Here is a 52,020-nt window from a genome sequence, read left to right as displayed (position 1 = left end):
GGTTCTACGTCAAATGTTGGGGTGGTGACATTAGTCGCCACCTCATCCTATATGCACACCAACATCTTTATACTGTCTTGCCAATAAGATTTTCGCTCTAAATCGCTTAAAACTTCTAAATCCATATGCATTTCTCTTTATCACTTTAGTAGTATTATTTATACCTTCCAAAAAACCGTTAGAATAGTCGTATGCAAAGCTATTCAGTATTTCTATCTGCCAGTTTTGAAAGGTTTTAATGGCACTTATCATTTCAGGTATCTCCGCGTCGATTACCTTTTTATAGAAAGACTGTAGGTTTTCTTTCACTAGGGAGATGTGTTCTTTCCCCATAAGCTTCGCTTCCTCAAACCATTCTCGATAAGCTTCCTTTAATTCATACGCTACTTTCAGTTCATCTGACATACTTAAGTATCTTTCTAAGTGCCACTGCTCATCATCTTTTAAACGGCCCTTTGCTTTATGAAATACATACTTCATTCGCTTACATTTCTTACGATCATAGTCATGAAAGTCTTTTTGAACTCGTCTTCTCACGCGGTCTAATCCCCAGTAGATATAGCGACAAAAGTGAAAACGGTCAGCTACAATAATAGGTTTACCTAATGCGTTCTGAACAGCTGCCTTGAAAGCTGGACTCATGTCCATAATGACAACTTCTACTTTTGCCCCATGTTTTTGGAGATACTGTTTAATGGTTTTTTTATAGCGATTTGGGAGAATATCTAATGGTTGTTTCGTGATACCATCCGCAATAATTAACTGATATTTACCCTCTTTTGTATCACCTTTATATTCGTCAATCGCTATGACGGAAGGAAGTGAGTTTACCTCTTTAATCTCCGTTTCCGCTAATTGGTCAAAACGTCTAACAATGGTTGTTGCCGAGGAGCCATATGTTTCTCCTACCTCTTTAAAAGTTTTTGCTTTGATGGATCGGATAGAGACCGCTTGATTCCATTCCACGGAAGTGCGTTGATATCGTTCTACGAAGCCGTTTTCTTCAGAAAATCGTTTTCCACAGGAAGGGCAACTATAACGTCTGCGCTTATACCATAGTTGAGTCATTCTTTCGAACCATTTCAGATGTTTTACTTTTTGGTATCGATAGTCATGTATGCGTTCGGTTTCCTCTCCACATCGCGGACAACTATGTGGCTTACGCTCCATTTCCACATAAACTTCTACCTTCCCATCTCGCTCTACTAAATTTGTTACGTTACAGTCTTTTAATCCTGGCATATTCATGATAAAATCCATTTACACGCATCCCCATTCTTTATCTTGTTTCTCGTCAATTCAAGTATAAAAGAATGTTTGGGGTGCGTGTACTTTTTTTCTGAATTTTATTGAAACCCCAACAAATATTATAGAGCCTAAAAAACAAAAAAATCCGGAATTCTCCTTAATCTATACAATACGCTAGGTATTATACATATAGATAAAAAGGCAGAATTCCAGATTTAGCTTAATCTAGATATTCCGCCTTCATAGTCAAGGTATTTACGGTACCTCGGTAGAAACTTTCGAACCATATTATCGAGGATATATGAAAGCGACAAGTATAAAAAGTTAAACCTATTTTACTACTTATTAGACGATAGTCAACCCAAAATACGTTTAATTAAATTTTTCCATAAGTTTGACAGTTCATCATCCACGATAGTTGATAAGTTATTTTGATAGATTAACCGTTCATAATCTGCTGTCAATCTACCCATTTCGTCAGAACCATACCAACTGTCAATTCGAGTTGCATATTCTCTTAACGTTTGATCCGGTTCTTTTTGGAAACCTTTATTTTTTAAGAGTTTTAGAACGTAGTGGTATGCATCCTGATAGGTTGCTGCGTCTTTTCGTTTTTGCATTTTTCTTTCTAGCAAGTAAATCCGTAACTGATGTCTTTTCCATATTAATAGTCCAACTAGAATTAGAAGCACTACTCCAAGTATGATTCCGTGAACTTTAGTAAACTCTAACTTAGTTTGACTTGAATCACTAGGGTTAAAAGCATCTGCTGCTTCTTGTTCTGGAATTTCTGGATGCTCTGGTGCAGGTGGAGTTACTTCCGGTGCATCCAATACATCATCCTCTTCAGACGTATCAACGGAATAGCTGTTTGGTACATTAAACCCTTGAGTAGGCTCAAATGGTACCCAACCAACACCTTCAAAATATACCTCTACCCATGAATGAGCATTAGCATTTGTCACTTGGTATAGATTGTCGCCTTCTTCATTGACATTATCTTGAACTTTTTCCCCACTCGTAAATCCTTTTACCCATCTAGCAGGTATATCTAATGTACGAAGCATTACAACCATAGAAGTGGAGAAATTATCACAATATCCAACCTTTGTGTCAAAAAGAAATTGATCGACATAGTCCTGATTCTCTGAAGGAACTGCGACATTACTAATTTGATAGACAAATCCATTGCCACTGAAATAACGTTCAATTGCTCGAACCTTATCGTACTGATTGTCGTAACCAGAAGTGATTTCCGCTGCTAGTTCTCCTACCCTATCAGGTAGGCTAGGTGGCACTCGTGTATATTGATTATCTAATTCAGTAGGCGTTTCGCTTTTTCGCATTAAATCAATTGGATAGGTTGGTTTATCAAACGAAATCTCATAATTGGCCAAGACAATTTCTCTATCGTCAACTTGTGTTTTTATCTCCCCTGATTGTTCATCTAGCATGAAGCTAGCATTCTCATTTGAGGGCACTACATGCTTGGTTCCATATGGATAAATCAATTTAGGAATAAATGCTCTTCCATCAAACTCTAATCTCACATGCTGCTCTTCAGTTTCAATATTCGGAGAAAAGGTTTCAAACGTAATATCTCCGTTTGCTTGTTCCACATAGTCCCCTCGATCCGAGTTAACCCAGCCTTTTCCGGTATAATAATCCTTTGATTCTACTCGGAAATAGCTATCCTCTTTCATATACGCTTGAAAAACAGGCGTATAATCCTGAACAAAGGATCCACCAAGTCTTGAATCGTTTTCGCCATAACCAACCTTTTGAACGGTCCCAACGCCATTGCCACCAATACCATTCCCGTTGAACACACCTTCCAAATATGGAACTGGGTCTGCCCACTGTGGTTCAAGCTTCGGTGCTGCATATCCAACCATAGAGGAAAATAATACAATCATTATCAATGGTAAAATCCAAAGTGGTTTTGCGCTTAAACGATAGGTTTGGAGATTTTCCTTTTGAATTTCCTTTAATACATTAGCAAGCCCTAATGCTAAGAAGGCAATAATAAAGGTACGGAGGATTGCCCAATCCGCATTATAAACGGTAAACGTATCAAGAAGTGTAATATAAACAAACGTTAATACACTGAATACCATCACACGCTTCACTTGAACAAACCAGTAGAAAATCAAATAACTCATTAACCAAATAATGAATAGGAATAGAAGTGATCGGAACATATTTGATAGATCAAACCACTGTCTTGCAAGTAAAGACTCTATGTTATAGATAATATCGGTATAAAATTCCTGAATCCATAGTTTACTCCAAAAGCTATTTGTTGAGTATAGTCCATTAAGGATAAAAAAGATCCCAAAGCCTTTTAGAATAAAGGATAGCCACCATTTCACTTGCAGTAAGCTAATAAAGAAACAGAAGAAAGCATAAATAATAAAGATACCAATGAAGGCTGTATCCGTTACTTCTTCCACAGGATAAAGCCACTCTAAAAACAGCAATAATCCAGCAAGATACAAAATTGAGGTATAGATAAACGGGATATTTGTTTTATTTAACTTGCTCATCATGCTTTCACCTCAAGTACATCCATTACTAGTTCTTTTTCTGTTAATAGACTAATGCCGATTCCTTCATTGCGAAGCTCATGGATAATTCGATATTCTAGCGTAGAGATTCGACTTTCTGCCTGAATAAAAACAATCAAAAGCTTTTTCTCGCGTAATCGAACATGCTGTAACGTTTCCTTTAGACTTTCATCCAGATGGGTAGTCACGATAATCACGTAAAAGCTGTTAGTGATTTTTTTCATCTCTTCTTTTAACTTCCTAGCAAATTGATAATTAGGACTAGGCTGTACATCTGTTAGATGCTTTCTAATCCACTCCGTCTTTGTAGGATCATGTTTGACTGGAATGGAAACTGTTTCTGATCCTATTGATAAAAAACCCACCTGTGATGCTTGTTTTCGAATGGTTTCCATTAAGGATATACTCATCTCGATAGTCGCTTCATAGGCTAATAAATTCATTCCATCAAAATAACAGTTATCAAGAACAATCAGCGTGTCCGTGCTTTTTTCTTGTTCGAATTCCTTAGTCATTACATCATTTTTCCTAGCGGTTTGCTTCCAGTCAATCCAAGAAAATTTATCCCCTGGCATATATTCCCGGACACCTGTAGCTACGTTCGTGTTCTTTAAATTCATCGCGAAAGAAGAAATAGAACCTTGTTCAAAACTATTCATCTTTTCAACCATATGAATATCCCTTTCCACTGGGTAAACAATGACTTCACTAGTTACAGCAAAAACATGTTCCTTCCTTATTAATCCAAAGATATCCGCTGTTTTCAGACGGATAGCTGGAAGAAGATGATTCCCCCGTGGGAGCTGATCTAAGTCATAAGTTATGGTGAAATTCCGCTTGAACCATGGGAAAATGATTTTCTTTACATGGCGCCCCTTGTACAACTTATTCGGTTGTTCAAGATACTGATATTTCGCTTGGCGTAAATCGACCCGATGTAAGGAATCAGGAAGAATCTCTTCAACAATCGCGTAATAAATCGGAAAAGGGACTCTTCGATTGACTTGTACAGATACGGATATTCGATCTCCTGTAGCCACAACATGCCTCGACAACTTCCTTTGCACTTTCCATCTTGATATCGGATAGAAGGATAATCCAATGAGGTAAAGGAAGATTGGTAGAAAGCTATAAAATAGAAACCAGCTCGTAAATCCCCCTTGAAACATGGCATAAGCAAATAGAACAACAAATATAATGAGAACGAAAACAACATTACGTACAAAACGAAACGTTCGCTTCATTACTTAAAAGTCCTTTCGAATTGGTACAAATGTTTGTTTGACAACCTGCTCCACTATTTGTCTTGCCGTTTTACCGTCATATTTCGCTTCAGAGGTTAAGATTATACGATGTGTTAATACAAACGGGGCCAAGTATTTCACATCATCAGGAAGAACGAAATCTCTTCCCTTAATATAAGCATAAGCTTTCGCTGCCTTCATTAAGGCAATCGATCCACGCGGACTAACTCCTAGAAAAATAGAGTCATGGTTTCGTGTTTCACGGACTAGATTTACTATATATTGTTGGACATTCTTCTCAATATACACATTACGGACTTCTTCTTGTATTAATACTAGTTCATTTTTAGTCATCACAGGTGAAATGGTTTCAATGGGGTGCTCTTTAGATGTTCTCTCTAATATTTCTAACTCGTCTTGTAAAGATGGATAACCCATCGTTAGCTTCAAGATAAAACGATCTAGTTGGGCTTCTGGTAGTGGATAAGTTCCTTCGTATTCAATCGGATTCTGTGTTGCCATGACGAAAAAAGGCTTCTCAAGTGGAATGGTTCTTCCATCGACAGTTACACTTTTTTCTTCCATTCCTTCTAATAAAGCAGATTGTGTTTTTGGTGAGGTACGGTTAATTTCATCGGCTAACACAATATTTCCTAGTATCGGACCACCACGAAACTCAAATTCCATCTCTTTTGGATTGTAGATGGAAACACCCGTTACATCAGAAGGTAATAAGTCTGGGGTAAATTGTATTCTCTTAAAATCACAATCTAGTGATTTTGCTAGTGTACGAACTAGCATAGTTTTTCCAACACCAGGCACATCTTCTAGCAGAACATGCCCTTCTGCAAGTAAAGCAACTAAACTCAATGTAGCTACATCTTCTTTACCTATCATTACTTTATTGATGTTCTCAATGACTTTCCCTATTTTTTCGTTATATACCATTGTCTCCTGCATCTATTAACGCCCCTCTGCATAAATTACTTTACCCTTTAACTATACTAAATATCTGTTATTTAGTAAAAGGTTACTTAATATACATTATTTTCAAAAAACAAATCATATAAACGTATTAAATATATGACCTTCACTTGTAGCACTAATAATATACACCGTACCAAACTTGTTCTAAACCGGAATCTCAGAAAGTAATACGAATGAAATATTCTGCTATCCATAAAGAGGGACAGACGCCTCTTTATATACGAGGAGTCTGTCCTGTTACAAATACTTCTTTTAACATAGGGTTTTGCATCACATCAACCCAAAGTGATGTTTGCTCAAGTTGATAAGCTAGCTGTAATAGACGGTTCTCTTCCCCTTTGGTTGCCATTACCTGTACACCTAAAGGTAACCCTTGTTCTGATAGGTGAACTGGTAGAGAAATCGCTGGCTGTCCGGTTAGGTTTGCAAGCTGTGTAAATGGTGTATACGTTAGACTTGGTAAAAACATGTCATAAATGAGTTCTTGTTGACCGTTTTTATCTAGTTTCTGCACTTGCTCACGTAGTTCTTCCTGCTTCGCTTCCGTATGCGTTAATTCCCCTACTTTTGGTGCAGTGTAAGCAGTAGCTGGTGTTATATAGAGGTCATAGTCACGATGCAACTCCGCCATTTGCGCTGCGGCAATATCCCATGAAGCTAGACTAGCGGAGAATTCCGCAGCAGAGACAGACTTTCCAGCTACACTTAATAGCCATGATTCAATCTCCATATCGTCCGCAGTTAGCTCTCTTCCGAATGCTGCCTCTAAATCATTTACTAACGAGGCCATCTCACCACTGTTCATCAGGTAGTAATTTCGCATTAATTGGATGCCATCTACTCCATTTTCTTTTTCTTCTACAGAGTGTCCTTCACTCTCAAGCCACGCAACTACCTGCCTCACCGCTTCCTTAGCATCTTCTGAAACAGGAGTGCCAACAGGTGATTGGGTAGTAAAAGCAATTCGAAGGGGTTTAGCAAAAGGCTCTTTCATAGCTTCCACATAACTTCCAGGGAATAGTGGTGTTTGAAATGCTGCTTCTGGTTGGATAATCTGTAACCTATCTAATAAAGCAGCACTATCTCGAACGCTCCTTGATAGGGCAAAGTCTATGGATGCACCTTGCCATTGACGACCAGCACCTGGACCAACAGGTGTACGCCCCCTTGTTGGTTTTAGTCCGAATAACCCTGAGAAAGACGCAGGAATTCGAATGGAACCTCCACCATCACTCGCCCCAGCCATCGGCACAACACCAGCTGCAATAGCTGCAGCAGCCCCTCCACTAGACCCGCCTGGAGAGTGGTCCAAATTCCAAGGATTTCTAGATGGTCCGTATAGTACAGGTTCAGAAATGTTTTTTAGTCCAAATTCTGGGGTATTAGTATGTCCAAGGAATAAAAATCCTGACTGCTGTAACTTGTCCACTAAGTAGGAGTTTTCCTTCGCAAAATTAGAACGTAATAGTCTAGAACCTGATGTTATTGGTTCTCCCTTTAATCGTTGTGATATGTTTTTTAATAAAAATGGAACACCTGAAAAGGTCGCATCTCCCGCTTCAAGTTGTTCTGCTTCCTGTAAAACCTTTTCTTTTCGATCATGGATCACTGCATTGAGCTTTGGGTTTACTTTTTCTAATTGCTCAAAGCTTAATGAGACGAGCTCTTTTGGTGTAATTTCTTTTCTAAGAAGTAAGTTCGCCATGTCTGTAGCATCTAATGTTACATATTTACGCAAATCCATTTTTTACACCCCATATTCTAGTTCTTTATTCTCTAAGTTTATCACCAATAATGAAAATATTAAACGGAAGCAGACCGATTCTCTATTAAATCTAAATTACGTTTCTTACAAAAAGTAATATTAGAAAACTTGCCAACATAATATGTTACGAATAATAGGGTACAAGAAATCGTTTGTTATTTTGAGTATCAGGTGGCTTTCCACTTATCAAAGGATATACCCCAACCACATCTGGAGGTGTTGGATTATTGAATAAGCTTATATGTACCAGCCATCAGCACTTGTAAAAGGGGGAATTATATTGTTCGAACTACGATTTGGAAGAATAGCACTTCTTATAATGATCATGCTCAGTATCCTTCTAGTTAGATGTGAAGATGAGAAAGCAGCCGACCAAACGGAAAAGGTTGAAGAAGAAATGGTCGAAAAAGAGGAAGAAAATGCAGTTCAAGAACCAACCGCTGGAGGAACAATAACCGGTGCCATGTTTTCTGCACCGGCAGGAATGTTCAATCCTATATTTTACGATGATGCCTATGAAGGAAATATCCTCTCGTTTACCCATGAGAGTCTAGTCAGTCAAAATGAAAAACTAGAATACATACCAAAATTAGCCGAAGACTGGGAAACTAGCGAAGATCAAACGGAATTAACACTATATCTGGAAAAGGGTATCAAATGGCATGATGGAGAAGAATTTACAGCTGATGATGTCGTGTTTACCTATCAATCCATTGCCCATCCGGATTATATAGAAGCAGGTGGAATACGCACGGCTTATGTTAAAGCATTACTTGGATATAAGGACTATGCAAATGGTGAATCAGATGAATTCCAAGGTGTAACCGCTGTAGATGATTACACGGTAACCTTTACATTCTCTGAACCTACTATTAATCCACTATATTTCGCAAGCCTTTCCATTATTCCGGAGCATATTTTTAAAGAAATTCCAGTTGCTGAAATGCCTAAAGCAGCCGAATCTCGTGAACCAGGCAAAGTGATAGGAACAGGACCTTTTAAATTCACCGAAATGATTGAAGGTGAGACATATACGTTAGAGCGCTACGATAATTATTGGCAAGGTAAACCGTATCTTGATAAAGTCATTTGGCAAGTTACAGCAAAACCTGTCATCACTGGGCTTCTTGAATCAGGTGAAATAGATTTTATCGCAGACCCTGACGGCGTTTCTCCAGTAAATTACGATTTATTGAATGAATTAGAACAGATAAATATTATCGAACAAGCCGATTTTGGCTACCAAATTCTTGGATTTATCCATCACCACGTAACAGAGGAAGACATTGAAAATGGAGTCATCAATCCCGACAATTGGGTAGTGAATGAAAAAATCGCCACTCCGGAGGTGCGCCAAGCAATTGCTTACGCAGTTGATCGTGAGAAACTTATTCAAGAACTATTAGATGGCCATGGTGAGATACTGAACTCGCCAATCGCTAAGCAGTTCTGGGCATATGATGAAAGCGAATCGACAACATATAGTTATAATCAAGAAAAATCAATGACAATACTAGATGAATTAGGGTATGTAGATACTAATGATGATGGATTTCGAGAGAATCCAGATGGTAATGAGTGGACCTTAAATTTGAATTACCCTTCTGGTAATGAGATACGTGAACAAACTGCACCATTAATTAAGCAAATGCTTGAAGATGTTGGGATTCAAGTTAATCTACGCGAGCCAAAAGAACTCTATCCATTTATACAAGAGTTAACCAATGAAACGAATGATTGGGATTTATTTTTATTAGGGTGGAATTTACCTAGTTCTGATCCAGATCCATCCAGTCTATGGTCCACTAATGCCGCTTATAATTTTTCCCGTTGGAATAATGCTGAGTCCGAAGAATTATTAATGAAAGCACTTCAAGCCCCCGAAGCAATTGAACAAGATTATCGTAAAGAGATTTATCGAGATTGGCAAAAGCTATATTCAGAGGACCTTCCAGCATTCATGCTATACGCTCAAAATAGTTTATGGGCATACAATACTCGTTTGCAAGGCGTAGAGCCACTTCCATTTACGATGTATAATAACGTTCATCAATGGTGGGTTACTGACACAGAATAATGATTTTCAAGATGATGCATACTGCATCATCTTTTTTCATTCGAATAAACAAGCAATCCAGGGTCACAATACTATCAGGAGGTGCTAACATGAGTGAAAACAAGGATAAAACACCAGATAAACTAAAGGTTGAATTAGGTGGAATGGGATTATATGGTACAACCTCAAATACGGAGATAGCTGGTTACATGGCTACTGGCGACATAGAAAATGCGGGCCAAATTGATAAAGGCTTTAAAAAGCTGAATGAAGAATCCGGTGCATCAGCATCATTAGACGATACAAACCCAGGTGATGAGTAAACAGCATAAGAAAAGCCTTTCAAATAGTAACGAAAGGCTTTATTTTTATTGTTTATTTTTAATGAACTTTGGTGACAAACATTTCAAGGCAGAAAAACAACTTAAATCCACTAATACACATTCATTTGTTTTTGTAACAAAATCTACATTACATATTAAAGCAGGTTCGACCGAATCTGTATCCGGATCGATTAACGAAGCATTAGGCTTTAATAATCTTAATACAGCACAATTTTCTTCGCAATCTACTTTCACTACTGAGAAAAACACCGTAACAAAGCAGTGCTCTGTTCCAACTTTCCCCCAGGTAAAGTACGGATGACCGTATGGTGTCTGTAATAGGAAAGGAATAGTATCATGAATAGGACGTTGTTCCATATCATTCAGTGAACAACATTTATCCTCGGTACGATTTCTTACTTCTTCTTGTGCCTCCCTTATATCTTCAAGCATCTCACATATACAATTTCGACATTTTTTATCCTTGTCATGATGATGTGACTCGTCATCATGCTCTAAAAAATCCTTCATTTTAGCCAAGTGTTTTCACTCCTCTCATTAGAAAAACTCGCATCGCTCGCTTTTTGCAAATTAGTTAGTTTTTCTCATGCAGGCAGGAAAGATTTTTATACTTTTCTATCTGCCAAAAACAACTCTTATCCATAATATATTAAATTAGCTATCATCCGTGTTGGGTAGTCGCCCGATTTTTTAGATTAGGGCTAGCGTGGAATTTTGCAATTTCTTATACCATGTCTGTGCACTTAACATAGAATATAGAAAAACTTTGTATTGGGGTGAAAACATGTGTAACCAATGCGGAAAACATACTTGTAATTGTATTGGACCACCCGGAAAAAAAGGAAAAAAAGGGCCTCCAGGACCACAGGGTGAAAGAGGTATTCGAGGAAAACCAGGACCTCATGGACCTAAAGGTGATCCAGGTGCTCCTGGGCCTCAGGGACCAAAAGGAGACCGAGGAAAACCCGGGCAAATTGGACCTACAGGACCTCCTGGACCTCAGGGACCAAAAGGAGATCCAGGGCCTCAGGGACCTCCAGGACCCCCAGGACCAGGGAAGGATTTATGTTGTTTCCATTTGATTGATCATTCTACACAGTTAGTTCCACCAGCAGTAAAAGGAAGCACATCTGTAACGAAAGATATCACAGCTGAGATTGTGAGTATTTGTAATGGTGTCGTTGTTATATGTGGAGTCCTACGAAAAACAATTACCTATGACGCTGTTAAGGATGGCAATATGATATTTGACCATGTTTTATATGATGAAGTGGCATTCACTTGTATTATCGATCGTGAAGATATAGAGACAACTGATTCATTTGTAATCTGCGATCTCGATATAGTCTGTGAAGTATCTGGAGAAGAAGCTAACTTCTCTACTGATAAGGATACAGGTAAAAAAGTAGCTTTTCGTTTTGCTGAAAAGGAAGTTATTAAAGTTTGTATTAAAAAAATCGACTAATAAAACACTCCTAATTCAAAGGTAACGGGTTCGGTTGAGAGGGAGAAAATTGAAAATAGCAACGAATATAACACCCACTCTAATAGTATGATTAACATGGAATTAATCAGTTAATCATCAAGGAGATTAGCAGACCAAATAGTAAGGTCTGCTTTTTTCTTGTTTTTTTGGAAAAGTCTTACTTTTTTGTGATATAATAAAGAAAGAATGTGAAGTGTTGATCTTAAACTAACGGAGCAGATTTGTTGAGGATAAAGGCTGTCGTAAAGACAGCTTTTTTATTTGTTCTTTTTTAAAAAAATAATACCTTGCATTATATAGTAATATATATTATAACTAAATTAGGAGGTGGACAAATTTGGAAGTGAATAAAGAGGTTTTAAAGGGTCATATTGATACACTGATACTGTCTTTATTACATACAAGAGATTTGTACGGCTATGAGTTAGCGAAATTAGTAAGAGAAAAAAGTGAAGAACAGTTTGAATTAAAAGAGGGCACACTTTATTTGTCTTTGAAGCGATTGGAAAAGAACAAATGGATCTCGTCTTACTGGGGTGATGAACAAGGACCAGGTGGAAGACGGAAATACTATAAACTAACACCTCTGGGTGAAGACGGTTTTGAAGAAAAGCGTAAGGAATGGCAATTTGTAAAAAAAATTATTGATTCGTTTTTAGAAGGGGGAGAAATAGTGTGAAACAAATAGAATCATATGTTAATGAAGTATATCATAGTGTCGATGGGAACAAGAAAGAAATTGAAGAGTTAAAAGCAGAGATGAAAAATCATTTGATAGAGGCTGTTCACGAATTAAAAGCAGGAGGGAAAAATGAACAAGAAGCCATTAGTATTGCCATTGAGCGATTCGGTGGAGAACAAGAAATGCGTTCGATTATAGGTCAATTATTTAAAGCACAAAAACTGTTTGCTAAATGGGTACTTATTTTAGCTTCTTCTATCTTAGCTATCTCTTTGTCTATCTTTGCATTTTTATGGATATATGAAGGAGGTAATTCCAAAGAAAATTCAATAGTAAGTACAGAAATAGCAAATGTTTTAGAAGGAAAAGAGACGATTACTGAAGATATGAAAGAAGAGATTAAGGCTTTAGTAAATGGTACAGATCAGATCTCAAAAGTAGAAATTTCTAATGGAATAATGATACAAGAATTCAAATATGAAAGAAATATAGTAGATACAAAGGGACTTTTTGAATTCTTTCCACGTGAAAGCTGGAGCGGAAAATGGAATATCAAAATGGAAATAAGGTATCTTGACTATAATATAGCGATGATTCCTATTATTGGATTCCCTATCTATTTAACTTTATTTACGATTTGGGCAACGGTTAATGCGTATCATCATAGAAGATTAAATATTGGTTGGATACTTGCCTTTGCTTTATTAAATGTTATAGGGTATTTGATTTTTACCTTAGTAGGGAAAAGGAAAATAGCTGCTTAGCAACAGCACATAGGCAGTGATATGAAACTTCTTTGTGAATTATTGTACTTAAACTAAAGGGTGCCTTAGTTGAATAAAAAATAATAATAGAACTAATAGGAGCTTGGAAATCCAAGCTCCTTTTAACCGCCTTAAGTCCGATCACCGTAAATAAATAATATCTTTCAGTTCAAATATCTTGTCAACAATACCTAATCTTTGTGCGGGAGTCTTATTTACCTTACCTGTCTTGTAAGGTAAACAAAAATTATAGTACGTCCTCAGTATCGTTATGGCCATTTGTGCGTATTTTGGATTAAAGTTCGCATATATGTAACTCTTTTGATCCCCTCTAGCAGTTGTTAAGGGCCTCTCAAGTATCGATAGTCTCCTTCTAATTTGCTGAATAAAAGCATTTGATGCGTTGTCGTTTACATTTAGTATAAATTTTGCAATATCCTTTGGTTCTAGCGATGATAAGTTGGTTGTACAATCTACAGAACGATACCCCCTATCAATCGTAGCTAGAGGATGTTCTATCGGGTTATCCGCGTATTCTAAATGCTTACCGGCAGAAGTTGTAACTTCTTTATGGAAATGGTGGGTTTCAAAGACTCTTTCTAATTTTAGTTTAGCTAAGTCTCTTAGTTTTTTAGTTTTAATACCATTAAAATCAGCCCATTCTAACAGTTCATTTTGTGCTTCAACAAACTCCTGGCGAGCTTGCTTCCTCGACTTAGTTTTGTCTGTTTGACACAGGAAGTGGTGTCCATCACTCAAACGTATTTCTTTCGAAAACACTCGAAAAATAGCCGTGATAAGAGAGCTGTCTTCATCCGTTATAAAACGCCATTCCGATGCATTTACCATCTCTTTAATTAACCAAAAGTGAGCAACACTGGTGTAAGTTGAGTTAACATGTAAGCCATCTGTATATTTGGCTCTTTTCTCCACCTTAGATAAATCATGATTATACTCCGCTTTTGACTGTGTATCATTCGCTGAAGGTGGTTGTGGATAAAAGGAGAATTTGGTGTGCCTTGCATTCTTTCTAGCGTATACTCCTAAATGGTCATCCTTAAATTGAATTGTGTCTTTCTCAACATCATCAAGAGAAGCTTCCCAATCATAATTTACATCGCTTCTAAATACATATCTAGAAATTGCATCCGCACTAATTACTACATTTGTAGGGAAAACAGAATCTTCAAGATCACTATATTTGCTTCCTCCCATGCCTTTCTTGCGTATATTGTTTAGGTAATATGTCATTTTATCTGTGTTGATCCATATCTCTTTAAACTCTTTATCTTGCAGCGGTTTGATTTCGTTTCTTTCTAAAAATTCAAGGCATCTACGGTAAATAAACTCTAATTTATCGTAATATGTACCATTTGCAATTCCTAACACTTCACAAGCTCTAGTTATTGGTTCTCTGTTTAGCAATAATTTAGTAAATAAGAGGTTAATCTCACTGCGCTTCTGATTATACACAACTGATTTTTTACCATCTGGTCTGAGTGTTGTCTTTTTCTTACATGTCTTGCATTGCCATTGCTGAGCACCCGTGCTACTACTTTTCCCTTGTCTGTAAAATAGTGACGGTGATTTAAAGGGAGTTTGCTCTTGTTTAGGACATCCTTCCTTATGAAAGTTGTAAACAGGTTCATCAACCTTTATGCTATTTATTCGAATCAACCTATGTATTTCTTCAGCAATAGACCAGTTAGATAACGCGACAGACTTGCAACCAAGTGTGGCACCTCTATTTGGATTTACTGGATCAGGATTACATTTGATTTGTTTTCTATCCTCAATTGATGCATCTAATCTATATCGACTTGGCTTTCCCTTTGTATCAAATTTCTCTTGCTGTAGTCCTTGCCACTTACAGTATGGATTGGTGCAAAAGTTGAATTGGAAAGAATAACTCTTATTAAAAAGGGTGAATTCAATTGGTTTAAACAACAAATTCCTATACTTTGTTCCAAATTTCCTTGGAGGTAAGACATCATAATCCTTTTGTCTATTTTTTAACTCCACTTCAGTAACAGGGTTGGTGACTTCTAATACAACATCGTCCTTTGAGAGTGTTCTTTTGAGCTTAGCCAATCCTCTTCCTTTTCCTCTATTAAATGTTCTAGGTTTACTTGCTTGATGATTCGCTTGTTGTTTCTTTTGTCTTTTATCCACTCTATAAACTTTTTGTCATCTAGTATATTAAGCAATAGTTTATCCACTACATCGCTTTCCGTGTATTCTGTGTATTCTGCGTAGTAATAGACGATTGCTCTAACACGTTCTGAAATAAGCCAATCCACTTTATCAGCATTAATATTTCTAGGTTCAATAAATTCCATATAAAAAACACTCCTTTATATCATATTTTTAATCAGCATAACCAATTAACATGGGTTTTAACACCGAATTTGGCACAAAAATTAACACACTAAATAACATACCTTTTAGCAGTAGTACAATAATTTTTGTACGCTTGCGAATCAGTATACTAAATAGTGTGCTAATTGGCTTGTTAAAGTACATAATTTTTTTAAAAAAACTTGGTATAACAATAAAAAAATGGAGATGCGAATTAGCATGCTAATTGCACCTCCAAAAAATATGATATTTTACATTTTCTCCCTCTCAACCGAACCGGTTAAATTCAAAGGTTAGGAGTGTTTTTTATACTACCTTTTTGTACCATTACTCTGTATTCTTTTGCTCATGGTCTATCATCCAATCATAAAAAAATACCAAACATACTATACCTTTAGGATGGAATTTTACTTCAAATTTTCAATCAATCAAAAAGGAGTGAAAAAGATAAATGCCTGTTCAAGCAATATTTAATAATGGTGATATTCAAGCTGTAGTTACCGCAACAAGTATAACTGCTGGACCAAATGCTGGCTGTGTCAGCCTTACCATTGAAAACAACTCTACTGGTGATCCGGATGAAAACATTATCCATGCCTTTTGTTTGGTAATAAATAGAGTAGAAGGCCCTTTCTTCCTGCAAACAGCAACCGGAGAAATGGAGCTTCCTGATACAGGTTGTCCTGGAGCTTGTATCAGCGCTCAGGATGTAGATGCCGTATTGCGATTTAGTGGTCCTGAACGAATTTTCCCTGGTGAAGATGAAACCTTTATTATTTGTCCAGATAATCCGGCTACGAACCCCCTTTTGGAATCTGACCTAGTTACTATTTCTCTTCACTTCCAGGACATTAATGATACAGAAGATAGTATATGTATTGCTCAAAACTTTGTCCCAATAGTGGTAACAACGACTTCGACTTCTACTTCTACTTCTACTTCTACTTCTACCTCAACTACTACAAGCACAACATCTACTTCAACAACAACTACGGCAGCACCAAAAAAATGTCCTGTAGCCAACCCACAAACTTGCTGTCAACATGTTATTGAATTTAAAACTCAACTAGTACCACCAGTTTTAGGCGGTATTGAAAATATTCATACCGATGCATTCTTTGCAGAGAAACCTGTAATTGAGGATGTGTGTCCTGAAAAAGTAATCGTTTGTGGAAAATTAACCAAAGTCATCACCTATACAGCGGTTAAAGATAATGGAGAACGAAAAGAAAAGACAATTACTGATGAGCGTGCTTTCCAATGCGTTATTGACAGAGAGGATGCTAATGAAGGCGATGAATTTAAGGTTGTCGGTGCAGATGTCCTATGTGAGGGTGCACCTAGATTAATTAATAGAGGAACGAGACCTGCAGGTACTGATTCCACTGGAGTTGTTGATGTTTTCTGGAGATTGGTAGAAAAAGATATTATTAAGGTGTGTATCCGAAAAGTTCTAAATAATGGATAAACGCGAACTATATATTACCACCTAATCCCTTGTAATGAGGGCGAGTCTAATAAAACCAGCAGACTTTCCATAAGAAAGTCAAATATTAAAGGAGGATTCGAATGGCAGGAGGACCTATTGTATTAATGGGAATTGATGCAGAAGATGGAGGACCAGGTGGTCATGGTCCAATTTCAAATTATATTGATGTTGTGAATAGTATTCTGGCAAATGTAACCAACGGCGGTTCTGGGATTCTAGTTATCGGTGGAGGTAAGAACCCTACAGATAATGTGACTGCCTTTTGGGATGCCATCGGTGCAAATACTGGTGTAACCGTATCTTATGTTAATGGAGCTAACATTGCAACACAGTCATTTTCAGGTTTTTCCATGATTGCAGTTGTTAGCAGTGTAGGAGAAACTGCCTCTGGAGGATTAACGCAAGCGGAAAATGATTTACTTGCTACGAGACAAAGTGATATAGCCAACTTTGTAAATAATGGCGGAGGGCTCATTGGTTTTAGTCAGACTGGCTTTATAAACCCCTATGCCTATTTAGCCATTGTTGGAACTTTTACAGTTAATATAAACCTATCCTATGATAATATCACACCTACCGCAGCAGGAATGTCTATTGGAATTTCAGATGACTTAGATATTTGCTGCTGGCATGATGAATATGTCACCTTCCCTTCTTTTCTAAGTGTATTGGCAACAAATCCTATTACAGGTAATGCTTCAGCAATAGGAGGCCAAAGTGTTGTTATTCCAACTGGATGCCCTGTTGCCAATCCGCAAACTTGTTGCCAACACGTCATCGAATTTAAAACACAGCTTGTTCCACCCGCACTTGGAAATAGTGTAAGTACACGAGTATTCTTTGCTGAAGACCCTATCGTTGAGGACGTCTGCCCAGAGAAAGTAATAATTTGTGGAAAGCTTGTAAAAGAGATCACGTATACACAAGTTGATCGAAATGGCGTCCAAAGCGAAAACACACTTACTGATGAGCGTTCATTCCAATGTGTCATTGATCGGGAAGACGCTAATGAAGGTGACGAGTTCGAGGTAGTTGGTGCTGCTGTATTATGCCAGGGGGCTCCCGTCTTAATGAATCGTGGAACTCGCCCTAGCATAGCTGGTACTGGGGAAGTCGATGTTTATTGGAGATTAAGAGAAAAAGATATCGTTAAAGTGTGTATCCGAAAAAGAGTTCTAGAAGGAAGTAACTAACTCCTTCATTTAGCCTAACTACTGGGGATCAAGTTAATGTAAAAAAGGCGCTTAAAATTAGCGCCTTTTTATCGTTGAAATTATATCACCCGTTTACTTTTCGCCAACAATAGACACTAGGTTAAAATGTTCCACAACAATCACTGTGTCATCATTCAGCTCAATTCCTTGTTCGGCTAGTGGTTCTTTCCAAGAAAAAATATGGTCTTCAATAAACTGTTCTAGCGTTGAGTTTTCGCCTTTGGCTATTCTTTCCCCAACTTCACCACTAATCTTTCCAAAAGGAATATCATAACGATCCGTTACTTCAATGGAGCCTCTATGCTCTCCTTTTTTCGTAAATACTTCTAATATGTCACCTGGAAAGCTTTTCTCCTCTTCCGGTAGTTCTTCATACCAGACTTTTGGTGTGCAAGTTGCTGTTTTTAGACCTGCTAAAACTTCCTCTAACAGTCGCTCATCATTTTCATCGCGACCCCAAAAATCAATACGTTTCATTTCATTTCCTCATTTCTATACTAGCTTCTGACCGCAATTAGAACAGAATTTAGCTCCACTTACTTTATTTCCACAGTTTGGGCAGAAGTTAGGTCCTGACCCAGATGTTTGGTTAGGTGGTTGCTGTGATTGTCCCTGGCTTTGATCTTGATTTTGGGATGACCCCTCTTTCATATTTTTCATCATTTCGTTTGCCATTGTCATGCCCATCATCATGCCTGCCATATCACTTGCGGTACCTGATCCGTGTAGTTTTCCAGAAGCCATTGCGTCCGTTACTTCAATTTGTTGGTACTTCGATACATTCCCAACCATGCCATGGGAAGCGCTCTTTGTCACCATATCTTGAACTTCTTTTGGATAGTTAAAGCTTCCCACGTTAAACGCGGTAAGCGTCATACCCATATCATGAATTTCCATGTCCAAATCTTCAAGAATTCCTTTGGATATTTCCAATCCATTAGCTTGTAAATTAAATAAATCTTTACCTTCTCTTGTAATCCACTTCATGAGTAACTGGTCTAATATCGATGTTATACGAATCTTCACATCATCAACCAAATAGCGTTGTTTTACACCAGCAATATTATCAATAAGTGCGATATAATCATTTACTTTAAACTCGAAGGTACCATTAGCTCGAATCGGCAAACCTCCAGGAAGATTCAATTGAGGGGCAGGAATATTGATTGCACTTCTAGTACCCCACTTTACATTGAAAATCTTCGTATTAACAAAGATTACTTCCACTCGAAGTCCACTATTAAAGCCGAATTTAAAACCTTTTAAAGTTGATAGAAATGGGATAATCTCTGACTCGATATTATAATCTCCCTCATCCTTGAAGATTCCTTCAACTTTTCCGTTGTAGAGGAATATTGCATCCTGGCCAGGACGAAGTATTAATCTACTGCCCTTTTTGATCTCCTTATTATTCCATTTCCAAAATATCATATCATCTCGGAATTCTTCCCATTCAATTACATCTGAAAATTGATTTTTGAAAAAAGACATTTGCTACTTCCTTTCATACGAATAGATTTTTAAAAACGTATACTATTAGAAGCTACCACCTCTACCGGTGTATGAACTACCACCTCTGGTAACTCCTCCGCTACCACCACCGCCTCCGCGGTTATTATTAGAAGGCTTTTTACGTTTTGTTACGCTTTTTGTTAAGTAAATATCTTTTTGTTTCAGAACTTTAAAGTCTCCTGTATAGGTACGTTCATTTACTGTAACTTTCCCTCCAGAATTATATGCCATAGTTCCAACAATTACTGCACCAATTCCTATTGCTATTAATATATGGAACCATGTATCAAACAGAAAGCTTTCCGGATTCACACCTGGAATATAACGCATATACTTTGATCCTGTTTCAATAAAAGTTTCAAAGGCTTCATAATACTTATCATCGTGTAAAAGAGGTGTAACTTTTTCATAAAGTAGGTCTACTCGTTGAATGTCCATGCGATCCTGAGCACCTTCAAAACTACCCAAGTAAAGCTTCCTGTTGTCTCTATCTAAAGTAAGCATTACTGTGTTTCCGTGTGGTTTGTCATAACCAGGCCCTATTTCATCATAAATATCCTCGAAATAATTTTGAATGTCCTTTCCATCTGCGTCTGGAGAAATAACAATAATAAAATCTGTTTCTCTTTTTTCACTATGTTCATATGCTAACTGCTCTAACTTAGCTATTTCTTCATCCGTTAATAGATTAGCATAATCATAGATTCTCTGTTTAGAGTCGTCCGCTAATACAGTAGTAACAGAAATAAATCCTATTAAGAGCAACATAAACGTTAGGGTGACTATCTGTTTAATATTCCTCACCAGATTTCACCTCCAATTATGAAGGAGACTAGCTTTAGCCCTACGAATGACGCAGCAGCAATTCCACCCCACCAAGTTGCTATTTTTTTCATACTTAACGGTGGCTTTCCAACTACTTTCCCTGTGACACCATTCATCGCAAAGGTATGTTCTTGCTTGTCGAAGTCATAATAAACCATCCAAACTGGAAGTAGAACATAGTATGCCTTTCTCTCATCAGTAGCAACATTTTTCTCCAAATATTGTACTGATGAATAGCCATTAATGGTGGAACCAATATATTTATCAATATAGCTACTCACTTTTGACTTCACTCTAGGGAATAAATCCTTATTGTTGAAATTATATTTTTCTGCTAAAAATCCTGCTAGATAAGGAGTTTTAAAGTCTTTCAGTGTCCCATAATCATATGGTTCTAGTTTATCCATTAGTTCATCATTCATCTTTTCCGATGCATCAACCGGAACCTTTTGGAAGGTTAAATCAATTTTACGTTCCACATCATAGTACTTCGTTTCCGTGTATATATAATCTCCTTGGGTATAAGTCCTTACTTTTGTTGCTTTTGCTCTCACATCCGCTATACTATGTAAATCATAGAGCCAGAAAGGGACATATATCCCAGTGATATTTTTAATCCGATCCGCTGTCATAAAACCATCTGGCGTCAGTCTTCCATTCTTACACCATTTCTTAAATGCTTCCATTGCCTGATCTTTACTAATTTGGAATGGAATGACCATATCTGGTGCAAGGTTTCCAGAAACTCTATCAGCAAGTACTACCCCTGCCCCACAAAAGCTACAGGAAGTAGCAGAGGTGTCTGCATCTGTTATGACTGCAGCTCCACAGTTATTACAAACATATTCTTTTGCTTCCTCATCCGTAAGCCTCGTCGTAATAAATTCATCTGAAAAATCATCAATAGAATCCGCGCGCCCACAACTACTACAGGATAGATTCCCCGACTCGGAATCAAATGCCATATCATCGCCACAGTTTGGACATTTATAATGAAGTAACATGTTATCACCTCTTATCTATATTTTCGATTTCTACATCAATTCCTCTTTTTAACTCTTCAAGCGCTTCAGCCTCTGCCAAGGCACGGTTGGCTTGTTCTTCGAGCCGGTCAAAAGTAGTTAAACGAACGTTTGATTGAGAAGGTCCCTTTTCGAACACGTTTCTCTTACTCTCTGCAACTGTTAACCTACCAACTAATTCATCTCTGCGGTTACGAAGTTCTCTAACATCTGACTCGAGTTTTTCTTGTACTAGCTTCATTTGTTCTGCTTTTATAGATGCAAGCTCCAGCTGCTTTTCTAATTGATTAACTTTTATCTTAAGATCCGCTTTCTTTATTAGAAAGCTTCGGGCTTTGTCTTCATTTACCATTTCTAGTGCTTTCACTGCATAGCGTTCCATCTTGTTCACTTCTGCTTGGCAAGTTTCAAGTTCTCTTATTATGCGATGCTTACCAGCTAGTGCTGCCTCACTTTCAGCAGTAAATTCTCTAAGGTCTCGTTCCATTTCTCGAATAAACATGCTGATTTCAGTTTCTGGATTTTTCAATGCAGTAACCTTTGCATGTATATTACTAGCTAAAATCGTCCTAACTCGTTTTAAAATACTCATTTCCCCCACCACTCCCCTACTTCAATAGTACTATAATTACGTAAAATCCGGATGAAAAGTTTCAGAAATATCAAAAGGAAAACGTAGTCTAAAAATCACTATCTAATTACAGTAAATTAAATTTTTAAAAAAATAGGTTGAAATGTGATAAAAGATGATATATGATAGGGAATAATTTATTGAAGCAATCTCAATCGTTTAATAGCTATGAAAAGGACACGGGTTACTTTTACAAGTTTGCAGAGAGGGAAGGATTTGCTGGGACCTTCCTAACGTAGTGAAGTAACTTACCACCTTGGAGCTGTTTGGTGAAATTAGTAACCAATACCGTTATGCTGCGTTAAAGCACTGGAGCCATAAGGAATGTCTTATGGAAATCTGGGTGGAACCACGGGTTAACATACTCGTCCCAATCTTAGGGATGCGTGTGTTTTTTTATTTTTCTAGGTTTTATCGAGCTCAAGCATTTTTACAACAATATATTACTCGCGTTGATAAGGACATGAATTATTTTTACAGTTTTACAGAGAAGGAAGGATTGCTGAGAACTTCCTAAACGGCGGAAAGTAATTTACCACCTTGGAGCTGTATTGGGGAAATGAGTATCCAATACCGTCATGCTACGTTACAAGCACTGGAGCCATAAGGTCTACCTTATGGGAATCTGGGTGGAACCACGGGTTAACATACTCGTCCCAATGTTTGGGATGAGTGTGTTTTTTTATTTTTGGGAAAGGAGGAATACTAAGTCAAGGTAGCTATTTTCTGGTTTTAGAGTTAAACAATCATATATAAACGGAGGGAAAGAAATGAAAAGTTTATTACTTAAGTGGAATCAAGTAAGTTTAGTAAGACGAATTCTTATTGGTATTATTATTGGTATTATTTTATCATTATCCTTACCTGATGCAATGAGCTGGATTATTATATTTGGGGATTTGTTCGTAGGTGCTTTAAAGGCAGTTGCACCAATACTAGTTTTATTCCTTGTTATGCATGCCCTCTCTAAACAAAGAAATGGAAATAAAACTAATATGAAATCTATTCTAGTCCTATATGCGATAGGGACATTTTCTGCTGGCCTAGTTGGTGTTCTTGCAAGCTTTATTTTTCCTGTTAAGCTATCACTTGTATCAGGAGCAGAAGATTTAACTCCTCCAAGTGGTATCCTAGAAGTTCTCGAAACTTTACTATTTAACATTGTAGATAATCCAGTTAACGCTCTAATGAGTGCTAATTATATTGGTATATTAGTTTGGGCTGTATTATTAGGAATCGCATTAAGAAATGCATCGGAATCTACTAAAAATGTGATAGAGAGTTTCTCTAATGCTATCACTGTTATCGTGAAATGGGTAATCAACTTTGCACCAGTTGGAATTATGGGACTTGTCTTCAATGCTATTGTTTCTAGTGGGCTATCCGCTTTACTAGGCTATGGAAAATTACTTGTTGTTCTGTTAGGCTGTATGTTCTTTGTAGCTCTTGTGATTAACCCACTTATTGTCTATTTTTACATCCGAAAAAATCCATATCCGCTTGTTTTTACTTGCCTAAAGGAAAGTGGTATTACAGCATTCTTTACTCGTAGTTCAGCCGCAAACATTCCAGTAAATATGAAATTAGCGGAAAGACTTGGGTTGGATAAAAATACGTATTCCGTATCGATTCCATTGGGAGGTACAATCAATATGGCTGGTGCGGCAGTAACCATTTCTGTCTTAACACTTGCTGCTGTTCACACCCTAAACATTGAAGTAGATATTTTCACAGCAGTTATTCTTATTGTTCTTGCTGCAATATCCGCTTCTGGTGCGTCAGGTGTTGCCGGTGGATCTTTATTACTCATCCCTTTAGCTGCTAGTCTTTTCGGAATTTCTAATGATATCGCGATGCAAGTCGTTGCAGTTGGATTCATCATTGGTGTATTACAGGACTCTGTTGAAACAGCACTTAATTCTTCCACTGATGTCCTCTTCACAGCAACTGCGGAATATGCTGAAAAGCGTAAGGCTGGAGAGGAAATAGTAATTAATACAAGTGAAGTCGTGTAATAATTAGAAATCGTAATTTTTAATTGATAAAAAGCTGTCTCTATGGTCATGACATTGACATAGGGACAGCTTTTTCTAACTTTCTTCCTTCCAAGGAGGATCTCCACTTTGATGTAGCTTCTGATTGATTTTGTAGACAGAATAAGGAACAGCGAAAGCCAGAATGGTACAAATGAAAATTAAGTTCTCTGGTAAAAATCCTAATATCAAATCCCACAAACAAAGAAACTCCCTTCTCTCACTCTTTCGATTTGTAAATAACCCCATCAGACCGAACTTCTGTCTTTACGGTTACGTTTACAGTGCTGTTGGAAAAATAATTATCACCTTTATCCCAGTTGTCTTTCATTTGTTCCCATGTTTCATAGTGAAATTTCTTTAAGTTATCTCCAAAACCAAAAACATCAGCCTTTAGCTCTTTTTGTGCTTGTTCGATAGACTTATTGGCAATTTCCTTAACTTTATCAGAGACAGCCTTTTCTAAGGCTTCTACTTCACTTGTTTTTTGGAGTTTCACCGTCCCAAAGGTTTCCTGCATTTCTCCCTCTAATTTTATTATTACATCTATTTCGATGTTTTTCGGATCCTTTGCCTTTATTTTAATCTTACTATTTGCTTCTCTAATCGAATAAGCTGTTAAATGACCTTTAAAATCCACCACAACGGGGCCTCGTACCTCTTGTCCCGTTATTAGTTCATACCCGAGCATTTCTTCAAGACTTAAGCTCCCGATCACTTTACTTGAATCTCCTTTAAAGACTGAGCCGCCCTCAAAATTTATTCTATTATTCTTAGCCGCTACCTCTGACAATACAAAGCTACTCTCTGTTAACAAATATTCGTGAATGTCGCCAATCCTTACTGGCTTCATTTCACCTGTTTTTCTCAGACTATTTTCCAGTATTTTATCGATGTAGCGGGCAGGTAGCTGTTCATTTTCTGGTTGGATATCTAAAATGTCCATCGCCTTCCCCTTCGAAATGACTACGTATATTCCCCGATGTGTATCTCTATTACGGATAAAAACATCCATCACATTAGCAAACAGTTCTGGTATAGATGCAACTTCCTCCGAAACGATTATAACTTTTAAATGTTCAAAAAATGGCATTTTATTCGTTTGGTTAGCCACATCCTGGGCAATATCATAGATACTTATCCCGCTTGCAGAGATATTCATATATCCCTTTTGTCCGCCCCCACCTCCCCCACTGGGAGTACCCAAACCTGCTGGCACTGCGATTTGGCTAGTTAATGTTAATTCATCATTACTTCCATTTTTATTCCCATCTTTTGCTACATCTATCGCCATTCCTATAATAAATCCACGCTCTTCTATACTAATTCCATCCCAGCAGCCAGAGAGAAGTATGAGCACAAGACAGCAGATAAACAGTTTATGCACTCGTTTTATCATTACGTCCCACTCCTCTTAATTTAGCGATTAGGAATAATACTAGAGTTGTTAAAAAGGAATATGAAATCACGATCGTTCCTAGTAGACCTGCAATGAGTGAAATTTGACTAATATCTCTTGGTAATAATGCAATATAATAGACGATAGGACTTAGAATTAAAACAAGCCCAATCTTCTTCATCCGATTAAAAATGTAACTTAGTGCTAAAATAGAAACATCCAATGCCATAGCTGTTGTAGTAAATGCACCCATCGTCCAAACAACAAAAAATACCGATTCTACTGATTCCAGGATACCGCCTGGTAACTCTATTCGTTTCGCTAAATCAATTGTTGGAAATAGTAAATTCGAGGTTGAAATTTGACCAAAAACCATTAGGCACGTTAAATAAACAAAGACATAGATGACTATAGGAATTGTCATACCAAGCACAGCTATTTTAGGAGCCTTCTTGGGTTGTCGAGCAAACGCTGTATAAAACAGGACAATACTAAATCCCATATAGGAAAGAGTACTTGTTTGTATCCCTTTCCAATAATCCTTCACATTCGTTTGAAACACTGGTAGTAAATTAGATGGTTCAATCCACCTAAAATTAAAGATTAATACAAGTAGCAAAATGAAGATAATAAAAGGGAAAAAGAGCATATTCAACCGGAACAATGCCGCACGGGCCCCTGAGACTGCATAGACGACAACTAATAAGAAAGACAAGGTTACAACCTCGACCGGTGTCTGATTAAATAAATATTGTTGAGATGTATCCCCAAGTACTCGTATATGAAAGGCGGCTATAGAGATAAAAAGAACAGCAAATAGAAAGGTAATAATCTTGGCAATAGGTTTTGACACAATGATAGAAGCATAGGAAATAAACGATTGATGTGGAAATCTTGCGGCTAGTTTAGCCATCAACCAAATCATTAGAACACAAACCGCCCCTGCAATGACTAGTGCAATCCATCCATCAGAGCCAATCGTTTCATCCGCAATTCTTCTCGGTAATGAGAGGATACCTACCCCAATAACCATCGACGGTATAGCAATCAATATTTCTTTCTCACTTATTTTCTCATCTCCATATTCGAGAGATTTCATGAATCTTTTACCCCTTTATTTGCAGAATTCGAGTCTTTTGGAGCAAGAAATCTTGGCCGTTTCGTTAGCATTGTCATAGGTGCACGTATAACAAGGTCCTTCCAGTCTCCTGCAATATTAGGAGCAAAAGGTGTTGAGTACGGTATACCAAAACTTTTTAGATTGACTATATGAATATTGATAATAATGTAAACTAGGACAATTCCATAGAGACCAAAAATCGCCGCAGCTATCATGAACCCCCAACGAATGATGCGAAATGTTATCCCAATACTAAATGATGGATTTGCAAATGCAGCAATTGCCGTAAGCCCAATGACAATGACCATAATCGGACTAACAATACCTGCTGTTACAGCTGCTTCTCCGATAACTAGTCCTCCAACGATTCCTATCGTTTGTCCAATTGGTGTCGGTAATCTAATTCCTGCCTCCTGTAATAATTCCATCGTAATTACCATTAGAAATGCTTCCACAACCGGTGGAAAGGGAACTCCCTCTCTAGACGCAGCGATGGAAAGTGCTAATTCAGTGGGTAACAATCCAGGATGTATAGACACTAATGCAATATACAATCCGGGTAGCATCAAAGCGATAAATGCTGCAAGATAACGTAACATCCTAAGTAATGTTCCAATCCACCATCGTTCATAATAATCTTCCGGGGATTTTAAGATATCCCCCAAAACAATGGGGGCAATTAATACAAATGGCGTACCATCTAATAGAATTACTACCTTCCCCTGCAGAAGAGCGGAGGAAGCTTTATCAGATCGATCGGTACTATCAATTTGTGGAAATGGAGATAAGAAACTATCTTCAATCCATTGTTCAATGAACCCTGACTCTGGGGCATCATCAATTTCAATGGATTCTATCCTTCTACTTACTTCTTTAACGATTGCCGGATTAATAACACCATCTACATATGCAACGACAAGGCTTTTCTTACTGCGTTCACCAATTTGATAGGCTTTAAATCGTAAATCAGAGGTCTGGAGAGCTCTTCGGAGTAGTGATAAATTGGTACCGAGGTTTTCAACAAATCCTGCTCTTGGCCCACGGACTACTGTTTCCGCAACTGGCTGTTGAATCGAGCGGCTCTCCCCACCTTTTGTATCCATTATTATTACCGACTGCTGCCCATCTAAAAAAAAGACAGATTTTCCAGAAAGAATTGCATTTGCTACATCATCATGTGTATTTCCTATCTCTGTCGTACTGATAGAAATGAAGGTTTGGAAAATCTTTTGAAATAGTTCTGTACTTTCCTGGGGCAAATGCTGACCTGATATTAAATCCTGTAAGTTTCCCAATATACTATCCTGAACTATCTGTTTGTCGATTAGTCCATCGATATAAATGATGGCACTTGTAATATCATTTTCTCCAATTTGAAATTCTCTAATTACCAAATCGCTTGGTTCATCTAATAGTTTCTTTAACTGCTGGATATTTGCCTCTAAATTACTATCTAGTTTTGATGGTTTACTTTGTTGATTTTCTTCCTGTCTTGCTTTTATTTTTTGTCTTTTAAAAACCCGCCGTACCATACAATCCCCTCTAGTCGTTAGAAAGTCCTCTCCTTTGGTTTCCCATTTATAAGAAAAATTATGCAGAGGTGGTCTGCCTTCAATGGATATATTGTTGGTGATAGTTGAAAGGAGGTAAAAAAAGATAGTATCCGTTCACAAAGTAATTGATCAATCTAGAGACGGTTTTTAGAATTAGCCCGTCCATATCACCCATTTCTTAAGCCATAAAACCCTTCATAATTCCCATTATTTTTGATTCATAAGTTGCATATACCCGTTATTCGTATTTTTCTATAATCAAATTATGATAGCGTTTACATAATAAACCAAACGTCTATTAATAACTAATAAGGAGGAATAGAAAGATGCGTAAATTGTTCTACATTGTATTGTCCATCATTATGTTCACCACGATAGTTTTTAGCTCTAATACAACAATGGCCGAGTCTGATCACTTTAATGGCCCAACAATTGAGAAGCAAACTAACAAAAAATCATCTTTTAAGCCCCATCCAAAATTTTCATGGGGGACTCCTGCACCATCTTCACCTGTTCTGCATCCCGGTTCCGTAAATGGTGCTGGCATGATGGAAGAACCGTTATCCAATATAGATTCAGTGATGGAATCCATGATTGAAAACGAGTTATTCCCTGGTGCCGTAACCTTTGTCGCTCGTGGTGGGCATATTGTTCAGCATGAAGCTTATGGACATGCTTACCTTTATGAGGATGACAATTTTACAGAAGCTGAAAATCAAATACTAATGAGAAATGATACGATTTTTGACCTTGCGTCCATTAGTAAGATTTTCACGACAACTGCAGCCATGATTTTATATGAAAATGACTATTTCGAGCTTGATGACCCTGTCGCGGAACATATCCCTGAATTCGCAACAAACGGGAAAGAGAACGTGACAATCAGCCAATTAATGACCCATACATCTGGATTCCCACCGAGCGCTCCCGTGTATGACGTTGATGGAGACCGTGAAGATCGCCACCAATATGTCCTTCAGTATCCACTAGCAAATGAACCTGGCACTGTTTATACCTACAGTGACTTAAATATGATTACATTAGGATTTTTAATTGAGCGCTTATCTGGTCAGAGACTTGATGAGTTTGTGAAAGAAAACATCACAGACCCTCTCAATATGAAAGATACGATGTATAATCCACCTGAATCTTTGAGATATCGAATTGCAGCTACGGAGTATATGCCATGGACAGATAGAGGCATTGTGTGGGGACAGGTTCACGATGAAAAAGCGTGGGCTCTAGAAGGTGTTGCAGGGCATGCTGGCGTCTTTTCTACGGCCCATGATTTAGCCATTTTGGCACATACGTTTTTGAACGATGGCCGTTATGGTGAAACACAGTTGTTGCAGCCTGAGACGGTTCAATTATTAGTTGAAAACCAAATACCTGAGTTTCCTGGAGATGATCATGGACTTGGTTGGGAGCTTTCTCAAATGTGGTATATGGAAGGCTTAGCGGAAGCATCCTCACTTGGACATACTGGTTATACGGGAACATCTATTGTAATCAACCAAAACAATGACACGATCGCTATTTTACTAACGAATCGTGTTCATCCAACTCGTTATACGGTTTCAACAAATCCAGCAAGACGTAAATTTGCTGAACTAGTTGCAGATGCCATTCCTGTAGCAATGCCAAACAAGAAAGAAGGAGCTTGGTTTGCAGGGTATGGGGATTTATTAAACCGTACCTTAACTGCAGAAGTAAATTTAGATTCTGATGCAACTCTAGCATTTGATATGTGGTATCGTACAGAACAAGACTATGACTTGGGAATTGTAGAAGTATCTACTGATGGTGAAAATTGGGTACCAGTTTTGGAGCCATTCTCAGGTACCAGTATAGATTGGTTATCAAAAGAAGTGACGATTCCAGCCGGGACAACGCATATCCGTTTCCGTTATGATACAGATACGTATTATCATGGTCGTGGGTGGTATGTCGCGAATCTGAAGCTGAATGAATCTACTAGCAAAGAAATACCACTAGACTTTAATAGCGATGGTTGGACAAAACGTAATTACTAAAATTCAAGAATACACCGTCAATCTATAAATTACTTACTTTTTATCCTTTTAAACATTTCTATTCATAAAGAGGCTTTCTCATAGGTGATGTGAGAGGCCTCTATTTTCTTAGGAAGATGATGTATTTGCTTCTACTAATAAGAGGGAAACCACTCTCATGGCTCCCCACTTTTCAAAACGCACTAACTATCAAGGCATATGTCTGGCTTAATCACTTAACGACTCCTGCTGCGATTTCTACCTGTTTTTGATGGGAAGCGTCTGGAGCACCATCTTTATGGCGAGTACTATTTCCAAAATAGACATCAAAGTGGCCGGTGATCCCGTTATCTTTGATATACTCCACATCATGCGGCATGAAAGACATACTGGCTGCTACCTTTCTTCCATCTATTTCTAATACAACGGCTCTTGGAGTCCATGAATAGCCACCCCAAATGGACTTTGCAATATTCGAGTCATTTGCGGTTAGTGTTTCCGAGTCTGCATGATTGGCTCCAATTGTTCGCTTGATGTAAAAACTTTTCCCCGTAGCATAATCAGTGACTTTGGCGGTTTTGTTGATAGGAAAAACATATTGGGCTTCGGTCCACCAATCCATATATTCCCCATGACGTTCACTTACTACCTCTTTCACAGCAATGTTATGAACCAGAATGGATAACTTCTGACCAATGGATAGCATACTCGAAGTCGTTAAGTTATTCGCACGTAACAATTCTGCTTGTGGTATTCCGTATTTCACACTCAAATTCCAAATATTATCACCGGATACAACCGTATGTGTCTTGTAGGTAATCGTATTTTGGGTAGTTTGCGTTGGTGCGTTTGTTCCGTTTGGAATGGTTAGTTGCTGCCCAACACGTATAATGTCAGAGGTTAAGCCATTAGCTGAACGGATTGCATCCACCGTAACTCCATAGCGTTCGGCAATAGCAGACAGATTATCTCCTGAACGAACTGCGTATGTGAAGGTTATTCTTTCTACTTCTGTTGTTGGTGAAGGGGTTGATGTTTGATTGTCCTTCGTCGGTGCTTCCTGATTACTCGTTGGGATTGTTAGTGTCTGTCCTATCTGAAGCACATTAGAGGCTAATTGATTGGCTTGTTTTAAGGCATCTACTGTTGTTCCATAACGGTTTGCTATCCCCCATAATGTATCTCCTGTTTCAACTGTGTGGGAAGTGCTTGTAACGGTAGGTGCTGGTGTTGGCGGTGGAGTAGGAACAACCTCCCCGCTAGTTGGTATAGATAATTGTTGACCTATTTGAAGGCTATCACTCGTGAGATTATTGGCACTTTTTAAGTTGCTTACTGATGTATTAAACTTTTGGGCGATGCCCCACAAAGAGTCTCCCGCTACAACAGTATAAGAACTTGTCATTTGTGTCGGGGCAAGATTTTGTGTTCCTATATTTGTCCCACCGCCCATTACAACAGGAATAACAAGTGTTTCACCGAGACGAATCAAATCACTTGTCTTATGATTCGCTTGCTTGATGGCTTCTACACTAACTCCATATTGCTTTGCCACAGCTATTAAGTAATCTCCAGATTTTACGGTGTGAAATGCTTTTGGGATAATCAAACGCTGATTAACTTTCAAAACATTACTCGTTAAGTTGTTGGCTTTCTTAATGTTATCAACAGATGTATTAAACTTCTTGGATACTCCCCAAAGGGTATCACCAGATGATACCTGATAATAAACCTGACTGGACTCAGCTACTTGTATGGTTGTGGTACTTGATTCTGCGGCGTATACAGTTGAAGTGTTATTCATAAGTGGAATAGAAGCAACCAACATCCCACCGATCATCACCTTCACCATGTTGACCTTGGTATTTGGATACCTTTCTCGTATGACTTGCCTAGCTGTCGATAATATATCTTTTTTTGCTTTAGGAGCCGTCCCTAATTCTGAGGCAAACTCTGTTAAGTGATCATTTAAGTAAATAACCAATGTATAAGTGTCATGTTGTGTATTGCTCTTTTGAAGTTCGTAGCTTTGAAATTGGTCCACTTTTGTCCACTCTCCTACTTATTGACATTTAGCTTGATAATTAGTGCTAGATGTTTAGTATTCAAAGGAAAGCGAATCATTATTCTAATTTAAATAGCAGCTCAAGTGATATCTGAATCTTTTCTTTTTATCCGGAAACTAAAAAAACATCAAGATTTCTGCCATAGACGGCTAAAATCTTGATGCTCTTTTATTAGCTTGATGTTGCATTCTTACATTTTTATAGAGAAGGAATCGGTCCTTGCAGTAATACTTTAGCTCAATGATGGACTAGATCTTTTTCCCAAAGTATGCGAAGTCGAACGGAAGATTTTATTTTCTTCTTGATTTTTAATAACTACTATTTTCTAATCTCCTCTAAGCTACGTTTTACCATTTCCTTCGATTCTTCTAACCCCAGGCTCGCACCGAATAATGGGCGACCAGTTTCTAAAATAACCCCATTTTTCAACTGTCCTATATTTAATGGTATAAAACCAAAATCATCAACAATTTTTTCTACTTGATCGATTGACTTTTTATCATCTCCAGCAATTAATAATGCTTTTCGATTTTCCTTTGTACCCTGCTTGGCATGGTCTACAAGATCGTGGTAACCTATATGATTAAAAGCCTTCACTACAATACTTTTTTCAAAATATTGCTGGACTCTTTCTGAAGAAGAAAGTTCTTTATCAGAAAATACTTGATCTGTTCCATCTACTTCCCACCAATAATTCATGGCATCTATTACAAGTTTATCTTGCAGCAATAAAGAATCAATTTGTTGATACTTACTCAACGGTACAGCTAAGATAATTATATCAGCAATTTGGATAAGTTCTTCTGATGTATAAGCTTTTGCACCAGGAACTAAAATTTCAACGGTTAATTCTATTTTTTCTGCTGGACCAGATGCAGCTATTCCTACTGGGTAGTCAGCCTGCCTTGCAAGTTGACCAAGAGAGATTCCTAATTTTCCCGCACCTAGTATTCCAATCATTGGTTTGGTCAATTTAATTCCCCTCTTTCAATATTTCTTTCACTCGTGGAATCACTTCTTTTCCAAATAATTCAATCGTTTGAAATCGTTCTTCTTGTCGTTGCCCGTTGATACCATAGACAAGATCAAAACGTTCAATACCCATTTCCTTAATCACTTTGGCCATTCGTTTTGCAACTGTTTCTGGACTACCAACATAAAATGAACCATTCTCTATTTCATTTTCAAAAGCTTCACGACTCATTGGTCCCCAGCCACGTTCCAAACCAATTTTATTCATCGCTGGAACGATATACTTCCACGCTCTTTCAATCGCTTCTTCATCTGTTTCAGCAATTACCCCATGAGAATGCATGCCAACCGGCTGAATCGGATTACCAAACTTTTTAGCAGATTGTTTATATAGTTCAATATAGGGTTTAAAGCGAATTGGGTTTCCGCCAATAATAGCTAACATTAATGGATACCCATAACGTGCTGCTCTTACAACAGACTCCGGTGTACCACCGACACCTACTTGTACATCCAATTTTTTCTCCGTCATTTTCGGGTAAACTTCCATATTCTCAAGGTGAGGTGTAAATCTTCCATTTGAAGTAACCGGTCCACCTTTGACTAGTTTATCAAATAAGGCTACTTTTTCTTCAAACAATTCATTGTAATCCTTTAAATCATAACCAAATAATTCGAAAGACTCCGTGAACGAGCCTCTTCCAATCATCACTTGTGATCGACCATTAGAAAGAGCATTCAATGTGGCAAAGCGTTGATACAAACGGATTGGATCATCAGAACTTAATACCGTGACCGCAGTTCCTAAAGTTATTCTCTCTGTAACAGAAGCTAGCGCAGCCAAAATAATTTCCGGACTTGAAATAGAGTACTCTTTTCGATGATGTTCACCTAATGCAAAAACATCAACACCAACTTCTTCAGCTAATTGTCCTTCTTTTGCTATATTTCGGATGGATTCTTCATAAGAAATTTGTTTACCCGAATGATCTACCGCAACATCTCCAAAAGTATCCAATCCAAATTTTAATTGATTAACATCCATATTTTCCACTCCAATTACTATTATATATTTAATTTATTTTTACGACGCATGTTGTACATACTCTATTTTAGATTAGTTTAAATAACATTCAACTAATAGGATTCACTTTCACATTTCCCAGCAAAAGGGTCAGTCTATGTAAATTCAAAAAAGCTTCTCAAAAGTTAAAATAACTTTTGAGAAGCTTTTTGGCTTTGGAGCACGGAATTACATCATGCCGCCCGTAAGATGAGAGTGTGTAATATCGTTAACGTGAGGTTCATAAAGTGCGGTAAATCAACGTTTTGGATATTTTTAACTGTAACATCTTTAACGGGGATTTACCGTTTTTAATGGGATTGCGTTAGCAAATTGTTAGCATGATTGTTAAGATACTATAATAATAAAAGCAATAAATATATTTAAACGGTGAACGATTTTGATTTTGAATATCTTATCATATCCATACACATTACGGATCGAATGATAAATGCAAAATATAAAACTTAGAATTAATTTATTTATCCTGATTATTAGTAAGATTACTATCTATTTCTATCATCCTTTTTTTTATTTCTTTTTTATAAAGCTCAATGGCTTTGTCCTTCCTTTCAGATTTGTTTAATCTATTTAAGGTCAAATTATTTATTACATCACTTCTAAATTTATATTGATCTTCCCAAACAATCGTTGTCCAATATGTTATAACATCACCCTGTGTGATTCCTATTTCACCTAATGTTTTTGAAAGTGTTTGTTTTCTTTTGTTAAAAACAATCGAATGCTTTAAAGAAACTCTTATATCATCATAAATTAATTCCCTTGATTCAGGGAATTTAAAAAAACCTCTAATAATATTTAATAAATCCTTAATTGTAAATTCAGGAGAAACTTGAATTTTATAGATACTTTCATATCGATTTGAATAGAGAAAAATTTCAATTTCTTTGTTATTCAATTTAGATAACAACTTATCTGTATAGTGGTCAAGAAAACTCTCTTTTACAGAACTTAGTAATTTTTGAGAAGGAATTTCTATTAAAATATTAAAATTCCTTTCAACTTCCGTATTATATTTTTCACATAATAGATCCCAGTTATTTTTTGATTTTATTATTATATCAGGATATACTTCTTTTAACTTTTTTTCAGAAGTACCTGATACAAGTACATTTGTACAAAGGACATAATCTTTCCACCCCAACTGACTCTTAATAGCCAGTGCAGATTTTAACGAATTTATAGCTTGAGTAACATTAAAGTCCCCACTCTTCCCTGACTCTACACTTTTACATTGATAAGCTATTTTATCAGTAGAATCAAAAATGTCTACTCCCTGTTCAGGTGGGTTTCTCCTATGGATATTATTTTGACTCCTCTCTAGACATAGAAGTTTAAAACAAAAGCTTTCCCAAACATCTGAAAAATCTTCTTCTTCTGGTACTTTTAAAAACGGTGGATAAAGTTTATAATTCATGGCAATCACTCGCTCCAATTATCAAAATAATCAGTTTTAACACTGTTTCTTCCTTTCTATTACACTTTCTTTTATTTATAAATGATAAACTGGCTTTGTGGGCTACCCAAATTACAGAATAATTCCATCAAAAAAATTAATAGGCTAATATTGATTTTCTTGGTTTACCTTTATCTGTTTACTACAAAATGAAAATCTAGATATCCAATAAAAAAATCACTCATGTTGCAAATAGAATTTCTCAATTTCGTCCATAATTAAGTCTGCAGGTTCTTCACCACGTTCCTTTATGTATAACATTTCCTCTAATTTTTCCTTTGTGATAAATAATATCACTGTTCTATCATCAGAAAATATTGTATTTCTTTTTATATGAGCTGCGTTATTCGGTAACTTTGTAGAACAAATAATAGCTAGTTTTCCCATAGGATTTGTAAGATAATTTTTAACCTGAAGAATTTCTTCTTTACCAATTTCACTCGTGTCATAATTCTTGAATTCAAACAATATCATTCGAGCATTTAATTCACGTCTTATCTTCGCCCAAGTGTTTGTCCCAGTATCTTCTCTATTTGCGAAAACTGCATCTCTGCGATCTATTCCCGAATATGATCTTGGTTGAATAATTGGTGGCTGTAACGGTGGTACAAATAGATATTCTAATATTTCCACACAGATATCCTCAAAGTCACTCCAGTTGGTACGCCCGGCCGGACAATTATTAAGTCTATCTACTAAGTCCAGAACTGTAGTCATCTAAAATCCCCCTATTCCAAAGAAGAACTTTTCGATAAGTTCAGGGTATTTTAGCAATAATTGTTTTAATTTCCTTCCATCTACTACAAAAATATTTACTTTATCTTTCTTCCTAATAATTTCTAGTGTTTCAAGGGTAGTTGATGTAATTAAACTGTTTGTCACTAAAACTCCATTATAATTAGGATAATTAGTACGTATTTGGTAACTTAATTCCTTAATTGATGAGAGATCAACCCTTGAACTCTTGTAAAATCTACAATCGATTAGCCAATTAGTAGTAAAACTATCCACCAACTGATTTCTATTAATGGAGCTGGCTATAATATCGACTCCATAATCCAATTGTCTTATCTCTTTATTATCAATTTTAAATTTTAATTTTACTAATAGTTCAGAGACTAAATTCATAAATTCATATTCACTAATTAAATCAAAGTCGAGATATTTTATATTTTTTAAATAAGATGATAGATATTCTAAATTATTATCGAAATCCTCATAAAGCTTAAAAGATTTGAAATTTCTTAATGAGTATGGTTTTTTTACTTTTGAAATCAAAACAGGAATTATAACGATATTACGATAGTAAAAATCACTACGAATTTTGTTCATCTCAAATTCAGTCCATTTACTCTCCACATAATGCTCAGAAAGCAATATAATAAAATAATCACTTGAACTAATCTTGTAATTTATGTCATTAATAATGTCATTACTTGTCTCAATCTCTTCTATGGAAACCTCTAATCCAACACTTTCTAGGCGCTCCTTAATAATGCTAGCTTTAGAATAATCTTGGTTATTATAACTAATAAAAACTCTTGACCCCTTCATAAAGCATCTCCTATTAAAAAATAATATAAAAACGAGTTATAAACCCTATAGGTTACTAATTTGATGATTGCAAAATCATCCTATTTTATTCATGTCAATATCATAACCAACACTTCTCATTTCTCTAAATAGCGGTACTTTCCATCCTCCACTTTCATCCATATCAATATAGACTACACCAGAAATGTCATTTGGTTTTTCAATATCGCCTTTTACCAAAGCAGATACTCTCTCTCTTCCTAATTTCCCAATGAGATATCCATGTTCAAAGACTACATTTTGTCTAGCCCTATCTTTTAAGTCTCCAGTTCCCTTTACTTTTCCTTCATCACATGGAGTATATAAAACAATTGCAAAACCTACGTTTGTATTTTCTTCTATTTTCTCAATAATGGTCTTACCTAGATTAACTTGTTCGTGCAATATAATAGCCTCTAAACCTAACCTTTCAACAAATCGTGCTACTTCTTGTTTCGCCGCATTATCGTGTCCATGAACAATAAACACCTTTGTCATATCCATTATTCTTCCTCCATCAACCTTAACAACTTCATTATTTTCTACTATATATAATTTTTCATCTATGAAAATTTCATTTACTGATTTTAAAACCTTGATAGCAAAAATTGATTTACCTTCAATATCAATTATCTGGTATTCTATTTTCGGATTTATTGAAAGCAAATTAACCGCTGCATCTATAATATTTTTAAAATTAAATCTCCTACTAATATTATTGAGCCTAAAACCTTGATTATCCTTACTAGCCCCAATAACGATGTATCCGTCCATTGTGTTACCCATCGCAGCAATATACATTGCTATATTTTTCGGTTTTAATTCAAATTCTCTACATATTAAATTAGGGCAATCATCACTTTTCAAAAGACCTCTAACTACATTAGCATCAATCATTAGAACTCCTACCTAACTCTTTTTAATGGTATCTTATTTATACCAGTCATCTTTAGCATTTTACCGAAAGTAATCTTTTGTGGTTGATGACTTCCATCCTCAACCCATAATTCCCAATCCTTCTCATAATCCAAAATATCTTTCTCTGATTCATAATATAGAATAACTTGTCCGTAATCAGATGGCCTTGTAATAATATAAATCTCCTCATTATTCTTCTTCACTAAAAATATTGTCTTATCAATTTCTACCATTGAATTTAAATCATATTCATTTTTACTACCTAGATAAGTTAAAACATTATCTTTAGATCGTTCTAATATCTTTTTCACATAGTCAAATTTGAATTTATCACTCTCAGATAAATGGGTAAAATTATCCGCAAAAAACGCATTATTCATCGCATTTTCCAATGTCTTATCCGTATAAATACCAGACTGAATTAATATATCTTCAGTCATAGTTTCTTTTGAGGTAATATTAAATTCATTAGTACTTTTTTGTTGCAATATTTTTTCTAACGTAACGCTATCCTTTATCCCGTATTTGTCTAGAAGATCATCGTAGATTTCTGCTTTTTTCATATTTGAAGCAATCTCTTTATCATCATATAACCAATGTTTATTTTCACAAAGTTCCGGAAAAACTTTCTGGGCTAGATCTAAGTTCTCTTCTATCCAAATAAATATTCTCTTAAAAATTGACTTGATTTCACCACTTTGATTTATTCTGTTTCCTTCATTTTTTTTAACGAATGCTACTATTGGTTCTGCTAAATCCTTTGTGTGCTTTTCTCTATTTTCAGGCAGCTTCAGAAAAATTTCTTTATCTAATAGTTCATTTCTAATATCGAGTCCACACTCTGTAGCAATACTTTTTAATTCTTCATCTATTTCTCCATCATCTAAGAACAAATCATCTTTTGTTAAGTAAAAACCGTTTTGATTTGGTAAAATAGGTTTTGTTGATTTATTTATCAAATTGTCGAAATCATTTTTCACTAGAAAATCAACAAATTTACCTAGCCACTTTAATGCTTCACTCTTACTTAGAAAATTGTAGTCATTAACAAAATTATTGATATTTTCTGTTTCGCTTATTTTTTCCGCAATCTGTGTAGCAACACTCTTAATAGACTTGTCTAATAACTCTTCCGAAATATTTTTAACATACTTCTTTTCCTGAAAATAATTTCCGAAGATTTTCACTGCAAACGGTTGAATTTCAATTTGTTTCTTGTAATTTAGCTCCTCTTGATGTAAAACTAAGATTCTAGAATATACTTTACACTCTAATTCACCACTAGCCCATTTTAGCTCTTCTACTATTTTTCTTATAATGCTTTCGTTATTAACTTTTTCATAATCAATAAAGTTATTGGCCTCGACATTCCTATGTAGTAGGTACTCTTTACAATCTTCTCCGAGTAGATCTAATATTTCCTTATAATCCTCATCAATATTATCATCAAGTGAAAGTTCTGTACCTAATTTAAAAATCCCGTTTTGATTAGGTATTACAGCATATTTCCCTGAGACTATATGCTCTATCATTCTCTTTTCTTTTTTTACAAGAGTAAAGTATTCATTTAACCAAGACTCTGGTTTATATTCGATTTCTAAGCTATCGGTCAATGCCTCTAATTCTTTTAATTCTTCAATTCTCATTGTCAATCTTTCTAAATCGAGATTTTTACATTCACTCCATAGAGATTTATACCAATGATGGATATCCTCTTTCCGCGGTAACTCGTTAGGAATCCACTTTCTAGTCAAGTCCCATATACTAGATCGAATTTGCTCATTTATATGATTTGGTATTGCCACTTGGTTTTCACCAGTTTCATTATATAATGCAATTCTTTTGCTGGCAGCATTATCTATTATTGGACAGTATTTAATAAATTCTTTTAGTTTATCAACCACACTTTGCTTTAACCAATCAGTTGAAATCCAATCTTTAGGAGTGATTCTTTTTATCTCAGTAGCATTATATAGACCATACCAATAATTTTCAGATGCATAGTTTAATAGTGATTGATATAATTTACACGCTTTAAGTATCAAGTTCTTATTCTCTTGAATTTTTCCATTTTCTATGTCAGTTAAAAAAATACCGTCTCTCGGTTCTGTAGGATTAAATGTTCCGCTTTCAACTATTATCGGAAATGGAAAATCATCTGTACCAACTAATGGAAAGTCACAGAATATTTTAGGCTGTTTTTTATCAAATTGCTTTATCCACACTTGTTCATTTCTTTTTTCAAGTGCTACAGCCACCCTAACTGGTTGATCCTCAACCAACAAAATAAAATAATATTTTACATTACCATCTAGTAACTCTTCTATCTTATATATAGAGGAATTCTCTAGCCTACAGTCTAGTTTCTCAATAACCTTATATGTAATGTTTTCAGATTCAATATTTACCTCTTCTATCTTAGGGTTTAATGCCATTACATATGGAATTGAAATCTTTAAGTCTTCTAATCCTGTTTCAGCAACTTCTTTCCCTTTTTCATCTAATGAATATGTAAAAACCGTATTATAATCGTTAGGATTGTAATACTGTGACCCTTTTGCCACGGTACTTTCATCTAATTCCTCATATGCTAAATTTATTGACTCTATTATTGTTTCTTTATTTTTACCTGACCTATCAATAGTAACCTTAAAATTCTTAATTGGCTCATGTTCATCTGCTATATAGCCATTTACAGTAACTATCTCTGACAAAAGATGTGTTGTTAAGAATCCAGTACCAAACTTACCCGTTACTTTTTCTTCTTTATGTCCCGCATCTCTATCTTTGGTAGATACCTGTTCAATTAGGAATACGATATTCTTAGTAGAAAATGGTCTACCGTTATGGCTAAATTCAAGAATATTTTTTTCTTTACTTAAATTAATTTTAACTTTCACTTTACCACTAGAATTAGAAACATCTTTCGCATTTTGCAATAGCTCCCATATCCATCTTCTAGGACTATTACTATTAACACTTAATTTAAGCTTGTCCATCATATCTAGTATTTTATTTGCTACATTAGCATTATGTGCTTCTTGTCTTTCTAAGAGTATTTTTTCTTTATACATATATCCACCTCGCCTAAAACAATCTTCCTTACTTTAGATGTATAGTCCTTGGTTGACAATATTTAAAGGAATAATCGCACGTGGTTTTATCTTAAACCCATCGGGTTCGTCATATATCATTTTTTGAAGTTCTTTTGCTTCTTTTGCAGTTTTTACTAAGGTAATTGCATTTGTAGGTAATTTAAAGTCCCCTTTGTGCCTCCATTCTCTCTCATGTAACCAACTTATCCAACCTTTTTCATTAACTTCGAATCTTACTACTCTCCACAGTTCACTCTTTGGTATATTTAAATCTTGAATTTCTTGATTAGACAAATATAAAACAGGTCTACAGTTTTTTTTATAGCCAAATTTCTTTGTGAATGCAATGCCATAAGGTTCATATCTTGGATTATTAGGATTTGCACTTTCTTTATCTAGAACGTATTTTAGCGAACTAAAAGGTATGTCCATAAAACATGCTGCAGTATCATTCCCCTTTACGAAACCTGTTCTATTGCTCCCCCATATGACTCCTGTTTTTAAAATACTCACTAGGTTATCTAGCGCTGTATATTGATCTTCTTTCAGAGTATTTTTTGTAAGGTGAATTAGGTATGGAGTTAGATCAGGTCTGTCATGAAAATAAAGCTCATCAAAATCTTTAGCCATCAGCTCACCTCTTTTTAAATCTATATTAATTATTAGTTTAATTTTATACTTTACTACCATAACTTTCTACTGAATTCACTATTAATTCTTAATATAAAATACTAGAATAGGCATACACACAGATATTACTTCCTATTTCCAATTTAATAATTCGACAAAATCATAATTTCTCTACATAATTTGCAGGGGTTTAGGATTTTTCTGTCGAATGTATTAGAAATGCAGATTTTTACATAGGTGTGTATTTTAAAGAAATACAAAAAATGGTTAAGCAGGTTTAAAACAACAATGACTATATATGTTCATAACAAAAAGCTTTAAAAAGACTTCCACAAAATTAGGGGGGGTACTATTGTATAGTATATATACTGCTTATTATGACTTAATAGCAACGGCAAGTTTATTAAATATAAAAAAAAATAAAAAGTTTTCAGCAGTACCAGTGTATCCTTTATTTCGAGATATTTGTTTAATGATTTATCAAATAAACAAGGATATTCTAGATGACTCGGTTCAATTGGATCCGACTATAAAGAAGATACGCCATAGGGTGAAGTTATTTCAAAAAAAAGATAATTATAAAGTGTACAATCGTATAGTAGATTTACACACATATCAGTTTGGAAATGATATAGATAACCTAGGCTTTTACTTAGAAGGTGACAAGCTAGTAGGAAGTACAATATATACAACTTACATATTTCAAGATACTCATTTCTTTAGCACTAACCCTAAAGAAACCGGAAAGATCGCACTTGCATTTGCTAAAATGGTGGGAGAATCTGCTGGGCTAATTATAGAGAAACTTATAGAAAAATCCAATTATACCCTACCACTAATGGATCCTCCTACTTTTTTATATAACGATGATAAGCCTTATAGAGATAAAGACATATTAAGTACTAAATTTTATGGAGAAGACCAAAATCATAATGTCGCTTTAACAAGATTAGTAGTTAGTCTTCAAGAAGCTTCCACTTGTATTTGGCTTTATAAAGGAATCTCCATCAAATATGACAAACTTCAATTAGAAAATTATATATTATTAAGGCTCTTAACAATTAAAGCAGATGAGGTCATGGATAATCTAAAGAATATGCGTAGATTTTTACCTGATAACTTCAATCAGATAGATGAAAATTGTCAATTCAAGTTATCAGCAATTATTAACAAATTTGATAGTGAGATAGAAGAAGAGTGCAAAGAGTTAAGAAATATGATTCATTATAATGAGGATAGAGAGAACTTTCTGGACTATGTAAATAGTAAGATGAAAAAAGATAATAATTATATTAATGCACTTACCTATAAGATTGTCAGTGACTATATGGCACCTTTTAATGATATCATTTCAGATTATTTACGGATAAATAATATTAAAAGTATGAGCGATTTTGAAAAGATAACTAGAAGAGTATTCACATTAATTAAAAGAAGAGATTTTAGATCAACCAATTCTAATAAACACCCTAATAAATAATATATTAAGATCTAGTATATTCTATAGCAAGAGTGTCTTTCCAATAATTTCATAGTACTATTACTTCATCATCACATACTTTGTAATGATAAAAAATTTCACTAACAATAAGTAGGCGCTAAAGAATATTAATTTGATAAAAAAGAGGCTTCTCAAAAGTGTGGACAACTTATGAGAGGCCTACAATAAAGTATAAATTGTCAGTCAAATGTTAGCCAACCAACTTATTTAACTCAAAAACCCTTATATATCAAGGATTTTGGCGACTATCATATCATGCCGCCCGTAAGATGAGAGTGTGTAATATCGTTAATGAGAGGTGCAAAAAGTGCGGTAAATCAACGTTTTGGATATTTTTGACTGTAACATCTTTAACGTGGATTTACCGTTTTTTATGGGATTGCGTTAGCAAAATGTTAGCATTTTGCTAACGCATTAATAAAAAATAGTATCCTTACCCTATAATCCCCATTTCATATAAGAATCTAGAGGGTTGCTTTGTCCATCCATTGTACCTATTTGCATAAGTTAATGTAAGCGTAGAGAGAGTACGTGTTATTGCGACAAAGCAGTTTCGTCTTTCTTCCTCCATTTCAATACTAAAGTCCCCTTTTTTCTTACTCGCAAATGAGGGTAGTTCATCCTCTACTAATCCCAAGATATATACATGGTCAAACTCTTTGCCTTTAGCAGAATGGATAGTTAAACACTGTACGTAACCAACATCTGGTTCTTTTTGTTTAGAGGACAAATCAAGCTCCTGTAAAAACGTACTAAGAGTCACATCATTATACCCATATTTATAATAAAAGCTAGTCATTAATTGCTTCCAAACTTCAAACTCATCATAAAATAATTCTTTTTGTTCATCTTCCATTTTATTAATAAATATATCTGTATTTAACCATTGAAGAGTATCCTCTATAAATTTAATAAAGCTTTTCCCTTCAATAAGATTAAGATTTAGTGAATGTAAATAATTTTTACTAAGTTCTAATGAAGAAATACAATTATAGTATCCCTTTAAATAATCACCATCTCTAGCATCACTCCAAGCAATTACCTCATCAATGTCTACTTCATGTTCGCTGAAATACTCAAAAGTGTTTATCACTTCTTGTAAGAACTTTTTATCATTCCTTTTATTTGCCAAACGAAGAAGACTATGCATCCAAGATATATGAGGATTTTCAAACTCATTTTTCCTCTTTGAAATGACAGTAGGTATTTCCTTTTTCTTTAATTCTTCATAAATCTTTAACAACAATTTATTAGAACGTGCAATGACAGCAAATGTTGATTTGTTATCATGACTAACTTTCAATTCTAAGTCTTTTACAATCCACTGTATTTCATCATCAAATGAAGGGAAGTTTTTTAACCGTATTGATTTAGAATCTTCCTCGATTTTCTTCATTGCATGAAGCGGTTTTTTATTTTCTAATCGACCCTTATTATGGGCGATAAGATTATTGGCCAGCGTAACAACAGCTGAAGGGCATCTAAAGTTATCAGATAACTGTATGATATCTGCTTCATATTCCTCTTTAAACTCATGTATTCGCTTGTTACTTGCACCATTCCACTGATAAATTAATTGGTCATCATCCGCTACTATAAATAGGTTCTTAAATTTACTTTTTGTTAGTTGTTTAATCATTTGATACTGTGCGTAATTCGTATCCTGAAATTCATCAATACATATATATGAATAAATTTTCCGATAATGATTAGCAATAAAAGGGTACTTTTTGAATAAAAGATAAGTCCTAAAAATTAAGGACTCAAAATCCAAAGCATTCAAAGAGTTTAACTTATTTAAATATCCTATATATATTTTTTCTACTGCATTTCTCAAGTTAGGGTTTGATATTAATTTATCTAAAGGAACACCAGACTCAATTAGGTTCTTTTGAAGATATTGAATAACAGGTAATAAGTTTGTTGTTCCTATTGAATCTATCTCACCGTTACTTTCTAATTCTATTTTCACTTCTTTAATAATCTCATTCAAATCTTTTGAATCAGAATAGATAGTAAAATCTGGATTAACTCCTACATGGGAACCATGATTTCGTAGTACTTCTGCGCAAAAACTATGAAATGTTCCTAAATACATTCTTTTATTCATGTCTGGTACTAATTCATTTAATCTAACACGCATTTCGTCTGCTGCTTTATTAGTAAACGTTAAACCTAATATCCTGAAGTTTTCATTAATTGACTCTTTAAGTATTCGCGCGATTCTATATGTGAGTACTCTTGTTTTTCCCGATCCCGGTCCAGCTATGACTACTAATGGCCCCTCATTCCAATTAACAACTTTCATTTGAACAGGGGTTAATTTTGAAAACTCTGTTTTGAATAAATCACTCATTTGAAATACTCACACTCCTTTCTATCATTTCATGTACAAGTTTAGGTACTCTTTCACTATTACTATTTCTATCTTTCAAGATTTCTACCAATCTATTTGCGTTACCCACTTTATCTTTCTTAATAATTTCAGCTAATTCATCTTTGTCTACCATTCCCAGTGCATCTTCACTTATAGTATAACCGTTTTCAATTGCGATAGCCTTAAATTCCTCAATAAAACCTTGATATGCTAAATACGTTTCAAAATCTTTCTGAGGAAGCATTGAAACAAGTTTTTCTATTTCTTCTTGCTTGTAACCTATTTTTTCAATTTGAGCTAATGTACTTTCTCCTTGATCATCATTGTCTGAAAGTAAAAGCCATGGAAAATCAAGCAATTTAGCTAATTTAATGAATGCACCCGGTGAACCATTATTTTGATAATCAATTATACTTATACCATAATCATCAAGAGGAAGGTCTAATATCTCTGAAAAATATTGTAACAGTATATACTCCGTTTGGCCTTCTGCTAATAACCAACCTCTAGCAAAAAATAATTCCCCTCTTGTCCTCTGGACAAACGTAAATAAGTCATTCCTTTCTTCTTTTGTAAGTATTAATTGGGATTTAGCGATGAAATTATCAATTACCTCAGCGAATTCAGTATCCTTATACATTCCATATAGACCTCGTGATTCTTGCTCACTTATTGGCTCAAACGCTACTAGTTTATTGGTGATTTCATTATAAGAAAATTTCCCACCTTTCGCTTTAATAAATCTAAGTAAACTTTCTTTCCCCTCTACGGTTACTTCAACTTTATCTATTAAATAGTGAATAAAAGTTTCTGACCCTGTTTTCCTGAATAATCTAAGGTCCATTAAGTTCATATTTTGAACAAAGTACGGAGAATGAGTCGAAATTATTTTTTGACAATCTATTTTGTTTATCTTTGAAGCTAATGAACGGCTTGCTTGAGGGTGTAGGTGTGCCTCTGGTTCTTCTAAAGTTAATATCGCTTCTGTTTCTTCTTCAAAAGTAGTTTTTAATAAAACATCAATATATGCTTGAAATAAAAATAAGGTTGCTAGACTTTGAGTACCTTGTCCGTGTCTATCAAGTGGAAAATCTACATTACTTCCTTTACCTTTCATTACTACTTGTGACTTTGAAAGGATATCCCATGTTTTTAATGGCAGCGCATTTATTGACACTACCTCTTTATCATTTAGAGATAGTACCTTGTGAATGCTTTCTAAGGATTTTATCAATTCCTCAAGATTCGAATCACTTTTTATTATCTCTTCATTAGTTTTAGAAAGACTATTTTGAATTTCCCAAAGCTTCTCGTCAGGTATATTTACCTTTTTCAAAAATCTCCCCCAGAAAGGCGAGTTGGAACTAAACGTGTCGTGAATATCACGTAAAGCTTGCAAATAAAAGACTGGTGTAAGTTGAAGAAAATCATTATATTTACTATTTGATGCTTTACCAGAAAGTGTTTCTCCTTCAGTATTAAGAAAGTCTGTTTCTATTATAAAATCTTTTTGGCTTTCATCGTATCTAGAGAATACCCGTAACCAAATCTGGTTTATTGCCTCTTCTTCATCTTCCTCCCACATTATAGGTTGTACAATTTCACCTAATATCTGAGGGATCTTTTCAGGCCATTGGTTAGGTTTTTCCTCTCTAAAGATAAATTCAATAATAATCCCATCAGAATTTTTTGGTTCACTTTTCTCATCATTAACATAATAGTCATATTCATTGAAGGGTGAAACCCTTTTGTTAGATCTACCAAGTCCTAATTTAATAGCATCAAGAAATGCCGTTTTTCCTGAGTTGTTCTCGCCAATTAAAATTGTATTTTTTGATAGTGGAACTCTAATGTCTTTTAAACTTCTAAAGTTTTTTATTCTAACTTCTTTCAAGAACATTACATTTTACCCCCAGTCTAATTAAAATATAGAATTCAGTAGAACAGAACATGATTTTATTAGATACACTCTTTACTCCATACTTCTTAAAATTCTCTACCTACTCCAATATCAATTCATGTTCATATTCCCCCCTATATTTCTTGCTTTTTTAAATGAACCATAGCGTTAAATTGATATAATTAAAAACAATACATTTAGATAATCACATCTCTATCTTTCTAGCTCACTAGATTTATTAAATCCTGTTATAATTCCAAATAGGCTTACTATAATATCAAATAAAGCTGATAATGTTATAAATAATAAGGACAATTTTGTTATCAAAACCAACTCTTCCTTTGAAAACACAACAAATATTGGTACTTTTAATATCGGAAAATCTATCCCCTTCGTTAAAATGCATACTAATAGTAAAATAAAGGAAATAAAAATTGCTATTGTATCTTTCATTATAGATTTATACAAATTTCTTATGTTAACCTCAATATCTCTAATTGTTCCGTTATATAATTTATTTTCAAGTAGATTAGCTCTTATTTTTTCTATAGTGGTAAATAAAAATGTGATTACAGCAATAGATAATCCCATTAGAATACCAATCAAATTTAGTACATACTCATCCTTCACAATCTCTAGATCATTTATTTCTGGGTTGAACCTAACTAAAATGTAAGAAAATAAAAAGGAAAGGGATATTGAAATGACAAAGTTAAGAACCTTTAATATTCTAGTCACCTTTACTTTCTCCCATTACATGATCAAGTTCTCTAATACCTTCAACTACTTTACCCTTCGAACTATCATTTTCATTAATATCATCAGGTAAATCAATTGTTTTGATATTTTTCTTGCTACTAATCCTTTGGTGTTTTCCTTTATATACGCTATTTAATTCCCATTCACCACCACCACCGGTAATGTATTTAATAAAACCTTCAATATTATTTTTAACTACTTTTAGTCGTCCTTTTTCATTTTTAAATTTTATATCAGTACTTGTATTGTTAAAAAGAGCATTTAATTTTTTTAAAAGCATTTCAGCATCTATATATCCACCAAACAAGTTTGGTGAATTTAATTTTAATTTTAATTCATATATCTCAGACGATTGATTTATGTATTTCCAAAACGCATTTTCATCCGTAATTTCTTCTAAAAATATTCCATAATCGAAACTATTAATTTTTTCATTAATTAATTCTTCAATACGATTTTTTACAGTACTTACCTTTTTAAATACTGTAGTTTTTTTCTGAAATAATATTATTTGTTTTTGGTAATCTACAATAAAATAAATATATGGGTAATCTAACTCTTCCGAGGTTTGTACATCTGTATCCCCGTCTTGATGCAGGGTTCTAAGAGTTTCTCTTGCTAGTTTGTATAGGTGGATATTTTTATTTATCTTCCGTGAATAATATATAATATACTTTCTATTATTTGCAGAGAAAGTATATTTCTGTTCTTTTATTTTTTTAAAAAAGTCTATAACCAACTTATTCTTATTCTCTATCCTTAACTGCTGCATAGTAATTTGATCTTCATGTGGCACTACAAAGTACCTAAATGCAAAAAAAATCATATCTTTTTTCATTAACATCTTCCTTTATATAATAATTTTCAAAAAGTTGTGACCGTCAAGTAAAAAGACACAATTTATGCTCATTAATTTGAAACACTTTCTTGCCCAAATATAGTCGATCTATGTTTCATTCGATAACTATCTTCATTTAAATGAATGATTTCAACTCGATGTAAAATTCTATCTAATATAGCTGTAGTAATTGCTTGGTCACCTAATAATTCTCCCCACTCTTTTGGGCCTTTATTTGATGTTAAAATGATAGATGATTGATTATATAAATCATTGATCAAATGGAAAAACATATTAGCTTCCTGTTGATCCATCGCCATAAACATCAAATCATCAATAATGACTAAATCAGCTTCTCTTATTCTTTTCATTCTGGTTTGCGATTTACGTGTGATTTCCTCCGTTTTCAGCACGTGGACAAGATCTCCCATCGTAGTAAAGATAACCTTGTAACCTTGGTTTAACGCTTCAATGCCTAACCCGATTGATATATGAGTTTTCCCACTACCTGGTGGTCCTAATAGAATGATATTGTGCAACTGTTCTATCCACGTTAAATCTTTCAATCTATTCAATTGTTTGTTGCTTAAAGATTTCTGTTCTTTTAAATTGAATTCTTCTAGTGTCTTTTGGAAGGGAAATGTAGCCCATTTAAATCGTTTTTCTAATTGCTTTTCTTCTCTGCGAGTTTGTTCATATTTTGCTACATCTAAGAGGAACTGAGTAAAGGAGGAATCCTTTTGCTCAGCTTCTCTAATTAATGCAGGAAGGTGATTTGCTGTTTCCGTTAAACGTAATGTCTTCATCAACTCTTGTAATTGGTTTAGCTGACTCATACTGGTTCACCCTCCAGTATGGAAGTATAGGCATCTAATTCCCTTTTTTGAGCCTCCGTCTCTACAACCCATCCAGAAACTCCTATTATTCGTGTTACATTCTCATCGGTATCATTCACTGTATCTTCTATTTGTCGGTGTCGTTTTATATAGGCAACGACATCGCTAAAATCTGTTGCACCATAAAGGTTCCTTTTGATACACTCATTCAATGCTGCCGATAGAATTTCCCTGTTATTTATTTTTGTCTCTTTTAATATCATTTGGAGCTGATCCCTAATATATCGAGGGTACTTTTCTTTTACTGTTTGTAGATAATCATAAGCTATCCCATTGTCATTAAATTGCTGGGAAACGGTATTCATAAATGCATCGATACCTTTTGTCCTATCTCGGCTATGCTTCCTATCTTTAATCAATAATCCCTTCCCGTCAGGGATATGATGCTTTGCGATGATTTCACCTGTTTCAGGGCTATAAATGATTAATGCCTTTTCTTCGGTTTCCTTAATGCAGAGAGTTTCATATTTGCCAAACGTCCCCAACGGAAGAGAATAACGATTAGATAAATAACGAATAGTATTGTCCTTATGGACACATCTTGTTATACTATTTTCATAGTTATATTTTATATCTAGATTTTTGGTGACTGGTCTTAAGTGTTGTCTTTCCAGGGAAAACACTTCGACCGGTCTCTTTTTTGTTGTATGATGAACTTTATAGTTTCCAGTTCTATTGAGCCATTCCCAACCCTGTTCATTCCAAGAATCAATGTTATGAAATACCCGATGTTTAGCGAAGTTATGTTTAATAAAACCAACTACATTTTCGATTTTTCCTTTACTCTCTGGATCAGCCTTGCGGCAAACACGAAGGGTTAGATTCCTAGATTCTTTATATTGTTGGAACTCTTGCGTTAATATTAAATCCCCACCATTCTCACTGACGACTATTAAACTGTCTTGGTCGTATACTAATTCACTTGGAATCCCCCCAAACCACCTAAATGCATTTTCATGTGCTTTTATGACATCTTGGGTAGTGTAAGGCCTATCTAACCATTCTTTATATTTATATCTAGAATTAGATAATACAAAAGCTATAAAGTTTAGTTTTACTTCCTTATTATCGACTGCCTTCTGTTTCGTATGACCAAAATCAACTTGTATTTGTTCACCCATAGGTGAATCAGGTATAGCCTCATATATTCGTGGTGAAGTTTCCTTCTTTATTTTATATTCCTCTCGAAGCTCTCTAACATATAATCGAACTGTACTTTCACCTACTTTTAAATCTTCGTATTTCTCTTTTAGCCAATCTTCTACTTGTGCAGCTGACATATCTGGATGTTCCCTTAACCAAGATAATATCAGCTCTTTATAAGCATCTAATTTCTTACTCCTCGTCTGAAGTGACTCTACCCACTCAGACATATCCGAAGGAGACTTTTTTAGATAACGATATACTGTTGAACGTGATATTCCTAGCTTGTCTGCCACCTTCGTCTTACTGAATCCCTTTTTGATTAACTGACTAATTTCCATATACATTTCCCACTTATCCACCTTCTGTTACCTCCACTGTTGTATGTTTTAGGATATAAACATTTTACAATGGAAAGTACCTATATTTTATTGGTATATTTGGGTAAATAAGTGTTTCTTTTTATCTAGCAATAACTGTCTACTCTAGTTTAGCAGTCACA

General features: G+C 35.3%; 43 protein-coding genes, 1 riboswitch and 2 other annotated features. Of the genes, 11 read left to right on the top strand and 32 right to left on the bottom strand.

What is annotated here, in order from left to right; translation table 11 throughout:
- Window positions 1–42: 42 nt before the first annotated feature.
- From TE34_RS09685 to TE34_RS09665, 5 genes are all read right to left on the bottom strand, one after another.
- Window positions 43–1,260, bottom strand: a complete 1,218-nt coding sequence (locus TE34_RS09685) for an ISL3 family transposase (RefSeq protein WP_047983024.1) — start codon at window positions 1,258–1,260, stop codon at window positions 43–45.
- 211 nt (window positions 1,261–1,471) lie between these two features.
- Window positions 1,472–1,573: riboswitch (purine riboswitch) on the bottom strand.
- 31 nt (window positions 1,574–1,604) lie between these two features.
- Window positions 1,605–3,794, bottom strand: coding sequence for a transglutaminase domain-containing protein (locus tag TE34_RS09680; protein ID WP_053075042.1), 2,190 nt, complete (start codon window positions 3,792–3,794; stop codon window positions 1,605–1,607).
- On the bottom strand, window positions 3,794–5,059 hold the full coding sequence (locus TE34_RS09675) for a DUF58 domain-containing protein (RefSeq protein ID WP_047984612.1): 1,266 nt from the start codon (window positions 5,057–5,059) through the stop codon (window positions 3,794–3,796). The genes TE34_RS09680 and TE34_RS09675 overlap by 1 nt, the downstream gene beginning before the upstream one ends.
- 3 nt (window positions 5,060–5,062) lie before the next feature.
- On the bottom strand, window positions 5,063–6,019 hold the full coding sequence (locus TE34_RS09670) for an AAA family ATPase (protein ID WP_047984611.1): 957 nt from the start codon (window positions 6,017–6,019) through the stop codon (window positions 5,063–5,065).
- 241 nt (window positions 6,020–6,260) lie between these two features.
- A complete protein-coding gene (locus TE34_RS09665; protein ID WP_047984610.1) occupies window positions 6,261–7,790 on the bottom strand; it encodes an amidase in 1,530 nt (509 codons plus the stop codon).
- A gap of 301 nt (window positions 7,791–8,091) precedes the next feature.
- On the opposite strand from TE34_RS09665, the gene TE34_RS09660 reads away from it, so the two are divergent.
- Together TE34_RS09660 and TE34_RS09655 are read left to right on the top strand one after the other, a co-directional pair.
- Complete coding sequence (locus tag TE34_RS09660; protein ID WP_084710671.1) at window positions 8,092–9,888, top strand: ABC transporter substrate-binding protein; 1,797 nt, start codon at window positions 8,092–8,094, stop codon at window positions 9,886–9,888.
- An 89-nt stretch (window positions 9,889–9,977) separates the two neighbouring features.
- Window positions 9,978–10,190 (top strand): hypothetical protein, encoded by a 213-nt coding sequence (locus TE34_RS09655; protein ID WP_047984608.1) that lies wholly within the window; start codon window positions 9,978–9,980, stop codon window positions 10,188–10,190.
- Window positions 10,191–10,235: 45 nt separating this feature from the next.
- Here TE34_RS09655 and TE34_RS09650 read toward each other — a convergent pair whose 3' ends face one another.
- A complete protein-coding gene (locus TE34_RS09650; RefSeq protein ID WP_236687143.1) occupies window positions 10,236–10,721 on the bottom strand; it encodes a CotY/CotZ family spore coat protein in 486 nt (161 codons plus the stop codon).
- A gap of 311 nt (window positions 10,722–11,032) precedes the next feature.
- Here TE34_RS09650 and TE34_RS21450 point away from each other — a divergent pair, with 311 nt between their 5' ends.
- The 4 genes from TE34_RS21450 to TE34_RS09635 all read left to right on the top strand — a co-directional run bounded on the left by TE34_RS21450 (window position 11,033) and on the right by TE34_RS09635 (window position 13,143).
- Entirely contained in the window at window positions 11,033–11,293 is a 261-nt protein-coding gene (locus TE34_RS21450) for a hypothetical protein (RefSeq protein ID WP_236687142.1), read from the top strand.
- Window positions 11,290–11,676 (top strand): hypothetical protein, encoded by a 387-nt coding sequence (locus tag TE34_RS21445; protein WP_236687141.1) that lies wholly within the window; start codon window positions 11,290–11,292, stop codon window positions 11,674–11,676. Before TE34_RS21450 ends, TE34_RS21445 begins: the two co-directional genes overlap by 4 nt.
- A gap of 358 nt (window positions 11,677–12,034) precedes the next feature.
- Entirely contained in the window at window positions 12,035–12,376 is a 342-nt protein-coding gene (locus TE34_RS09640) for a PadR family transcriptional regulator (RefSeq protein WP_047984607.1), read from the top strand.
- The gene (locus TE34_RS09635) at window positions 12,373–13,143 is read left to right on the top strand and encodes a permease prefix domain 1-containing protein (RefSeq protein ID WP_047984606.1); all 771 of its coding nucleotides are present in this window, start codon (window positions 12,373–12,375) and stop codon (window positions 13,141–13,143) included. Before TE34_RS09640 ends, TE34_RS09635 begins: the two co-directional genes overlap by 4 nt.
- Window positions 13,144–13,284: 141 nt before the next feature.
- On the opposite strand, the gene TE34_RS09630 is transcribed toward TE34_RS09635, so the two are convergent.
- Together TE34_RS09630 and TE34_RS09625 are read right to left on the bottom strand one after the other, a co-directional pair.
- Window positions 13,285–15,234, bottom strand: coding sequence for a hypothetical protein (locus TE34_RS09630; protein WP_047984605.1), 1,950 nt, complete (start codon window positions 15,232–15,234; stop codon window positions 13,285–13,287).
- Window positions 15,189–15,482 carry a hypothetical protein gene (locus tag TE34_RS09625; protein ID WP_047984604.1) on the bottom strand — a complete coding sequence of 98 codons (294 nt, stop codon included), beginning with the start codon at window positions 15,480–15,482 and terminating at the stop codon, window positions 15,189–15,191. Before TE34_RS09625 ends, TE34_RS09630 begins: the two co-directional genes overlap by 46 nt.
- 470 nt (window positions 15,483–15,952) lie before the next feature.
- On the opposite strand from TE34_RS09625, the gene TE34_RS20240 reads away from it, so the two are divergent.
- Together TE34_RS20240 and TE34_RS20235 are read left to right on the top strand one after the other, a co-directional pair.
- Entirely contained in the window at window positions 15,953–16,969 is a 1,017-nt protein-coding gene (locus tag TE34_RS20240) for a hypothetical protein (RefSeq protein WP_053075039.1), read from the top strand.
- 101 nt (window positions 16,970–17,070) lie between these two features.
- Window positions 17,071–18,183, top strand: coding sequence for a hypothetical protein (locus TE34_RS20235; protein WP_053075038.1), 1,113 nt, complete (start codon window positions 17,071–17,073; stop codon window positions 18,181–18,183).
- Window positions 18,184–18,276: 93 nt separating this feature from the next.
- On the opposite strand, the gene TE34_RS09605 is transcribed toward TE34_RS20235, so the two are convergent.
- From TE34_RS09605 to TE34_RS09585, 5 genes are read right to left on the bottom strand one after another with little or no spacing between them, the layout of a single operon-like run.
- Window positions 18,277–18,681 (bottom strand): ASCH domain-containing protein, encoded by a 405-nt coding sequence (locus TE34_RS09605; protein ID WP_047984603.1) that lies wholly within the window; start codon window positions 18,679–18,681, stop codon window positions 18,277–18,279.
- A gap of 15 nt (window positions 18,682–18,696) precedes the next feature.
- The gene (locus TE34_RS09600) at window positions 18,697–19,695 is read right to left on the bottom strand and encodes an SPFH domain-containing protein (protein WP_047984602.1); all 999 of its coding nucleotides are present in this window, start codon (window positions 19,693–19,695) and stop codon (window positions 18,697–18,699) included.
- 45 nt (window positions 19,696–19,740) lie between these two features.
- Window positions 19,741–20,520 carry a TPM domain-containing protein gene (locus TE34_RS09595; RefSeq protein WP_053075037.1) on the bottom strand — a complete coding sequence of 260 codons (780 nt, stop codon included), beginning with the start codon at window positions 20,518–20,520 and terminating at the stop codon, window positions 19,741–19,743.
- Window positions 20,517–21,545, bottom strand: a complete 1,029-nt coding sequence (locus tag TE34_RS09590; RefSeq protein ID WP_047984601.1) for a TFIIB-type zinc ribbon-containing protein — start codon at window positions 21,543–21,545, stop codon at window positions 20,517–20,519. The genes TE34_RS09595 and TE34_RS09590 overlap by 4 nt, the downstream gene beginning before the upstream one ends.
- Before the next feature lie 4 nt (window positions 21,546–21,549).
- Window positions 21,550–22,155 carry a PspA/IM30 family protein gene (locus TE34_RS09585; RefSeq protein ID WP_053075036.1) on the bottom strand — a complete coding sequence of 202 codons (606 nt, stop codon included), beginning with the start codon at window positions 22,153–22,155 and terminating at the stop codon, window positions 21,550–21,552.
- Between the two features lie 198 nt (window positions 22,156–22,353).
- Window positions 22,354–22,570: a binding site (T-box leader), on the top strand.
- Window positions 22,571–22,637: 67 nt separating this feature from the next.
- Window positions 22,638–22,856 (top strand) — a binding site (T-box leader).
- 108 nt (window positions 22,857–22,964) lie between these two features.
- On the opposite strand from TE34_RS09585, the gene sstT reads away from it, so the two are divergent.
- Entirely contained in the window at window positions 22,965–24,209 is a 1,245-nt protein-coding gene (gene sstT / locus TE34_RS09580; protein WP_047984600.1) for a serine/threonine transporter SstT, read from the top strand.
- Window positions 24,210–24,284: 75 nt separating this feature from the next.
- Here the strand turns inward: sstT and TE34_RS21230 are convergent, their stop codons facing one another.
- Genes TE34_RS21230 through TE34_RS09565 form a run of 4 tightly spaced genes read right to left on the bottom strand, consistent with a single transcriptional unit; the run spans window position 24,285 to window position 28,278 of the window.
- A complete protein-coding gene (locus TE34_RS21230; protein ID WP_169749097.1) occupies window positions 24,285–24,428 on the bottom strand; it encodes a hypothetical protein in 144 nt (47 codons plus the stop codon).
- A 19-nt stretch (window positions 24,429–24,447) separates the two neighbouring features.
- Window positions 24,448–25,626, bottom strand: a complete 1,179-nt coding sequence (locus TE34_RS09575) for a Ger(x)C family spore germination protein (RefSeq protein WP_047984599.1) — start codon at window positions 25,624–25,626, stop codon at window positions 24,448–24,450.
- Window positions 25,607–26,725 carry a GerAB/ArcD/ProY family transporter gene (locus TE34_RS09570; protein WP_047984598.1) on the bottom strand — a complete coding sequence of 373 codons (1,119 nt, stop codon included), beginning with the start codon at window positions 26,723–26,725 and terminating at the stop codon, window positions 25,607–25,609. The genes TE34_RS09575 and TE34_RS09570 overlap by 20 nt, the downstream gene beginning before the upstream one ends.
- On the bottom strand, window positions 26,722–28,278 hold the full coding sequence (locus tag TE34_RS09565) for a spore germination protein (RefSeq protein WP_047984597.1): 1,557 nt from the start codon (window positions 28,276–28,278) through the stop codon (window positions 26,722–26,724). The genes TE34_RS09570 and TE34_RS09565 overlap by 4 nt, the downstream gene beginning before the upstream one ends.
- A gap of 347 nt (window positions 28,279–28,625) precedes the next feature.
- Between TE34_RS09565 and TE34_RS09560 the strand changes: the two genes are divergently transcribed.
- Window positions 28,626–30,332 carry a serine hydrolase domain-containing protein gene (locus tag TE34_RS09560; protein WP_047984596.1) on the top strand — a complete coding sequence of 569 codons (1,707 nt, stop codon included), beginning with the start codon at window positions 28,626–28,628 and terminating at the stop codon, window positions 30,330–30,332.
- A gap of 211 nt (window positions 30,333–30,543) precedes the next feature.
- Here TE34_RS09560 and TE34_RS20665 read toward each other — a convergent pair whose 3' ends face one another.
- The 9 genes from TE34_RS20665 to TE34_RS09510 form a co-directional block, all read right to left on the bottom strand.
- Window positions 30,544–32,355 (bottom strand): muramidase family protein, encoded by a 1,812-nt coding sequence (locus TE34_RS20665; RefSeq protein WP_053075035.1) that lies wholly within the window; start codon window positions 32,353–32,355, stop codon window positions 30,544–30,546.
- 340 nt (window positions 32,356–32,695) lie between these two features.
- Window positions 32,696–33,349, bottom strand: a complete 654-nt coding sequence (locus TE34_RS09545; protein WP_157037618.1) for an NADPH-dependent F420 reductase — start codon at window positions 33,347–33,349, stop codon at window positions 32,696–32,698.
- Between the two features lies 1 nt (window position 33,350).
- The gene (locus TE34_RS09540; protein WP_047984595.1) at window positions 33,351–34,394 is read right to left on the bottom strand and encodes an LLM class flavin-dependent oxidoreductase; all 1,044 of its coding nucleotides are present in this window, start codon (window positions 34,392–34,394) and stop codon (window positions 33,351–33,353) included.
- Window positions 34,395–34,890: 496 nt separating this feature from the next.
- A complete protein-coding gene (locus TE34_RS09535; RefSeq protein WP_047984594.1) occupies window positions 34,891–35,850 on the bottom strand; it encodes a ubiquitin family protein in 960 nt (319 codons plus the stop codon).
- Window positions 35,851–36,066: 216 nt separating this feature from the next.
- Window positions 36,067–36,606, bottom strand: a complete 540-nt coding sequence (locus TE34_RS09530) for a hypothetical protein (RefSeq protein WP_047984593.1) — start codon at window positions 36,604–36,606, stop codon at window positions 36,067–36,069.
- Complete coding sequence (locus tag TE34_RS09525) at window positions 36,607–37,443, bottom strand: TIR domain-containing protein (RefSeq protein ID WP_047984592.1); 837 nt, start codon at window positions 37,441–37,443, stop codon at window positions 36,607–36,609.
- A gap of 75 nt (window positions 37,444–37,518) precedes the next feature.
- Window positions 37,519–38,358 (bottom strand): TIR domain-containing protein, encoded by an 840-nt coding sequence (locus TE34_RS20660; protein ID WP_201777687.1) that lies wholly within the window; start codon window positions 38,356–38,358, stop codon window positions 37,519–37,521.
- An 8-nt stretch (window positions 38,359–38,366) separates the two neighbouring features.
- Complete coding sequence (locus TE34_RS21315; protein ID WP_047984591.1) at window positions 38,367–41,453, bottom strand: ATP-binding protein; 3,087 nt, start codon at window positions 41,451–41,453, stop codon at window positions 38,367–38,369.
- A gap of 33 nt (window positions 41,454–41,486) precedes the next feature.
- Complete coding sequence (locus TE34_RS09510; RefSeq protein ID WP_047984590.1) at window positions 41,487–42,104, bottom strand: hypothetical protein; 618 nt, start codon at window positions 42,102–42,104, stop codon at window positions 41,487–41,489.
- Between the two features lie 352 nt (window positions 42,105–42,456).
- Between TE34_RS09510 and TE34_RS09505 the strand changes: the two genes are divergently transcribed.
- Window positions 42,457–43,584: a hypothetical protein gene (locus tag TE34_RS09505; RefSeq protein ID WP_047984589.1), complete on the top strand. Its 1,128-nt coding sequence runs from the start codon at window positions 42,457–42,459 to the stop codon at window positions 43,582–43,584.
- A 454-nt stretch (window positions 43,585–44,038) separates the two neighbouring features.
- On the opposite strand, the gene TE34_RS09500 is transcribed toward TE34_RS09505, so the two are convergent.
- The 6 genes from TE34_RS09500 to istA all read right to left on the bottom strand — a co-directional run bounded on the left by TE34_RS09500 (window position 44,039) and on the right by istA (window position 51,880).
- Window positions 44,039–45,961 (bottom strand): ATP-dependent helicase, encoded by a 1,923-nt coding sequence (locus TE34_RS09500; RefSeq protein ID WP_047984588.1) that lies wholly within the window; start codon window positions 45,959–45,961, stop codon window positions 44,039–44,041.
- Window positions 45,954–47,882 carry an ATP-dependent nuclease gene (locus TE34_RS09495; RefSeq protein ID WP_047984587.1) on the bottom strand — a complete coding sequence of 643 codons (1,929 nt, stop codon included), beginning with the start codon at window positions 47,880–47,882 and terminating at the stop codon, window positions 45,954–45,956. The genes TE34_RS09500 and TE34_RS09495 overlap by 8 nt, the downstream gene beginning before the upstream one ends.
- 213 nt (window positions 47,883–48,095) lie before the next feature.
- Complete coding sequence (locus TE34_RS09490; protein WP_047984586.1) at window positions 48,096–48,620, bottom strand: hypothetical protein; 525 nt, start codon at window positions 48,618–48,620, stop codon at window positions 48,096–48,098.
- A complete protein-coding gene (locus TE34_RS09485) occupies window positions 48,613–49,479 on the bottom strand; it encodes a hypothetical protein (RefSeq protein ID WP_047984585.1) in 867 nt (288 codons plus the stop codon). Before TE34_RS09485 ends, TE34_RS09490 begins: the two co-directional genes overlap by 8 nt.
- Window positions 49,480–49,550: 71 nt before the next feature.
- Complete coding sequence (gene istB / locus TE34_RS09480; RefSeq protein WP_047983502.1) at window positions 49,551–50,315, bottom strand: IS21-like element helper ATPase IstB; 765 nt, start codon at window positions 50,313–50,315, stop codon at window positions 49,551–49,553.
- Complete coding sequence (istA, locus tag TE34_RS09475) at window positions 50,312–51,880, bottom strand: IS21 family transposase (protein WP_047983503.1); 1,569 nt, start codon at window positions 51,878–51,880, stop codon at window positions 50,312–50,314. The genes istB and istA overlap by 4 nt, the downstream gene beginning before the upstream one ends.
- Window positions 51,881–52,020 lie beyond the last annotated feature (140 nt).

It is taken from the genome of Ornithinibacillus californiensis (genome assembly GCF_001038485.1).
GTDB lineage: Bacteria > Bacillota > Bacilli > Bacillales > Amphibacillaceae > Ornithinibacillus > Ornithinibacillus californiensis.
The sequence above is the reverse complement of the archived record's forward strand: the minus strand, read 5'-3'. Positions and strand labels throughout refer to the sequence as shown.

Excerpts from the sequence above, each read along its gene's own strand:
- TE34_RS09685 (WP_047983024.1), bottom strand. The coding sequence starts at position 1,260 with ATGGATTTTATCATGAATATGCCAGGATTAAAAGACTGTAACGTAACA.
- TE34_RS09680 (WP_053075042.1), bottom strand. The coding sequence starts at position 3,794 with ATGAGCAAGTTAAATAAAACAAATATCCCGTTTATCTATACCTCAATT.
- TE34_RS09675 (WP_047984612.1), bottom strand. The coding sequence starts at position 5,059 with ATGAAGCGAACGTTTCGTTTTGTACGTAATGTTGTTTTCGTTCTCATT.
- TE34_RS09670 (WP_047984611.1), bottom strand. The coding sequence starts at position 6,019 with ATGCAGGAGACAATGGTATATAACGAAAAAATAGGGAAAGTCATTGAG.
- TE34_RS09665 (WP_047984610.1), bottom strand. The coding sequence starts at position 7,790 with ATGGATTTGCGTAAATATGTAACATTAGATGCTACAGACATGGCGAAC.
- TE34_RS09655 (WP_047984608.1), top strand. The coding sequence starts at position 9,978 with ATGAGTGAAAACAAGGATAAAACACCAGATAAACTAAAGGTTGAATTA.
- TE34_RS09650 (WP_236687143.1), bottom strand. The coding sequence starts at position 10,721 with ATGAAGGATTTTTTAGAGCATGATGACGAGTCACATCATCATGACAAG.
- TE34_RS09625 (WP_047984604.1), bottom strand. The coding sequence starts at position 15,482 with ATGGAATTTATTGAACCTAGAAATATTAATGCTGATAAAGTGGATTGG.
- TE34_RS20240 (WP_053075039.1), top strand. The coding sequence starts at position 15,953 with ATGCCTGTTCAAGCAATATTTAATAATGGTGATATTCAAGCTGTAGTT.
- TE34_RS20235 (WP_053075038.1), top strand. The coding sequence starts at position 17,071 with ATGGCAGGAGGACCTATTGTATTAATGGGAATTGATGCAGAAGATGGA.
- TE34_RS09605 (WP_047984603.1), bottom strand. The coding sequence starts at position 18,681 with ATGAAACGTATTGATTTTTGGGGTCGCGATGAAAATGATGAGCGACTG.
- TE34_RS09600 (WP_047984602.1), bottom strand. The coding sequence starts at position 19,695 with ATGTCTTTTTTCAAAAATCAATTTTCAGATGTAATTGAATGGGAAGAA.
- TE34_RS09590 (WP_047984601.1), bottom strand. The coding sequence starts at position 21,545 with ATGTTACTTCATTATAAATGTCCAAACTGTGGCGATGATATGGCATTT.
- TE34_RS09585 (WP_053075036.1), bottom strand. The coding sequence starts at position 22,155 with ATGAGTATTTTAAAACGAGTTAGGACGATTTTAGCTAGTAATATACAT.
- sstT (WP_047984600.1), top strand. The coding sequence starts at position 22,965 with ATGAAAAGTTTATTACTTAAGTGGAATCAAGTAAGTTTAGTAAGACGA.
- TE34_RS09575 (WP_047984599.1), bottom strand. The coding sequence starts at position 25,626 with ATGATAAAACGAGTGCATAAACTGTTTATCTGCTGTCTTGTGCTCATA.
- TE34_RS09570 (WP_047984598.1), bottom strand. The coding sequence starts at position 26,725 with ATGAAATCTCTCGAATATGGAGATGAGAAAATAAGTGAGAAAGAAATA.
- TE34_RS09565 (WP_047984597.1), bottom strand. The coding sequence starts at position 28,278 with ATGGTACGGCGGGTTTTTAAAAGACAAAAAATAAAAGCAAGACAGGAA.
- TE34_RS09560 (WP_047984596.1), top strand. The coding sequence starts at position 28,626 with ATGCGTAAATTGTTCTACATTGTATTGTCCATCATTATGTTCACCACG.
- TE34_RS09540 (WP_047984595.1), bottom strand. The coding sequence starts at position 34,394 with ATGGATGTTAATCAATTAAAATTTGGATTGGATACTTTTGGAGATGTT.
- TE34_RS09535 (WP_047984594.1), bottom strand. The coding sequence starts at position 35,850 with ATGAATTATAAACTTTATCCACCGTTTTTAAAAGTACCAGAAGAAGAA.
- TE34_RS09530 (WP_047984593.1), bottom strand. The coding sequence starts at position 36,606 with ATGACTACAGTTCTGGACTTAGTAGATAGACTTAATAATTGTCCGGCC.
- TE34_RS09525 (WP_047984592.1), bottom strand. The coding sequence starts at position 37,443 with ATGAAGGGGTCAAGAGTTTTTATTAGTTATAATAACCAAGATTATTCT.
- TE34_RS20660 (WP_201777687.1), bottom strand. The coding sequence starts at position 38,358 with ATGATTGATGCTAATGTAGTTAGAGGTCTTTTGAAAAGTGATGATTGC.
- TE34_RS21315 (WP_047984591.1), bottom strand. The coding sequence starts at position 41,453 with ATGTATAAAGAAAAAATACTCTTAGAAAGACAAGAAGCACATAATGCT.
- TE34_RS09510 (WP_047984590.1), bottom strand. The coding sequence starts at position 42,104 with ATGGCTAAAGATTTTGATGAGCTTTATTTTCATGACAGACCTGATCTA.
- TE34_RS09500 (WP_047984588.1), bottom strand. The coding sequence starts at position 45,961 with ATGAGTGATTTATTCAAAACAGAGTTTTCAAAATTAACCCCTGTTCAA.
- TE34_RS09495 (WP_047984587.1), bottom strand. The coding sequence starts at position 47,882 with ATGTTCTTGAAAGAAGTTAGAATAAAAAACTTTAGAAGTTTAAAAGAC.
- TE34_RS09485 (WP_047984585.1), bottom strand. The coding sequence starts at position 49,479 with ATGAAAAAAGATATGATTTTTTTTGCATTTAGGTACTTTGTAGTGCCA.
- istB (WP_047983502.1), bottom strand. The coding sequence starts at position 50,315 with ATGAGTCAGCTAAACCAATTACAAGAGTTGATGAAGACATTACGTTTA.